This window comes from Chitinimonas sp. (assembly GCF_036568685.1).
Classification (GTDB): domain Bacteria; phylum Pseudomonadota; class Gammaproteobacteria; order Burkholderiales; family Chitinimonadaceae; genus Chitinimonas.
The window spans coordinates 1-55591 of record NZ_DATCSC010000130.1 but is presented as its reverse complement, the minus strand read 5'-3'; the positions used below and the strand labels follow the sequence as shown (position 1 = coordinate 55591).

The 55591-nt window shown below is 63.6% G+C and carries 55 protein-coding genes (1 of these 55 cut by a window edge); 35 read left to right on the top strand and 20 right to left on the bottom strand.

Annotated features, from left to right (window positions below; genetic code table 11):
• The 12 genes from VIM95_RS19075 to VIM95_RS19020 all read left to right on the top strand — a co-directional run.
• On the top strand, positions 1-329 hold the final stretch of the coding sequence (locus VIM95_RS19075) for a sulfonate ABC transporter substrate-binding protein (RefSeq protein ID WP_331988908.1). The gene continues 622 nt to the left of window position 1, outside the view; only the last 329 of its 951 coding nucleotides appear in the window; its start codon lies beyond the left edge, outside the window; it ends in the stop codon at positions 327-329.
• A 124-nt stretch (positions 330-453) separates the two neighbouring features.
• Positions 454-1593, top strand: coding sequence for an FMNH2-dependent alkanesulfonate monooxygenase (gene ssuD / locus VIM95_RS19070; RefSeq protein WP_331988906.1), 1140 nt, complete (start codon positions 454-456; stop codon positions 1591-1593).
• Positions 1594-1654: 61 nt separating this feature from the next.
• A complete protein-coding gene (locus VIM95_RS19065; protein WP_331988904.1) occupies positions 1655-2614 on the top strand; it encodes an aliphatic sulfonate ABC transporter substrate-binding protein in 960 nt (319 codons plus the stop codon).
• A 16-nt stretch (positions 2615-2630) separates the two neighbouring features.
• Positions 2631-3464 (top strand): ABC transporter permease, encoded by an 834-nt coding sequence (locus tag VIM95_RS19060; RefSeq protein WP_331988902.1) that lies wholly within the window; start codon positions 2631-2633, stop codon positions 3462-3464.
• Positions 3465-3488: 24 nt separating this feature from the next.
• Complete coding sequence (locus VIM95_RS19055) at positions 3489-4217, top strand: ABC transporter ATP-binding protein (protein WP_331988900.1); 729 nt, start codon at positions 3489-3491, stop codon at positions 4215-4217.
• A 10-nt stretch (positions 4218-4227) separates the two neighbouring features.
• Entirely contained in the window at positions 4228-5079 is an 852-nt protein-coding gene (ssuC, locus tag VIM95_RS19050) for an aliphatic sulfonate ABC transporter permease SsuC (RefSeq protein ID WP_331988898.1), read from the top strand.
• Between the two features lie 29 nt (positions 5080-5108).
• The gene (locus VIM95_RS19045; protein WP_331988896.1) at positions 5109-6353 is read left to right on the top strand and encodes an acyl-CoA dehydrogenase family protein; all 1245 of its coding nucleotides are present in this window, start codon (positions 5109-5111) and stop codon (positions 6351-6353) included.
• Between the two features lie 10 nt (positions 6354-6363).
• On the top strand, positions 6364-7179 hold the full coding sequence (locus tag VIM95_RS19040; RefSeq protein ID WP_331988894.1) for a methionine ABC transporter ATP-binding protein: 816 nt from the start codon (positions 6364-6366) through the stop codon (positions 7177-7179).
• Entirely contained in the window at positions 7172-7834 is a 663-nt protein-coding gene (locus VIM95_RS19035) for a methionine ABC transporter permease (RefSeq protein ID WP_331988892.1), read from the top strand. Before VIM95_RS19040 ends, VIM95_RS19035 begins: the two co-directional genes overlap by 8 nt.
• Before the next feature lie 30 nt (positions 7835-7864).
• On the top strand, positions 7865-8698 hold the full coding sequence (locus tag VIM95_RS19030) for a MetQ/NlpA family ABC transporter substrate-binding protein (protein ID WP_331988890.1): 834 nt from the start codon (positions 7865-7867) through the stop codon (positions 8696-8698).
• 1 nt (position 8699) lies between these two features.
• On the top strand, positions 8700-10100 hold the full coding sequence (locus VIM95_RS19025; protein ID WP_331988888.1) for an LLM class flavin-dependent oxidoreductase: 1401 nt from the start codon (positions 8700-8702) through the stop codon (positions 10098-10100).
• On the top strand, positions 10097-10984 hold the full coding sequence (locus VIM95_RS19020; RefSeq protein WP_331988886.1) for an ATP-binding cassette domain-containing protein: 888 nt from the start codon (positions 10097-10099) through the stop codon (positions 10982-10984). The genes VIM95_RS19025 and VIM95_RS19020 overlap by 4 nt, the downstream gene beginning before the upstream one ends.
• A gap of 102 nt (positions 10985-11086) precedes the next feature.
• On the opposite strand, the gene VIM95_RS19015 is transcribed toward VIM95_RS19020, so the two are convergent.
• The 5 genes from VIM95_RS19015 to VIM95_RS18995 form a co-directional block, all read right to left on the bottom strand.
• Positions 11087-11356 carry a hypothetical protein gene (locus VIM95_RS19015; protein ID WP_331988884.1) on the bottom strand — a complete coding sequence of 90 codons (270 nt, stop codon included), beginning with the start codon at positions 11354-11356 and terminating at the stop codon, positions 11087-11089.
• Between the two features lie 400 nt (positions 11357-11756).
• Complete coding sequence (locus VIM95_RS19010; RefSeq protein ID WP_331988882.1) at positions 11757-13064, bottom strand: hypothetical protein; 1308 nt, start codon at positions 13062-13064, stop codon at positions 11757-11759.
• 212 nt (positions 13065-13276) lie between these two features.
• Positions 13277-14002, bottom strand: coding sequence for an ABC transporter substrate-binding protein (locus VIM95_RS19005; protein WP_331988880.1), 726 nt, complete (start codon positions 14000-14002; stop codon positions 13277-13279).
• 231 nt (positions 14003-14233) lie between these two features.
• Positions 14234-15250, bottom strand: coding sequence for an ATP-binding protein (locus tag VIM95_RS19000; protein ID WP_331988878.1), 1017 nt, complete (start codon positions 15248-15250; stop codon positions 14234-14236).
• A gap of 28 nt (positions 15251-15278) precedes the next feature.
• A complete protein-coding gene (locus tag VIM95_RS18995) occupies positions 15279-16013 on the bottom strand; it encodes a response regulator (protein WP_331988876.1) in 735 nt (244 codons plus the stop codon).
• Positions 16014-16168: 155 nt separating this feature from the next.
• Between VIM95_RS18995 and VIM95_RS18990 the strand changes: the two genes are divergently transcribed.
• The 3 genes from VIM95_RS18990 to VIM95_RS18980 are packed head-to-tail and all read left to right on the top strand — an operon-like array spanning position 16169 to position 21891.
• A complete protein-coding gene (locus VIM95_RS18990; protein WP_331988874.1) occupies positions 16169-17338 on the top strand; it encodes an efflux RND transporter periplasmic adaptor subunit in 1170 nt (389 codons plus the stop codon).
• Between the two features lies 1 nt (position 17339).
• The gene (locus VIM95_RS18985; RefSeq protein WP_331988872.1) at positions 17340-20489 is read left to right on the top strand and encodes a multidrug efflux RND transporter permease subunit; all 3150 of its coding nucleotides are present in this window, start codon (positions 17340-17342) and stop codon (positions 20487-20489) included.
• Position 20490: 1 nt separating this feature from the next.
• Complete coding sequence (locus tag VIM95_RS18980; protein WP_331988870.1) at positions 20491-21891, top strand: efflux transporter outer membrane subunit; 1401 nt, start codon at positions 20491-20493, stop codon at positions 21889-21891.
• Positions 21892-22079: 188 nt separating this feature from the next.
• Here the strand turns inward: VIM95_RS18980 and VIM95_RS18975 are convergent, their stop codons facing one another.
• The 4 genes from VIM95_RS18975 to VIM95_RS18960 form a co-directional block, all read right to left on the bottom strand.
• Positions 22080-22397: a hypothetical protein gene (locus VIM95_RS18975; protein WP_331988868.1), complete on the bottom strand. Its 318-nt coding sequence runs from the start codon at positions 22395-22397 to the stop codon at positions 22080-22082.
• Between the two features lie 35 nt (positions 22398-22432).
• Positions 22433-23329 carry a LysR family transcriptional regulator gene (locus VIM95_RS18970; protein WP_331988866.1) on the bottom strand — a complete coding sequence of 299 codons (897 nt, stop codon included), beginning with the start codon at positions 23327-23329 and terminating at the stop codon, positions 22433-22435.
• A 77-nt stretch (positions 23330-23406) separates the two neighbouring features.
• Positions 23407-24267 carry a tetratricopeptide repeat protein gene (locus VIM95_RS18965; protein ID WP_331988864.1) on the bottom strand — a complete coding sequence of 287 codons (861 nt, stop codon included), beginning with the start codon at positions 24265-24267 and terminating at the stop codon, positions 23407-23409.
• A gap of 11 nt (positions 24268-24278) precedes the next feature.
• Complete coding sequence (locus tag VIM95_RS18960; protein ID WP_331988862.1) at positions 24279-26177, bottom strand: AI-2E family transporter; 1899 nt, start codon at positions 26175-26177, stop codon at positions 24279-24281.
• Positions 26178-26348: 171 nt separating this feature from the next.
• On the opposite strand from VIM95_RS18960, the gene VIM95_RS18955 reads away from it, so the two are divergent.
• Genes VIM95_RS18955 through VIM95_RS18940 form a run of 4 tightly spaced genes read left to right on the top strand, consistent with a single transcriptional unit; the run spans position 26349 to position 29905 of the window.
• Positions 26349-27011 carry a paraquat-inducible protein A gene (locus tag VIM95_RS18955; RefSeq protein WP_331988860.1) on the top strand — a complete coding sequence of 221 codons (663 nt, stop codon included), beginning with the start codon at positions 26349-26351 and terminating at the stop codon, positions 27009-27011.
• Positions 27008-27646: a paraquat-inducible protein A gene (locus VIM95_RS18950; protein ID WP_331988858.1), complete on the top strand. Its 639-nt coding sequence runs from the start codon at positions 27008-27010 to the stop codon at positions 27644-27646. Before VIM95_RS18955 ends, VIM95_RS18950 begins: the two co-directional genes overlap by 4 nt.
• Positions 27630-29303 (top strand): intermembrane transport protein PqiB, encoded by a 1674-nt coding sequence (locus tag VIM95_RS18945; protein WP_331988856.1) that lies wholly within the window; start codon positions 27630-27632, stop codon positions 29301-29303. Before VIM95_RS18950 ends, VIM95_RS18945 begins: the two co-directional genes overlap by 17 nt.
• On the top strand, positions 29300-29905 hold the full coding sequence (locus VIM95_RS18940; RefSeq protein ID WP_331988854.1) for a PqiC family protein: 606 nt from the start codon (positions 29300-29302) through the stop codon (positions 29903-29905). Before VIM95_RS18945 ends, VIM95_RS18940 begins: the two co-directional genes overlap by 4 nt.
• Positions 29906-29974: 69 nt before the next feature.
• Here the strand turns inward: VIM95_RS18940 and VIM95_RS18935 are convergent, their stop codons facing one another.
• Together VIM95_RS18935 and VIM95_RS18930 are read right to left on the bottom strand one after the other, a co-directional pair.
• Positions 29975-30856 (bottom strand): SDR family oxidoreductase, encoded by an 882-nt coding sequence (locus tag VIM95_RS18935; RefSeq protein WP_331988852.1) that lies wholly within the window; start codon positions 30854-30856, stop codon positions 29975-29977.
• A gap of 83 nt (positions 30857-30939) precedes the next feature.
• Positions 30940-31695 (bottom strand): SDR family oxidoreductase, encoded by a 756-nt coding sequence (locus VIM95_RS18930; protein WP_331988850.1) that lies wholly within the window; start codon positions 31693-31695, stop codon positions 30940-30942.
• Between the two features lie 224 nt (positions 31696-31919).
• Here VIM95_RS18930 and VIM95_RS18925 point away from each other — a divergent pair, with 224 nt between their 5' ends.
• Both VIM95_RS18925 and VIM95_RS18920 read left to right on the top strand, forming a co-directional pair.
• Positions 31920-32666, top strand: a complete 747-nt coding sequence (locus VIM95_RS18925; RefSeq protein ID WP_331988848.1) for a substrate-binding periplasmic protein — start codon at positions 31920-31922, stop codon at positions 32664-32666.
• 172 nt (positions 32667-32838) lie between these two features.
• Positions 32839-33624, top strand: coding sequence for a 3-hydroxybutyrate dehydrogenase (locus VIM95_RS18920; RefSeq protein WP_331988846.1), 786 nt, complete (start codon positions 32839-32841; stop codon positions 33622-33624).
• A gap of 12 nt (positions 33625-33636) precedes the next feature.
• On the opposite strand, the gene VIM95_RS18915 is transcribed toward VIM95_RS18920, so the two are convergent.
• Positions 33637-34416 carry a hypothetical protein gene (locus VIM95_RS18915; protein ID WP_331988844.1) on the bottom strand — a complete coding sequence of 260 codons (780 nt, stop codon included), beginning with the start codon at positions 34414-34416 and terminating at the stop codon, positions 33637-33639.
• Positions 34417-34624: 208 nt separating this feature from the next.
• On the opposite strand from VIM95_RS18915, the gene VIM95_RS18910 reads away from it, so the two are divergent.
• Complete coding sequence (locus VIM95_RS18910; protein WP_331988842.1) at positions 34625-36706, top strand: diguanylate cyclase; 2082 nt, start codon at positions 34625-34627, stop codon at positions 36704-36706.
• A 42-nt stretch (positions 36707-36748) separates the two neighbouring features.
• Here the strand turns inward: VIM95_RS18910 and VIM95_RS18905 are convergent, their stop codons facing one another.
• The 4 genes from VIM95_RS18905 to VIM95_RS18890 are packed head-to-tail and all read right to left on the bottom strand — an operon-like array spanning position 36749 to position 39034.
• Positions 36749-37273 carry a GNAT family N-acetyltransferase gene (locus VIM95_RS18905; RefSeq protein ID WP_331988840.1) on the bottom strand — a complete coding sequence of 175 codons (525 nt, stop codon included), beginning with the start codon at positions 37271-37273 and terminating at the stop codon, positions 36749-36751.
• Positions 37270-37875, bottom strand: a complete 606-nt coding sequence (locus tag VIM95_RS18900; protein WP_331988838.1) for an XRE family transcriptional regulator — start codon at positions 37873-37875, stop codon at positions 37270-37272. The genes VIM95_RS18905 and VIM95_RS18900 overlap by 4 nt, the downstream gene beginning before the upstream one ends.
• Before the next feature lie 33 nt (positions 37876-37908).
• Positions 37909-38595: a glutathione S-transferase family protein gene (locus VIM95_RS18895; RefSeq protein ID WP_331988836.1), complete on the bottom strand. Its 687-nt coding sequence runs from the start codon at positions 38593-38595 to the stop codon at positions 37909-37911.
• Between the two features lie 10 nt (positions 38596-38605).
• The gene (locus VIM95_RS18890) at positions 38606-39034 is read right to left on the bottom strand and encodes a DoxX family protein (protein ID WP_331988834.1); all 429 of its coding nucleotides are present in this window, start codon (positions 39032-39034) and stop codon (positions 38606-38608) included.
• Between the two features lie 102 nt (positions 39035-39136).
• Between VIM95_RS18890 and VIM95_RS18885 the strand changes: the two genes are divergently transcribed.
• From VIM95_RS18885 to VIM95_RS18870, 4 genes are all read left to right on the top strand, one after another.
• Positions 39137-40024 (top strand): LysR family transcriptional regulator, encoded by an 888-nt coding sequence (locus tag VIM95_RS18885; RefSeq protein WP_331988832.1) that lies wholly within the window; start codon positions 39137-39139, stop codon positions 40022-40024.
• 189 nt (positions 40025-40213) lie between these two features.
• Positions 40214-41560, top strand: a complete 1347-nt coding sequence (locus tag VIM95_RS18880; RefSeq protein WP_331988830.1) for a PAS domain-containing methyl-accepting chemotaxis protein — start codon at positions 40214-40216, stop codon at positions 41558-41560.
• A gap of 100 nt (positions 41561-41660) precedes the next feature.
• Positions 41661-42077, top strand: coding sequence for a hypothetical protein (locus tag VIM95_RS18875; protein ID WP_331988828.1), 417 nt, complete (start codon positions 41661-41663; stop codon positions 42075-42077).
• Positions 42064-42336 (top strand): hypothetical protein, encoded by a 273-nt coding sequence (locus VIM95_RS18870; protein ID WP_331988826.1) that lies wholly within the window; start codon positions 42064-42066, stop codon positions 42334-42336. Before VIM95_RS18875 ends, VIM95_RS18870 begins: the two co-directional genes overlap by 14 nt.
• Before the next feature lie 13 nt (positions 42337-42349).
• Here VIM95_RS18870 and VIM95_RS18865 read toward each other — a convergent pair whose 3' ends face one another.
• Positions 42350-43513 (bottom strand): phage tail sheath subtilisin-like domain-containing protein, encoded by a 1164-nt coding sequence (locus VIM95_RS18865; RefSeq protein ID WP_331988824.1) that lies wholly within the window; start codon positions 43511-43513, stop codon positions 42350-42352.
• Positions 43514-43658: 145 nt separating this feature from the next.
• Here VIM95_RS18865 and VIM95_RS18860 point away from each other — a divergent pair, with 145 nt between their 5' ends.
• The 5 genes from VIM95_RS18860 (at position 43659) to VIM95_RS18840 (ending at position 47063) form a co-directional block, all read left to right on the top strand.
• The gene (locus VIM95_RS18860; RefSeq protein WP_331988822.1) at positions 43659-44201 is read left to right on the top strand and encodes a GbsR/MarR family transcriptional regulator; all 543 of its coding nucleotides are present in this window, start codon (positions 43659-43661) and stop codon (positions 44199-44201) included.
• On the top strand, positions 44198-44590 hold the full coding sequence (locus tag VIM95_RS18855; RefSeq protein ID WP_331988820.1) for a DUF393 domain-containing protein: 393 nt from the start codon (positions 44198-44200) through the stop codon (positions 44588-44590). Before VIM95_RS18860 ends, VIM95_RS18855 begins: the two co-directional genes overlap by 4 nt.
• 62 nt (positions 44591-44652) lie before the next feature.
• Positions 44653-46092, top strand: coding sequence for a TIGR01777 family oxidoreductase (locus tag VIM95_RS18850; RefSeq protein WP_331988818.1), 1440 nt, complete (start codon positions 44653-44655; stop codon positions 46090-46092).
• A 10-nt stretch (positions 46093-46102) separates the two neighbouring features.
• Complete coding sequence (locus VIM95_RS18845; RefSeq protein WP_331988816.1) at positions 46103-46642, top strand: DUF4166 domain-containing protein; 540 nt, start codon at positions 46103-46105, stop codon at positions 46640-46642.
• Positions 46629-47063: an SRPBCC family protein gene (locus VIM95_RS18840; RefSeq protein WP_331988814.1), complete on the top strand. Its 435-nt coding sequence runs from the start codon at positions 46629-46631 to the stop codon at positions 47061-47063. Before VIM95_RS18845 ends, VIM95_RS18840 begins: the two co-directional genes overlap by 14 nt.
• A 14-nt stretch (positions 47064-47077) precedes the next feature.
• Here the strand turns inward: VIM95_RS18840 and VIM95_RS18835 are convergent, their stop codons facing one another.
• The 3 genes from VIM95_RS18835 to VIM95_RS18825 all read right to left on the bottom strand — a co-directional run bounded on the left by VIM95_RS18835 (position 47078) and on the right by VIM95_RS18825 (position 49630).
• Positions 47078-47659 carry a YdeI/OmpD-associated family protein gene (locus tag VIM95_RS18835; protein WP_331988812.1) on the bottom strand — a complete coding sequence of 194 codons (582 nt, stop codon included), beginning with the start codon at positions 47657-47659 and terminating at the stop codon, positions 47078-47080.
• Positions 47660-47779: 120 nt separating this feature from the next.
• Positions 47780-48925 carry an NAD(P)/FAD-dependent oxidoreductase gene (locus VIM95_RS18830; RefSeq protein WP_331988810.1) on the bottom strand — a complete coding sequence of 382 codons (1146 nt, stop codon included), beginning with the start codon at positions 48923-48925 and terminating at the stop codon, positions 47780-47782.
• 30 nt (positions 48926-48955) lie between these two features.
• Entirely contained in the window at positions 48956-49630 is a 675-nt protein-coding gene (locus VIM95_RS18825; RefSeq protein WP_331988808.1) for a TetR/AcrR family transcriptional regulator, read from the bottom strand.
• 159 nt (positions 49631-49789) lie between these two features.
• Here VIM95_RS18825 and VIM95_RS18820 point away from each other — a divergent pair, with 159 nt between their 5' ends.
• The 4 genes from VIM95_RS18820 (at position 49790) to VIM95_RS18805 (ending at position 55018) form a co-directional block, all read left to right on the top strand.
• Positions 49790-50866, top strand: coding sequence for a glycosyltransferase (locus tag VIM95_RS18820; protein WP_331988806.1), 1077 nt, complete (start codon positions 49790-49792; stop codon positions 50864-50866).
• 74 nt (positions 50867-50940) lie between these two features.
• A complete protein-coding gene (locus VIM95_RS18815; protein WP_331988804.1) occupies positions 50941-51522 on the top strand; it encodes a flavodoxin family protein in 582 nt (193 codons plus the stop codon).
• On the top strand, positions 51519-51917 hold the full coding sequence (locus VIM95_RS18810) for a VOC family protein (RefSeq protein ID WP_331988802.1): 399 nt from the start codon (positions 51519-51521) through the stop codon (positions 51915-51917). Before VIM95_RS18815 ends, VIM95_RS18810 begins: the two co-directional genes overlap by 4 nt.
• Positions 51918-52129: 212 nt before the next feature.
• Positions 52130-55018, top strand: coding sequence for a diguanylate cyclase (locus VIM95_RS18805; RefSeq protein WP_331988800.1), 2889 nt, complete (start codon positions 52130-52132; stop codon positions 55016-55018).
• The last annotated feature ends 573 nt before the right edge of the window (positions 55019-55591 follow it).

The following is a 55591-nucleotide window of genomic DNA, read 5'->3' as shown; positions in this document are numbered from 1 at the left end:
TCTTGTCCAACCACACCTTCTACCTCGCCGCGCGTGACTTCGCCCGCAAGCGGCCGGCGCTGATCGCGGCGGTGTTCGAGGAGCTGAGCCGCAATGACGACTTCCTCGAGCAGCAGCCGCAGGAGACCGCCCGCATCCTGGCCGGCTACACCGGGCTGGATGTGCCAACCCTGGAGACCGTGGTCGCAAGACGGCCGAGCTTTCAGGTGAGCTACCTCGACAAGCGCGTGATCGACGAACAGCAACGTATCGCCGACAGTTTTTACAAGCTGGGGGTGATCCCCAAGGCCATCAACGTCAACGACATCGTCTGGCGCCCTGGCGCCTGACATACAAGCCACCGCCGCCTGCACTGGGGAGCGCAGGTGGGTGCCGCTCCCAATGACTTGCCACAGCCCATTGGGAGCGGCCGGCGGTGGTTTCCCCACCCGGATTCAGCACGGAGTACGCAAGATGAATGTGTTCTGGTTCTTTCCCACCCATGGCGACAGCCGGTACCTCGGCACCAGCGTGGGTGCCCGCCAGGTGGACCTGGCCTACCTCGGGCAGATCGCACAGGCCATCGACCGCCTGGGCTTTGATGGTGCCTTGATCCCCACCGGTCGCTCCTGTGAGGACCCTTGGGTGGCGGCATCGAGCCTGATCCCGCTCACTCGCAAGCTCAAGTTCCTGGTGGCGGTACGGCCGGGGATCATGTCGCCCACCGTGGCGGCACGCATGGCCGCCACTTTCGATCGTCTCTCCGGTGGCCGGCTGCTGGTGAACGTGGTAACCGGTGGCGACCCGGTGGAGTTGGAGGGCGATGGCCTGTGGGCCAGCCATGACGAGCGCTACGAGATCACCGACGAATTCCTGCGGATCTGGCGCGGCGTGCTGGCCGGCGAGACGGTGGACCTCGAAGGCAAGCACCTCAAGGTCAAGGGTGCCAATGTGCTCTACCCGCCTGTGCAGAAGCCTTACCCACCGCTCTATTTCGGCGGCTCTTCCAACGCCGCCCATGACCTGGCGGCTGAGCATATCGACGTGCAGCTGAGCTGGGGCGAGCCGCCGGCCGCGGTGGCCGAGAAGATTGCCGATGTGCGCCGCCGCGCCGCCGACAAGGGCCGCACCCTGCGCTTTGGCATACGGCTGCATGTGATCGTGCGCGAGACCAATGAAGAAGCCTGGCGCGCCGCCAACGAGCTGATCAAGTACGTGGACGACGAGACCATCGCCCGCGCCCAGAGCACCTTTGCGCGCATGGATTCGGAAGGCCAGCGCCGCATGAGCGCGCTGCACAACGGCAAGCGCGACAAGCTCGAGATCAGCCCCAATCTGTGGGCCGGCGTGGGCCTGGTACGCGGCGGTGCGGGTACCGCCCTGGTGGGCGATGGTCCGACAGTGGCCAAGCGTATGCAGGAATACGCCGACCTGGGCATCGATACCTTTGTGTTCTCGGGCTACCCGCACCTGGAGGAGGCCTACCGGGTGGCAGAACTCTTGTTCCCGCATCTGCCGGGGCGTGAGAAGCCGGATGCCGCCAACGCCGTGCTGACCGGCCCATTTGGCGAGATCGTCGGCAATCAGCACCTGCCCAAGGCATCGCAGAGCTGAGCCGCGATAGCTCGAAATATCAAGTCGACTTGAATAACAGGGGAAGAAGATGAAGCCAGCCGTGCGTCGTGTACTGTTTCTTGCCAGCGCTGCCATAGCCAGCCTGAGCGTGATTGCCGAGCCCTTGAAGGAGCTGCGGCTCGACTATGCCTACTACTCGCCATCGAGCCTGGTGATCAAGAAGTTCGGCTGGCTGGAGGAGGCATTCAAGCCCAGCGGTACCGAGGTGAAGTGGGTGCTGAGCCAGGGCAGCAACCGGGCGTTGGAGTTCCTCAACAGTAATAGCGTGGACATCGGTTCTACCGCCGGTCTCGCCGCCTTGCTGGCGCGTGCCAATGGCAACCCGATCAAGACGGTCTACATCTATTCGCGGCCGGAGTGGACGGCGCTGGCGGTGGCCAAGGATTCGCCCATCAAGACCGTGGCCGACCTCAAGGGCAAGAAGGTGGCGGCCACCAAGGGTACCGACCCCTACCTTTTCCTCTTGCGTGCGCTGCATACCGCCGGGCTCAAGAAGGGCGATATCGAACACGTGGCCCTGCAACACGCCGACGGCCGTGCTGCGCTGGAGCAGGGCAGGGTGGACGCCTGGGCCGGTCTGGACCCGCACTTGGCCGCGAGTGAGCTGGAGGCCGGTACACGGGTGATCTACCGCAATATCAACTTCAATACCTATGGCTTTCTGAACTCCCGTGAGGACTTTGCCAAGGACCACCCGGACGAGCTCCGTCGGGTGATCAAGGTCTACGAGAAGGCACGCGGCTGGATCCTGAAAAATCCGGCCGAGGCCGCCAAACTGGTGTCGGAAGAAGCCAAGGTGCCGCTCAATGTGGCGCAGCTGCAGCTCAAGCGTACCGACTTCTCCAATCCGCGCCCCGGTGCCGAACACATCACTGCGCTCAAAGAGGCCGCGCCCATCCTGATCGATGAAGCCCTGGTCAAGCCAGGTACCGACCTCAACCGCACCATAGCCGAGCTGATCGACGTACGCGTCGTGGGCAGTGCGCTGGCCAGCAACTGAGTAGCAAAGCGGCGCCATGAGTAAAACCAGCCTCACCCTACCGGCCCTGGCCAGCACCTCTCGGCGCCAGCCACTGCGCCTGGCGCTGTCGCCAGCCTTCAAACGGGCCCTGCTGGGCCTGGCCCTGCCGCTGGGCCTGTTGGCTGCGCTGGAGCTGGCCAGCCAGCTGGGCTGGTACCGCAGCAATCTGCTGCCGCCACCGAGCGAACTATTGGGCACCTTGGCCGAGCTGTGGCGGCAGGGCCTGCTCAAGCACCTTGTGGCCAGCACCCTGCGGGTTGCGGTGGGCTTTGCCATCGGCACCGCGGCCGGCATGGTGCTGGGCGGCTTGGTGGGGCTGAGCCGCCGTGCCGAGGCGCTGCTGGACCCGAGCGTGCAAGCCATACGCGCCATCCCTTCGCTGGCCTGGGTACCGCTGCTGCTCTTGTGGCTGGGCATAGACGAGGCCCCCAAGATCGTCCTGATCGCGCTCGGGGCGTTTTTCCCGGTCTATCTGGGCCTGGTGGCCGGCATACGCGATGTGGACCGGCGCTGGGTGGAACTGGGCACCATCTATGGCCTTCATGGCTGGCCGCTGGTGCGGCGCATCCTGCTGCCGGCTTCGCTGCCGGCGCTCTTCACCGGCCTGCGTGGCGGGCTGGGCCTCGCCTGGATGTTCATGGTCGCGGCGGAGCTGATCGCCGCCACCAAGGGGCTGGGTTATCTGCTCACCGACGGGCGTGAGACCAGCCGGCCGGACATCGTACTTACCGCCATCGTGCTGCTGGCCCTCCTGGGCAAACTCAGCGACGGCATCCTCAAGGCGCTGGAGCGCCGCCAGCTGGCCTGGCGTGACAGCTTCAAGGCCTGATTCGTACCGCTGGAAGGAAACACCATGACTGCCCTGCTCAATGTCCATGTCGAGCAAAAACGTTACGGCGAGCGCACCGTGCTCGATCGCATCGGCTTTGCGCTGCAAGCCGGCGAGATCGTCAGCCTCTTGGGCCCCAGCGGCTGCGGCAAGAGCACCCTGCTGCGCATCATAGCCGGGTTGGAACGCGAATTTGACGGTCGGCTGGCGCTGGCTGGGCAGGGTTATGAGGGCCTGAACCGAGGCATAGGCTTCATCTTTCAGGAACCGCGCCTTTTGCCCTGGCTGACGGTGGCAGAGAACGTGGCGTTTGATCTGGGCAGCGGAGGCGCCAACGACCCGCGGGTCGGCGAGCTGCTGGCGGAAGTAGGCCTCACCGGCCTGAACAACGCCTTGCCCAAGCAGCTCTCGGGCGGGCAGGCACAGCGCGTGGCGATTGCCCGTGGGCTCTTCCGTCACCCACAGGTGCTGCTGCTGGACGAACCCTTCAGCGCCGTGGATGCCTTTACCCGCATGCGGCTGCAGGATCTGCTGCTGGAGGTGGCCAAACAGCATGGCACGACTGTACTCCTGGTCACCCACGACCCGGACGAGGCGCTCTACCTGAGCGACCGCGTACTGGTGATGAGCCAGAGTGGCATAGACGTGGAGCTGGAAGTGCCGCTGGCGCGGCCACGAGACCGCCGCCACCCGGCGCTGAGCGAGCTCAAGAATGCAGCGCTTACCGCCTTGTTCGCGGCGCATGCGATCTGAGGAGGCGGGCATGACGAGCGATCTGGCACTGGGCACCTTGCCAACCACCGTGCAAACCGATGCTACCCAAACCGCACCCGGCCAAGCGGCGCTGCTGCCTCGCCTGGGCCGGGCACTGGCCCCCTGGCTGGTCCCGCTGCTGTTACTGGCGGCCTGGCAGTGGTCGGCCGGCGCGGGTTGGCTATCCAGCCGCATCCTGCCCTCGCCCTGGGCGGTAGCCCAGGCAGGCTGGGCGCTGACGATTTCCGGTGAGCTGTGGCAGCACCTGAAGATCAGCTTTGTGCGCGCCATGAGCGGCTTTGTGCTCGGCGGTGGCGTGGGCCTCTTGCTGGGGCTCGCGGCCGGCCTCTCGCGCCGCGCCGAGCTGGCGCTGGATACCACCATCCAGATGGTGCGCAATATCCCGCCCTTGGCGCTGATCCCCTTGGTGATCGTCTGGTTCGGCATAGATGAAGCCGCCAAGCTTTTTCTGGTGGCCTTTGGTACTGGCTTTCCGCTTTACCTCAATACCTATCACGGCATCCGTTCCATCGACCCGGACCTTTTGGAGATGGCCCGCAGCTATGGCCTGCGCGGCTGGGCGCTGTACCGCGAGGTGATCCTGCCCGGCGCACTGCCCTCCATCCTGGTCGGGGTGCGCTTCTCGCTGGGCCTGTGCTGGATCTTGCTGATCGTGGCCGAGACCATTTCTGCGAGCTCCGGCATCGGCTACCTGGCCATGAATGCGCGTGAGTTTCTGCAGACCGATGTGGTGGTGCTGGCCATTCTGCTCTACGCCCTCCTGGGCAAGTTGGCCGATGTGGCCGCCCGTGCGCTGGAGCGGCGCCTCTTGCGCTGGCACCCGCAGTTCCAGACCGCTTGAACCCTTTACTTCGCCGACAAGGAAAGCCCATGAGTACGGCCCAAGTCATCGCCCGCCTGCTGCCCGCGCTGGAGACGCCCCGTCGCCCGGTGCCCGACACTGCCGAGGCGGCAGTACAAGACCCCATCGCCATCGCCAAGGCGGTAGCGGCTCAGCTGGCACAGACCGCCGTGGAGCGTGACCGCGCGGGCGGCCACCCTGCCGCCGAGCGCGGCCTTTTACGTAACAGCGGGCTGTTATGGCTCAGCATCCCGACCGAGTTTGGCGGGCCGGGCCATGACTGGGCCACCGTCTACCAGGTGGTGCGCATCCTGGCTGGGGCCGATAGCGCGCTGGCCCATCTCTATGGCTTTCATCACCTGCAGCTGGCAGGCGTGTTGCTCTACGGTACGGCCGAGCAGCAGCAACGCTATCTGCGCGCCACGCTCGAGCAAAAATGGTTCTGGGGCAATGCGCTCAACCCGCTCGACAAGCGCACCGTGGCAGAGGCCGAGGGCGAGCACTGGCGCATAGACGGGCAAAAGAGCTTCAGTTCCGGCTCGGTCGGCTCGGACGTGCTCACTTTTTCTGCCTGGCACGAGGAGAGCGGTACGGCGCTGATTGCCGCCATACCCACCACCCGCAAGGGGGTGACGGTGCACGCAGACTGGGACGCCTTTGGCCAGAAGCAGACCGACAGCGGCACGGTGAGCTTTGCCGGGGTGGAACTGCGCGCCGAGGAAGTACTGCAGGCGCCGGCCGTGGCCGCCACGCCGCGCGCCACCTTGCGCTCCTGCGTGGCGCAGCTGGTCATGACCAACCTCTACCTTGGCATCGCCGAAGGGGCCTACGAGAGTGCGTTGCGCTATACCCGTGACGAGGCCCGTGCCTGGTTTGCCTCCGGCGTGCCCCGCTCGGCCGACGACCCCTTTATCCAGCGCCGCTACGGCGAGCTGCGGGTCAAGGTGCGCGCCGCCGCCGCCCTGGCCGACGAAGCTGCCCGCCGGCTGGATGCCGCCTTCCGCAAAGGGGCCGCGCTGACGGCTGCCGACCGTGGCGAAGTGGCGGTGGCGATTGCCGACGCCAAGGTATTGGCACACGAGGCCAGCCTGACGGTGAGCAGCGATCTGTTCGACATCCTGGGTGCCCGCGCCACCTCGCAGCGCTATGGCTTTGACCGCTACTGGCGCAATGCCCGCACCCACACCCTGCACGATCCCATCGACTACAAGCTGCGCGACCTGGGGCGCTATGCCATCGACGGCCGCCACCCCGACCCGACGCCTTACTCCTGAGCGCGCAACCATGAGTGAACATCACATTCCAGAAGCCCATATCCAGCTTGAGGGCGCCAGCAAGCGCTACGCCCTGCCTGGCGGCGAACATTTCGATGCCGTGCGCGACGTGAGCCTGCGCGTCACGCGAGGTGAGGCTTTGGGCATCATCGGCCAGAGCGGGGCGGGGAAGTCCACCCTGCTGCGGCTGATCAACCTCCTGGAGCGGCCGGACAGCGGCAACGTGCTGCTGGACGGGCGCGAACTGACCCGTTTGGGCAAGTCGGATCTGCGTGCCGTGCGGCGCGAGATCGGCATGATCTTCCAGCAGTTCAACCTCTTGCAGAACCTCACCGTGGCCGAGAACGTGGCCTTCCCCTTGCGGGTGGCCGGCACGCCTCGTGGCGAGATTGCATTGCGGGTGGCGGAGAACCTGGAGCGGGTGGGCCTGGCCGGTAAGGCCGCTGCCTATCCGGCGCAGCTATCCGGTGGGCAAAAGCAGCGGGTAGGCATAGCCCGCGCGCTGGTCACCCGGCCCAGCGTGCTGCTGTGCGACGAGCCCACCTCTGCGCTGGATGCGCAGACCACCCGCAGCGTGCTGGAGCTGCTCTCGGGCATACACCGCGAGCTGGGGGTGACCATTGTGATCGTGACCCATGAACTGGCTGTGGCGCGGGCGCTGTGCCAGCGCGTGGCGGTGTTGGAGCAGGGCAGGCTGGTGGAGGAGATACGGCTGGATGCCCCTGCCGAGCAAAGCGTCATCCGGCCCGCCGTGGCGCAGCCAATTACCGAACTCGCCCGTGAACTCTTGCGCGGCCATAGCGCCAGAGAGGCCGCCCATGTCTGACAACCTACTCGCCATCCTGCCGGAGCTTTGGACAGCCATAGGCCAGACCGCGTTGATGCTGGCTATTGCCGTGGGTAGTGGCGCGTTGCTGGGCGGCCCCCTGGGTGTGCTGGTGCTCTTGACCAGCCCGGGGCAGTCGCTGGCCCACCCCTTGAGCCATAGCGTGCTCAATGGCGTGGTCAATGCAGTGCGCTCCTTTCCCTTCATCATCCTCCTGGTGGCACTGGTGCCCTTTACCCGCGCCGTGGTGGGTTCGTCCATCGGCCCGGTGGCCGCCGCCGTGCCGCTCTCCTTCGCCGCCATTCCCTACTTTGCCCGTCTCGTCGAACAGACCCTGCGCGAGGTACCGCGTGGGGTGGTGGAGGCTGCCCACGCCATGGGTGCTTCGGAATGGCAGATCGTCTGGCGGGTACTGTTGGTGGAGGCCCGCTCGGGCCTGGTACTGGCGCTCACCGTGCTGACCGTGAGCCTCTTGTCCTACTCGGCCGTGGCCGGGGTGGTGGGAGGCGGCGGCATCGGCGACCTGGCCATCCGCTATGGCTACTACCGTTTCCAGACCGATGTGATGGTATTGACGGTGGCACTCCTGGTCACGCTCGTTCAGCTGATCCAATTCACCGGCAATCGCTTGGCAGCTCGACTCGATAAACGTTAACGCGCTTTCTCGCCTTGAAAGGACACTTCCATGCAACGCCGTAATCTGCTGATCCTCGCCGCCGGCCTGTTTGCCGCCTCCCTTGCCACCCAAAGCTGGGCGGCCGACCCGAATAAGAAGGAGATCGTCTTTGGCGCCACCGCCGGTCCCTATGCCGACCAGATCAAGCTCGGCATCAAGCCCATCCTTGAGAAGAAGGGCTACACGGTGAAGGTGGTGGAGTTCAACGACTATATCCAGCCCAACTTCGCCCTGGCGCAGGGCGCGCTGGATGCCAACGCCTTTCAGCATCAGGTTTACCTCGCCAAGTTCTCGACCGAGAACAAGCTGGCGCTCAGTGAGCTGATCAAGGTACCGACCGCACCCATCGCCATCTACAGCAAGAAGCACAAGACCCTGGCCGAGGTGAAGGCCGGCAGCACCGTGGCCCTGCCCAACGACCCGACCAATGCCGCCCGCGCCCTGGTGCTGCTCGACAAGTTCGGCTGGATCAAGCTGCGCGAAGGCTACGACCCGATCCGCGTGAGCGAGCGGGACGTTGCGACTAACCTCAAGCAGATCAAGCTGATCCCGCTCGAGGCCGCGCAGCTGCCGCGCTCCTTGGAGGACACCGACTACAGCTTTATCAATGGCAACTTCGCGCTAGCTTCGGGCCTCAAGATCACCGAGGCGCTGGGCCTGGAAGACACCGGTCCGACCTACCAGAACCTGGTGGCGGTACGCACCGCCGACAAGGACAAGCCCTACGTGCGCGACATTGCCGATGCCTATCGCTCGCGCGAGTTCCTGCAGGTGATCGACCAGCACTTCCAGGGCTTTGTGAAGCCGGACTATCTGCGCAAGCAGCAGACCGCGAGCAATTGAGATGGCAAGACCCATCCGCTTCAACGCCTTTGCCATGAACACGGTGGGGCACCAGTCACCCGGTCTGTGGCGGCACCCGGAAGATGAATCCTGGCGCTATGCGGATCTCCGCTTCTGGACCGAGCTGGCGCTGACCCTGGAGGCCGGGTGCTTTGATGCGCTCTTTCTGGCCGATGTGCTGGGCGTTTACGACGTCTACCAGGGCAGTGCGGATGCGGCTTTGCGGCACGCGGTGCAGGTACCCACCAACGACCCGCTGCTCTTGGTGCCGGCCATGGCGGCGGCGACGACGGACCTGGGCTTTGGCGTGACCTTTTCACTGAGCTATGAGCACCCTTATCCCTTCGCCCGCCGCATGAGCACGCTCGATCACCTCACGCGCGGGCGGGTGGGCTGGAATATCGTCACCGGCTACCTCGACAGCGCCGCCCGCAACCTGGGCCTGAGCCAGCAGGGCGCGCACGATGCGCGCTACGACTACGCCGAGGAATACCTCGAGGTGGTCTACAAGCTCTGGGAGGCGAGCTGGGAGGATGGGGCGGTGCGCCGTGACCGGCAGGGCAGGGTCTACACCGACCCCAGCCGCGTCCACCCGATAGCCCATGCCGGCGAGCACTTCAGGGTACCGGGCATACACCTGTGCGAGCCCTCGCCGCAGCGCACGCCCCTGCTCTACCAGGCCGGTACTTCGCCACGCGGGCGGGCCTTTGCCGGCAAGCATGCCGAGGCAGTCTTTATCAGCGCGCCCAGCCGCGCCATCCTCAAAAAGCAGGTCGATGGCATACGCAGCGCGGCCGTGGCCGCTGGCCGGCGTGCCGACGAGATCCGCATCTACGGCCAGGCGCTGATCGTGACAGCCTCGACCGAGGCCGAAGCACAGCGCAAGTTTGCGGACTACCGCGAGCATGTGGATGTGGAAGCCGCACTGGCCTTGCTGTCGGGTTGGACCGGCATCGACTTTGCCGGTTATGGCCACGGCGACCCCATACGCCATATCGAGAACGACGCCGGCCGTACGGCCTTGGCCTCTTTCACTACCGACGACCCGAGCAGGCTATGGACGGTGGGCGAGGCTGCCCGCTTTGTGGGCCTGGGCGGTCGCGGCCCGGTGCTGGTGGGCGACCCTGGCCAGGTGGCGGACCAGCTGGAAGGTTGGCTGGACGAGACCGGCATAGACGGCTTCAACCTCGCTTTCGCCATCACCCCCGGCACCTTCCGCGACGTAGTGGAGCTGGTGGTGCCTGAGCTGCAAAAGCGCGGCCGCTATGCCACCAGTTACACCGCTGGCACCCTGCGCCACAAGCTCTTGGGCCAGGGCGACCACCTGCCACCGCATCACCCGGGCCGGCAGTTCCATGCCGCTCACCCCGCCACCGCCACGCCCAGCAAGGAGCCCGCATGAGCGAATTCTATGTGCCGTTGTTTGAAGCGAGCCTGTCGCGCCACGAACCCGCGTTGGGCGACGCCCGCCTGCCCACTCCCACCCCGCCCCCGGCAGCGTTTGCACCGGGTGGCAGCCCACTGGTGGCGGATAGACTGGTACGCCAGTTTGGTGAGCAGCGGGTGCTTGATGGCCTCTCGGTGAGCATACCGGCCGGGCAGTTTGTGGCCGTGGTGGGGCGCTCCGGTTGCGGCAAGAGTACCTTTCTGCGTTTGGCGGCGGGGCTGGATAAACCCACGCGCGGCGGCATTACCCTTGAAGGCGCGGGGTCGGATGATATCCGCGTGATGTTCCAGGATGCGCGCCTGCTGCCCTGGCGCAGCGTACTCGACAATGTAGCGCTGGGACTGCCACCTTCGCGCCATGCCGAGGCCCTGGCTGCTTTGCGTGAAGTGGGCCTGGCCGACCGCGCCCACCACTGGCCCAGCGTGCTTTCCGGCGGCCAGCGCCAGCGGGTGGCCCTGGCCCGCGCCCTGGTGCACCGGCCGCGGCTCTTGCTGCTGGACGAACCCCTGGGTGCGCTGGACGCGCTGACCCGTATCGACATGCAAAGGCTGATCGAGCGCGTCTGGCGCGACCATCAATTCACCGTGCTGCTGGTCACCCATGACGTGGCCGAGGCTGTGGCCCTGGCGGACAGGGTGCTCTTGATCGAAGAAGGCAAGATAGGCCTGGACCTCAAGCTGCACCTGGCCCGGCCGCGTGCGCGCGGCAGCGCGGCCTTTGCCGAGTATGAGGCGGCGATATTGGAGCGGGTGCTGGGGCAGGCCGAACAGGCCGGTGGGCCGGCGCATGAGTGGCCGCAAGGTGACCGTCCCGCCGCTCAACTGCAATGGGCGTTGTGAGGATGCCCAACTATCACTTGCGCTCAATGTGCAGTTCACCACCCGGCACGGCCGGGTGCTTGCTGACTTTTGATGCTCATGCGCGCATTGCTTCCGCTGGCGCTAGCCATTACCCGGCCACTTCCACCAGCACAATGCCGCAAGCGCGGTGGGGATCAGGAAGACCAGCAGAAAGACGGGTGTCTCTTCCGTCACCGTATAACCGGCCCGGGTGACACCCACCCACATATTGGCGGTGGCCACCAGCAGCCAGATAGGCCCAAAGCACTTGGCCGCCAACGCCGTGGGTGTGCTGCTGCCGGTGAGCCGCGCTACCAGCAGCACCATGCCAAACAGCAGCAGCCCGCCGAGTACGATGTAAACGCTACGCATGCTTGCTGCCTCCCGCCGTTGCGCATATGGGCCGCCTGCGTGGGCGGCTGCCACCAGCATAAGCGCCTCCGAGACTATCGTATACAGCCCGGCCGGCGTAGTGGACGGTAAGGCCCATCTCTTGCAGATGGTCGCCGGCAACGGCCCGCGCTGTCATGGCGGTTGATCGCTTCGAGCATGCTGGCATGCGGGTGGGCAGGGCAGTCGTGGCATTGGCAGGCCCCCGGCAAGAATAGCGATGGCTGGCAGTGTAGGGAGCCTTGGATGCCGGGTAATTACGTTGGACTTGCCTTGATTGTGCAATCTTGTGAAACAGAGCGGGTGCCCGGTGGTTCATGAGTCGGGCGCAATACCGCGGCGGTATTGCGCCTCTCAGGCTGGCAGCCAGGTGATTGCCGGCTCAGCTACCGCCGTCGCGGGCCGGTACGGCCAAGGGATGGGTTGGCGGTTTCTTCATGCCCAGCGCCTTGAGCGTGGTTGCCGCCTTGGCGGGTTGAACTGCGCTCAGGAAGTTCTGCAGCCCCACCTGCAGTTGCAGCGAATAGTCCAATGGCTTTCTACCCGCATTGAAGGGAGTACCGGACTTGATGTTCTGGAACCAGGGCGAGGGGTCCTGGCCATTGGGAGGGATCATGGTGCCGGGCGGCATTTCGGCTGTGGCGTGGCAAGAGAGACAGGATGAGACCGGGTTGTCGACCGGCCCATTGAGGCGGCCCTGGTAGCCTACATGCGGCATTTTCACGTCTGCGTTCAGCCAGGTCTCCTGCAAGGGGCCGCTACCGCTGTAGCCAGGGTCGTTACCCCACATCACACCGACCGGCTTCACATTGGTCCAGCCTGAGCCGGCGGGACCATTGGGTCCGCCGCCGTAGACAAAGGTGCCAAATACCCAGCCTGTGAGGTTGGCAACACGGCTGTCTTTCACCGCAATATCAATCTGCAGCAACCGCACGGTGACAATGCCGCGCGGGCTGGTCGGCTTGGGGTTGGGGTTGTTGACGTCCTTGAAGAGGTAGGCCTTCCACTCAGGCGAGCCTTGCAAGTAGGGAACCTCGCTTACCGGCGCTGTGGTGAACAACAGCTTGGCGGCCAAGGTTCCCTCCGGCATGTTGCCGAGATCGGCATTGGGCTTGCCGTGGTCCGCCCAGATCTTGCCGATGGTGTAGCCGCCGGGTGCGTTATAGAAGCCCACCGCGTAGTTGTTCCACATGCTTGTCTGTTGCGGGGCCAGCTCCTTGGGGCGAGATACCCGCTCCCGGGTCAGGCCGTGCACAAACTCGCGGCCATTGAGGCCGTAATCCTGCCAGGGGGCGTTGTACCAGTTGCGTACCTTGTTCTTCTTGGGGTCGAAGCTCTCTTCGACATCGTTGCGCAGATTGCCTTCATAGAAGTAGGCCAGTGCGGCCTGCAGATACTCGCCAGGCTGTGTTGTCGGGTTGTACTGCAGCCAGGGCTGGGCGTCAGAGTTCAGCTGTATCGGGTAGGTCTGGCTCAGACGAAAGACGTGCCCGTTCCAGCCCGCAATGGGTGGCATGAGCGCATCACAGAATGGGGTGGTGGGCGTATCGCAGACCTTGGGGGTGGCGCTGGCTGCCAAGGTACCCTTGGCGCTGACATTGGCGCTCAAGACCAGGCAGCCCAGAGCGAGGTAAAAGAGCGGTGCGTGGCGCAGGTCTGCAGCGCCGAGGCCTAGTTTAGGCTTGGACATGGCTTCCTCCTGATGACGGGTTTTATCTTTATCGGGGGCGCGAGCCGGTAAGGCTGGTCGAACCGCCCCCTGTAGAGGCTTAGTACGGAAACGTGCACTTGCCATCATCCATATGAGGGAATGCACCGGCCGAATGGCGGCTGCTGAGTGCCGGGCCGGCTGGGAGCTGACGAAAGGTAAGGAGGCAGGAAATAGAAGCGCCGGTGCAGCGCTTACTTCAAACCGGCGAAGTAGGCTTCGTAACGGCCACTGTCCTTGAGCTGGCGCAGCCCTTGGTTGAAGCTGTTCATCAAGCGGATATTGCGCGGGTTCTTGCGGTTGAGCAGCAGGTGGTAGCTGACCACGTTGTAGGCCTTGGGGTGGGTGCCGATCTGCTGCTGTTCCTCGGCCGTGAACCCGGCCTTCAACACGGCGTAACCGGCATTGATCTCGGAAGGGAACAGGTCGATGCGCCCGGCCAGGAGCTTGCGGAAGTTGGCGAGATCGGTATCGGCCCGCTCGATCTTTATGCCTGGTGTACGTTCGAACTCGTACTCGTAGCCCAGCGTGCCACCGATGCGGTAGGCGGACAGGTCGGCAAAGCGCGACCAGCTGACCGGCTTGGTCTTGAGGTGGAAGAACACCGACTTGCCATCGAATACCGGGTCGCTAAAGAGAAAGTGCTTGGCGCGCGCCTCACCCCAGGTCCATACCAGCGTACCGTCGTAAGTGCCGCCCGCCGCCTCCAGATACGCCCGCTTCCAGGGCCGGAATACATAACGCACCTCTACCCGCGCCGCGGCAAAGGCATCGGTCACGATGCGTGAGGCAATGCCATAACCCGGTGCCTGCTCGGAAAGATAGGGCGGCCATTCACCATTGGTCAGCGTGACCACCTCGGCTGCAGTGGCCGCGCTCAGCAGGGTCAGGGCGGTGAGGCAGGGGGCGAGCCGGTACATCGCAAATCCCGATGGGCAAGCGGGCTTTCAGCATAGCACCTGGCTACAAGGGAGCCGAACAGTGCTCAGGTAGTCATAAAGCACAATGCCTTACGGGATTGCGCCCTGCGCACGCTTTCACCTTTACCCCTGGCAGGGCCCTTGCGCCGTCAGACCATCCCCTTCCGGTAGCGTTTGCCACAGCGGTACCACCAAAGTGGCGATGGATATCGCGGCTTGCAATGACATCCTTCAGCTGTTTATCGTTGGCCAGCTCAGTAAAAAATTCGAGCCCCCAAGCGGAGAGGGGTGATAGGCAACGGTGCCGCCGTGAGCATGAGCAATCGCCCTTACTACCGCCAGTCCTAGCCCATTGCCCCTGGCCTTGGTATCGCCACGTTGAAAGGCATCGAATAGCTTCTCAGCAACCGAAGCGGACATACCAGGGCCGCTATCCTCGACGGATATCTTACAAACCCCTTCTTGCTGCGCCACGGTGACTTGCAAAAGGCCGGGCGTGGCGTGGAGCACCGCGTTCTCCAAGAGCGCCAGTATCGCTTGCCGTATCCTGACAGGGTCGCAGACAACCTTACTCTCAGACATTGTTGACGAGATACCGAACCCAGCTTCGGTGAGGCGAGGTTGCATTGCATGGATGACGCCTTGCACCTCTTGAGATACGTCAATTGCCTCAAGCTGCAGGTGCAGATTGCCACTATCTGCCAGCCCCACTATCCGCAGGTCCTCAACCAGGCGTCCAAGGCTTTCGACCTGGGTGAGGAGATTGTGGAACAGCTTAGCGTCCGGCTCGAAGACGCCTTCGGACAAGCCTTGCAATCTGCCCCGCAATATCGTGATGGGCGTCCTCAATTCATGGGCGATGGCGGCATTCCAGAATTTCCGCTCGTTTTCCATGCGTTGTATGCGCTCAGCCATCCCATTGAAGTCACTTACCAGCTGCGCTGCCTCTCCGAGGGAATGGTCATCTGTCTGTGCACGGGCTTCGAGGTTGCCACCCGCAAGCGAACGCAGGCTATCGGCGACCGAGTTGATCGGTTTCAATATTCTCCGAGACAGCCTTACAGCAAAGATTGACGCCAGGCTCATGGAAATAATGGCCGTCAATGTCATCCAGCCAACCTCCAGGGGCGCTGGTATCCAGCTGTCTTCGGATGGGAGCAGTTGTGGCGCGAAGTAGCTGAGCGTGCCGTAGAAAAGATAGGTGCCCAATATGCCCAGCACGGTCACAGCCAAGGCCATGCTGACCATGGAGCGCACAATCTGTTTGCTGAGCCCGCTACCCGCTGACATGACTTGCCCCCAGGCGGTAGCCAACACCGCGAACGGTAGCGGGAATGTTCTCCAGACCCAGCAGTTCAAGTTTCTTGCGCAGCTTACTGACGTGGCTATCTACCGTTCGTAGGAGGGTATCCCCTTCGGGCAGGCAGATCTCCAGTAGATCTTCCCGCCGGAATACCTTTTTGGGCGACCCCATCATGGTCACTAGCAAATTGAACTCCGTTCGGGTGAGTTCAAGCTGGTGAGTCTGTCCGTCAAGGTGGACCAAGGCCTCATGGCTCTCCAGGTCCGCCTCCAATGCGCCAACCCTGAGCACCGATCGTGGCGTTGCCTGCTTCCGCAAGGTTGAGCGCCGAAGTACCGCCATGACTCTCGCAACGACTTCAGCGGGATTGAATGGCTTGACGACGTAGTCGTCGGCACCGATACGGAGCCCCATCAGTTTGTCGAGGTCCTGATCAAGCGCTGTCAGCATGATGACCGGTGTATCGCCTCGATGCCTGATTTCCGCCAGCACTTGCCAACCATCCAAGATCGGCAGTTGTACATCGAGTAGCACCAGGTCGGGTTTGGCCGTGCGGTGCAGATCCAAAGCGCTTTGACCGTTTGGTGCCCGGTCTGTGCGTAAGCCATGACGCTCAAGGTAGGCCTTGAGTATCTCCGCAATCTCAGGCTCGTCTTCGACGATGAGGATCAGGGGTGTCTGCCCCGAAGTGATGGCGGACTGGTTCATGTCGCTAATGCCGGGCACTGCGTTTCCCTGCAAAAAAATTGTTCATCTCCACATTTCCTCCACATTGCCTCGACATCAACAACACCGAGGGTATTCAGACTCTTGCCGAAGATGTCAGTCATCCGGACTGCCAGACCTAGACGTGAGAGTTAGATATGGACATGAAGCAGGTTCTCCAGCTGAGCGTTACCAGTATAGCGGTAGCGCTTGGCCTCAGTGCCTGCAGCGGTAACGCTGCGGAACAGAGTGAGCAGCGAACACCCCTGGTGGCGGTGACTACGGTAATCACATCGCCACTGGAAATTACCGAGGACTATCCTGGCCGTGTCGCTGCCGTGCGGACAGCAGATATCCGTGCGCAAGTATCGGGCATTGTGCAACGACGTCTGTTCCAGCAGGGGACCGATATCAAAGCGGGCCAGCCCCTCTTTCAGATCAATCCTGCACCTTTCCAGGCCGATGTGGACACCGCTGCGGCTACCTTGAAGCGCTCCGAAGCGGTTCTCGCTCGTGCTCAGATTCAGGTGCTTCGCTTGCGCCCGCTAATGCAGACCGATGCCATTAGCCAGCAATCCTATGATGATGCCGTCTCCCAGCGTGACCAGGCGGAAGCGGAGGTTGCTCAGGCTCGTGCGACCTTGGCCAGGCGCAAGCTCGATCTGAAGTTCGCCACCATCGACTCTCCGATCTCGGGACGCATTGAACAAGCCCAGATGACTGAGGGTGCTTTGGTAACACCTACCGACAGCACCCCTTTGGCCAAGGTCCAGCAAATCGACCAGGTCTATGTGGACGTTCGTCAACCGGCTTCAAGCTTCGATGCCCTGCGGTCCACTTACGCGGCCGAGCACCCGACCAAGCAATCGAACGCACCGATCATGATCTTGCGCAGTGACGACAGGGCAGTCGCCCAGAAGGGGCGCATCTTGTTTTCGGGTGTCAGCGTTGACCCCGGAACGGGCGATGCACTGGTGCGCGTACTGGTCGACAACAACAAACGCGAACTACTGCCAGGTATGTATGTACGGGCACGCTTGCCGAAGTTCTCCTACAACAATGCGCTGCAGATACCTGAGCAGGCGGTGGTTCGGCTCGGCGGAAAGCCTCAAGTCTGGGTAATGGGGCCTGATCACAAGGTATTCGCCACCAATGTCGTGCTGGGTGAGCTCGTACATGGTTACTACCGGGTTCGTGATGGACTCAAGAGTGGGGAGAAGATTGTTGTCGAAGGCCAAGAACGTTTGTCGCTGGGTATTGAGGTCGCCTCACAAGCATGGCGACCAACTGCCAATGAAGGCCGTAAGCTGAGTCGGGACGGTATCTAAAATGGCTCAGTTCTTCATTAAACGCCCTATCTTCGCTTGGGTGATCGCGCTGTTCATCATCATGTTTGGTGTGATCGCAATCCCTTCGTTACCCATCTCACGCTATCCCTCGGTGGCACCGCCCTCGGTGTCCGTTTTGGCAAGCTATCCAGGCGCATCGCCAGCAACGATGAGGGACGCAGTGTTGAGTGTTATCGAGCGGGAATTGTCTGGCGTGAAGAACCTGCTCTACTTTGAGTCTTCTGCGGACACCTCCGGTAGCGCGCAGATCTCCATCACCTTCAAGCCGGGTACCAACCCGGAACTTGCACAGGTCGATGTCCAAAACCGGCTCAAATCTGTTGAAGCCAGGCTCCCAGCAGTTGTTCGACAAAACGGACTAAGCGTCGAGTCTGCTACTTCCAGTTTCCTTATGATTATCAGTCTGAAGTCGGATGATGGCCGCTATGACGAGACGGTGCTGAGTGACTACCTGGCCCGTAACGTTGTCGAGGAGCTTCGTCGGATTGAGGGTGTCGGCAAGGTCCAATTGTTCGGCGCTGAACAGGCAATGCGTGTCTGGGTCGACCCGGCGAAGCTGGTCTCCTATGGGCTGACCATGGGTGACGTTTCCAATGCTATCACCCAGCAGAACACGCTTATCGCACCGGGCAGGATCGGCGACGCCCCCACGGTTGATGGGCAGCTTGTCAGCGTGCCGCTGACAATGCAGGGACAGCTGCATACCGCTGAGGATTTTGACAAGGTCGTGCTGCGGGCGAACCAGAATGGCGCCAACTTGCTGCTGCGCGACGTGGCCCGCGTTGAGCTCGGTTCCCAGTCCTATGGTTTTTCGAACCGGGAGAACCGCAAGACCGCGACGGCGATGGCCGTTCAGCTCGCTCCTGGTGCCAATGCTGTAAAGACGGCAGAGGCCGTGCAAGCTCGCCTGCAGGACCTGAAGGCGACGACACCGTCGGGCATGAGCTTTGGTGTACCGTTCAACAGTGCGCCCTTCGTCAAGATATCGATCGAGAAGGTGATTCATACCTTGATCGAAGCGATGGTCCTGGTGTTCCTGGTGATGTACCTGTTCCTGCAGAACGTTCGCTATACCCTAATCCCGGCCATTGTTGTACCCATCGCGCTGCTTGGCACGCTGGCGGTCATGTTGCTGACGGGGTATTCAATCAACGTGCTGACCATGTTCGGCATGGTTCTGGCGATCGGCATCATCGTGGACGATGCCATCGTGGTGGTAGAGAACGTTGAACGCCTGATGGCTACTGAGGGGCTGTCGCCTGAGCAAGCTACGGCAAAGGCGATGAAGGAGATAACCGGTGCCATCATCGGTATCACCTTGGTGTTGACTGCGGTCTTCCTTCCCATGGGTATGGCTAGCGGCTCCGTCGGTGTCATCTACAAGCAGTTCACCTTGTCCCTGGCGGTCGCCATTCTTTTTTCGGCGCTCCTGGCGCTCTCGCTGACACCTGCGCTTAGCGCTACTTTGCTCAGACCGGTTCTGGATGGTCATTACGAACAGCGTGGCTTCTTTGGCTGGTTCAACCGACGCTTCGAGTCATTCGCCAACAGCTACGAGTCCCGCGTCACTGGCATGTTGAAGCGGTCCGGCCGGGTGCTCCTGGTATACGTCGGGTTGATCGCGGTGTTGGCGGTTGCCTGGGCCCAGTTGCCTTCTGCTTTTCTGCCCGAGGAGGACCAAGGCTACTTCATGACCTCGTTTCAGCTGCCGGCAGACGCTACCGCCGAGCGAACCCTGAATGCGGTCAAGACCTATGAGAAGCATATTGCTACACGCCCCGGCATTGAATCCAATATGTCCATCCTCGGCTTTGGCTTTTCGGGCTCCGGCTCCAACGCAGCAATGGCTTACACCGTGCTCAAGGATTGGAAGGACCGGCATGGTACGACCGTTCAGAATGAGCTGACGCGCGCTCAAGCAGCAATGGTCGGGATAACCGAGGGCACCGTCATGTCCCTGATGCCACCTGCGATTGATGAACTTGGCACCTCGTCTGGTTTCACGCTCCAGTTGCAGGATAGGGCCAATAAAGGTTATGCCGCGCTGAAGGCGGCTGAAACTCAACTGCTCACCATGGCTGCCGCCAGCGGTGTGGTTGCGAATGTCTATCCGGATGGCTTGCCTCCCGGTTCCTCGATCCGGCTGGACATTGATCGTCAGAAAGCCGAGGCCTATGGCGTGCCCTTCCAGGTGCTGAGCGAGACGATCTCCACTGCACTGGGCTCACTCTATGTGGGTGACTTCCCAAATGCCGGTCGTATGCAGCAAATCATCATCCAGGCAGATGCCCCCTCCCGCATGCGGCTCGACGATGTCTTGCGACTGCAGGTACGCAATAACAATGGCGGCATGGTCCGTCTCTCAGAAGTAGTCCAGCCGGTTTGGACGGATATGCCGCTCCAGTTGGTTCGTTACCAAGGCATTGCTTCTGTTCGGATATCGGGCTCGGCGGCACCAGGAGTATCGAGTGGTGATGCCATGGCTGAGATGGAAAGGCTGGCTGCGAAGTTGCCTCAGGGTTTTGCCATCGAGTGGACGGGCCAGTCCCTCCAGGAGAAGCAGTCCGCCGCGCAGACCCCGATGCTATTGGCCCTATCGATGCTGGTTGTCTTTCTGGTGCTGGCTGCACTCTATGAGAGCTGGTCCGTCCCCATGTCGGTCATGTTGGTTGTCCCGCTGGGCCTACTGGGTGCCGTTATGGCCGTCATTTTGCGTGGCATGCCGAATGATGTGTATTTCAAGGTAGGCATGATCACGGTGATCGGGCTTTCGGCAAAAAACGCCATCTTGATCGTCGAGTTTGCAAAGCAGCTCCAGGAAGAAGGGATGAGCGCCATCGAGGCTGCGATTGCCTCGGCCAAACTTCGGCTTCGTCCCATCTTGATGACATCGCTGGCATTTGGGCTGGGCGTAGTGCCACTCATGCTCGCTTCTGGCGCCAGTGCCGAAACCCAGCAAGCCATTGGTACCGGTGTTTTCGGCGGCATGTTGAGCGGCACCGCACTGGCGATCTTCTTTGTCCCGGTCTTCTACGTCGTCGTGGTTGAGCTGCAAGGTCGAGTCACGGCCTGGAGACAAAAGCGAAACAATTCCGGCGGCGCTGCGGCGAGCGCTGTTGAGGAGAACTGACATGAGACTGATTGCACTACCACTCCTCCTCGCGCTGAGCGCGTGCGCCATGACGCCGGCACTGGTGAAGCCCGATGCGCCGATTGCAGCGACTTATCCTGTTGCGCTTGGCGCTGGGCGAGAACAGGCCATCGGGGACCTCGGCTGGAAAACCATATTTGCCGACCCACGTCTGCAGCGCCTGATCGAGTTAGCCTTGCTCAACAACCGGGATCTGAAGCTGGCCACCCTGAATGCGGAAGCCGTGCAGTCGCAATATCGTATTGCACGGGCTGCACGGTTGCCCACGGTCGAGGCTGTCGGCTCCGCATCGCGTCAAAGGATTCCCGCGAACAATGAGGCGATGCCCGCTGCCGGTCCGTCAATCCAGAGCCAGGCTGGTGTGAACGTCGGGATCAGTGCGTTTGAGATCGATCTATTCGGGCGGACCAGGGCGGAGTCTGACGCCGCACTGGAGCGCTACCTTGCGAGCGAGGAGGGCAAGCGAGCTGCCCAGATCACCTTGGTTGGCGCAATTGCGGATGCCTACTTTGCTGAGCGAGTGGCGGATGAGCAATTCAGGCTCGCCGAGCAAACGGTGCGCGATTGGCGCGACTCCCTGGAGCTGACACTGCAACTTCAAAAAGCGGCACAAAGCAGCAAGCTCGAAATTGCGCAGGCAGAGGGACAAGTGGCAAGTGCCGAGGCCGATCTGCAAGCCCGGCAACGAAGCCTTGCTAGAGCGAGGAATGCGCTGGCGCTGCTAATAGGTACTGAAATCCCCGCTGGTCTACCTGTGCCGATGGCGCTTGATGAGACTGTAGTCCAAACCAATCTGTCGGCCGGCCTGCCGTCGGAGCTGCTATCCCGCCGTCCGGACATACTGCAGGCGGAGCATAGCCTTGCTGCTGCGAATGCGGATATCGGGGCGGCCAGGGCGGCTTTCTTCCCTCGCCTATCGCTTACCAGTTCGCTGGGCTTTGCCAGTACATCCTTGGGTGGGTTGTTTAGTGGCGATCAGCGAGTCTGGACCTTTGTACCGCAGATAAGCGTGCCGATTTTCAATGCAGGTCGCCTGCGCGGTGAACTGCGGCTGGCCGAGCTGCGGAAGTCGGTTGCCGTGGTTGAGTATGAGCGTGCTATCCAGATCGCCTTCCGAGAGGTGGCGGATGGCCTGGCCGGCCGGGAGACCTACGGACGCCAGGTATTGGCGCAAGCATGGGTCGTAAGGAAGGCGGAACAACGCACCGACCTGGCGACGCAACGATATCGGGCGGGAGTCGATGGTCGCTTGGAGTTGCTGGATTCTCAGCGGAACTTGAGTGCTGCCCGTCAGGCGCTGCTGGAGCTCAGGCGCGAGGAGATCAGCAATGCCATCGCGCTCTACAAATCGCTGGGTGGAGGCCTGCAGGCGAAGGGTTGATCGCTGAGTTCAGGAACGGCCGGGTTTCGTGCTTCGGTCGAGACTGATGAGAATCGGGAGCGGTTCCGAAGGGGGGCTATCAGACAGCCAGGGTGGCGGAAGGCGCTGCGCTTTTCCGCCCTACACGGCAAAGGACTCTCAAATGGCGGTGTTGGCTCTACGTCGTCTGTGGCGCAATGCCCTACGGATTACCGCTGATTTGGGTCAATGAGAGCGAGTAGGGATGCGAGAAAAAAACCGGAGCCGAAGATCCAGAGGAGCAGGTGTGAGATGAAATACGCTACCGGCTGCTTGTCCTTGTAGACCCAGCCGCCAGCTGTATGAATACGGCTCTCATATCGATAGAAGTAGGTGACCGCCAGCAGGAATGCCGATGATGCAAATGTCACGGAGAGCCACCACAGATTGTGAGGCACCCAAGGCACGACGAAGCACAGCACCAGATTGATCAGTGCCAGTAAGGCGCAAAGCTGAGCTGTAGTTTTGAGCATGTTTTGGATGGGCATTTGATAAAAAGCGGCACGCCTGCTGCTGAGGCACATCACTTCACGTCGCGGAACACCTCCGCCACCCAATCCACAAACACCCGTACCCGTGGCGAGAGCTGGCGGTGGTGGGGGTAGAGTATCGAGACCGGCATGGGGGCGGGGCGCCACTGGGCAAGTACTTCGCCTAGCTCGCCCGACGCCAGCTGTGCCGCTACATGGTAGCGGGGCACCTGGATCAAGCCCAGGCCGGCCAGGCAGCAGCGGGCGTAGGCGTCGGCATTGTTGACCGCCGTGCTGCCCTTCATGAGCACCAGTTTGTTCACGCCATCGACCAGGAATTCGAAGGGGAAGGCCTTGCCGGTGACGGTGGAGAAGTAGTTGACCGCGCTGTGCGCCTTGAGGTCGTCCAGGCTCTTGGGCTCGCCATGGCGGGCCAGGTAGTCGCGGCTGGCCACGGTGACTTGCCCCAGGCTGGCAATGCGCTTGCCCACCATGCTGGAATCGCGCAATTCGCCCGCCCGCAGCACGCAGTCCACACCCTCGCGTATCAGGTCCACATTGCGGTCGCCCATGCCGATATCAAGCTCCATGCGCGGGTAGCGGGCGTAGAAATCGGGCAGGCGCGGGATGATGTAGTGGTTGGCGAGGGTAGGCTGCAGGTCCAGCCGCAGCTTGCCCTTGGGGTTGGCGGCCACCTCGCTGAAGACCGATTCGGCCTCTTCCAGATCCGCGAGCAGGCGCACGCAGCGCTGGTAGTAGGCCTCGCCGTCGAGCGTGGTGCTGACGGTACGGGTGGTCCGCTGCAACAGCCGCACCCCCAGGCGCGCCTCCAGCTGCTTGATGGTGTAGGTGACCGTGGCGCGCGGCAGGTTCAGGTCGTCCGCGGCGCGGGTAAAGCTGCCGAGTTCGACGATGCGGGTGAACACCTGCATGGCTTGGTAGCGGTCCATGGCGGCTCTGCGATTGTTGGCGTTGGGCCAATAAATATGCCGAAGCGGACCTGTTTGTCCAATCCGGTCGTAGGCGCTCAGTCGGGCGTGCGCTCTTTCAGCTCACGGTAGTGCTGGGCCTTGTCGGCATCGCCCCGTGCTTCGTAGAGCAGGGCCAGCTCGGTATAGACCTCGGGGTCGGGCTCGCCCGCCGCGGCACAGTCTTTTTCCAGCTGCAACTGCATGGCCAGGGCCTCGTCATCGCGTTTGAGCGCCCGCAGGGTCCAGGCCACCATCCAGCGCGCGATGCGTTTAGCGCCCGCGTTGTCGCCTTGCTCGCGCAAGGTGAGCGCCGCCTGGAATTCGACCAGGGCCTCCTCGTAACGACCTAGCTGGTGCAGGGCATAGCCCTTGTTGTTGCGCAGCGAGGCAGCCCACTTCTGGGCCTTGGGCTGGCTGGAGGTGGTGGCAATTGCCAGCGCTTCATCGGCCCAATGGAGCTGGTCGGCGGGGGCGGTATCGACAAAGGCCAGCATATGCAGGGCGTCGATGGCGAGGTCGTCCAGGCCACCCTTGCGCGCCTCGGCCAGTGCTTGCCGGTACAGCTCGCCGGCCCGCGCCTTGGCTTGCGTCGTTTGCGTAGCGGGCGGGTGGGTGGCAGAGGCATAGGTTCGCCCCAGCTCCAGCGCATAGCGTGTCTTGACCTCGGCACTGGCCGTGGGTAGCTGCGCGGCGAGCGGCGTCAGGATCGCACGGGCCTGCTCGAAGTCCTGGCGCAGGCCGTAGCTGCGGGCGATCTGCGTTTGCAGGATCAGCGCCTGGTCCGGGGTGGCACCGGCCAGGGCGGCGCGTAGGCGCTGCTCGCTCTGTGCCGGTTGGTTGAAGTCCCAAAGGGCGGCCAGGTCCAGGGCCTGAGCTGGTGTGGTGGCGAGCAGGGTAGCGAGGACGGGAGTGAGCATGGTTCAGCGCCTCATTGCGGTGTGGTGGCGGCCGGTGCGGCCTCCACTGCAGGTCGGCAGAGCTGTACGGCTGCCTCGCAGGAATAGAGCGTCTGGTCCGCCGCCGCGAGTGCTGCAGGGCGCTCAGCCTGTGGTCCAAAGCCGGGCAGCAGGTAGAGCATGACCACGCGTATGCCATTGGCGCGGCCGTGCAGGTTGGCGGCGGTGGTCGCCAGCCGTTCGCGGTCGGCTGTCGGGTCCACGCTGACCAGGAAGACCGTGGAGATCAGCTCGGGCTTGTCACTCTCGGCCGGCGGTGCGGCCAGGTCCTCCAGCGAGATGTGGCGGGCATCCACCTGCTGGGCGCGCAGCACGCGCACCATCAGCTCGGCGGCCAGCTCGTCAAAGCGGTTGCCTACGCCGATGGCGAGCACCACCGAGCCGGGCGGCACATCCAGCGAGCCCTGCCACTGGCCGACCTGCTGCTCGCGCCGGGCGCGCAGTTGGCGGCCCAGGGTCATGTCGTCCAGTACCGAGATGCGTGTGCCGCGTCGCCACCAGGGGCTGGGGCCTTCCAGGGCGATCAGCACGGCGGCGATGGCGCTGCCGACCTTGAGCTGTTCCTCGCGGCTGATGGCCTCTTCCACAAAGTCTTCGCGGGCAATATGCATGGCCGGGATCAGGACTTCGTCGCAATAGGCGGCCAGCGGCTTGCGCTTGAGAAAGCGCCGTGCGGCGTCGATGATCTCTTCGGCATCGCCCGATAGTGCGCGCTGGTAGAAGCTCTCCTGCATGGTGAGCGCCGGTACCTCGCCCAGCAGCACCTCCAGGAAGTTGAGCGCGGGGATATAGCGGCCGGCCACCACCAGGCAAAGCGTGAGCGGCGTGGAGAGCAGGAGCCCGACCGGGCCCCAGATCCAGCTCCAGAATATGGCCGCCACCACCACCGAGAGTGGCGAGAGCCCGGTGGTATGGCCGTAGAGCTGCGGTTCCACCACCTGGGCAATGACGAACTCGATGACGAAGAAGAGGGCGATGGTGGCAATCGCCAGGCCCCAGCCGGGTGACACGGCCGCAGCCAGAAGCGTGGCGCAGATTGCAGCGATCCAGATGCCCACATAGGGCACGAAGCGCAAGAGGGCGGCGGTGGTACCCCACAGCAGGGCTTGCGGCAGGCCAGCCAGCGCCAGGCCCGCCCAGAGCAGGAGGCCTACCAGCACATTGACCGCGAACTGCGAGACAAAGAAGCGCGACAAGCGCTCGCCGGCGTCGTTGACCGCCAGGGTGGTGGCACGCAGATTGCCACCGCCTATGAGGCGGATAAAGCGGTCGCGCAGGGCCTCGTGTTCCAGCAGGACGAAGACCAGCACGATGAATACCACACCGGCCGTCTCCAAGGGGCCAAGTACCGAGGCCGCCACCCGGCTCACCAGCTCGATGGGCTTGGGCTCGGGTTCGTGTACTTCGACCGGGATGGGTTGGCTGGCCGGGCTGTCGGCCAGTTCGGCGCCAACCTCGCTAGGGGCTGCCGTGCTGCCGTGCGAGAGCTTGCCGACCAGCCGGTCGGCCTGGCCGGTGATGGCGCCAAGCTTGCCCAGGGTGAGTTCGTCCAGGGTCTGCAGCTTGCTGCGTATGGTGTCTTCGTACTGCGGCAGGCTGGCACCCATGCGGACGATCTGGCTGCCCAGGCCTACGCCCACCAGGCCGATGCCGAGCGTGAGCAGCACCACCGAGACGGTGACCGAGCCGGTATGCCCCAGCCCCAGCCGGCGCAACCTGCGCACCAGCGGCGCGACCAGGAGGCTGAGGATGACGGCCAGGGTGATGGGGATGAGTACGTCGCGACCCAGGTAGAGCAGGGCCAGGACGATGGCGGTGCCGACGAGCTTGCCGAGCTGGTTGGTGGCGGCGGTGAGGGTTTTCGATCCCAATTCTGGCTCCTGGTGGCGGCGGGTGCGGCGCGATACAAGGCCGGCACGCATGGCCCGCCGATTGTACGGCGGCACACCGCTCTGCGACACCGGCATGCGGAAACGGTGCGTAGATGATGCAGCCGCGCCGCGGCTGCCCTACTATCCAGCTGAGCGCCACCCAGATCCATCATGAGCCAAGCCCAAGCACGTACCTTTCCCCATCTGATTGCCTGCGAGCACTGCGACCGAGTCTACCGCCGCGTGCCGCTGGGGCCACGCGAGGTAGCCCGCTGCGAGGCCTGCCAGGCGGTACTGTATCGGGCCGAACGGCTCAATCTGGACCAATGGCTGGCGCTGACCTTGACGGCCGCCATTGCCTTCGTGCTGGCCAATGTCTACCCGGTGATCGAGATCAGCCTGCGCGGCCTGCATGGCGAGACGACGCTATGGCAGGCTGCCATGGCGCTGGCGCAGGGCGATGCCGCCCCCATCGCAGTGCCGGCGGTGTTGACGGTGATCGTGGTGCCCTTTTTGCAACTGGCACTGCTGGGCTGGGTGCTGCTGTTCGCCCGTCTCGGCCGCCGCGCGCCGGGCTTTGCCAGTGCCATGCGGGCGCTCAATGCCTTGCGACCCTGGAGCATGGTCGAGGTTTGCCTGGTGGGTACGCTGGTGGCCCTGGTCAAGTTGTCGAGCTACCTCTCGGTGGTGACCGGGGTGGGCATCTGGGCCATGGCGGCGCTGACCCTGCTCCTGGTGGTGATCGCCAACCGCGACACCCACTGGCTATGGGAGATCGGTTCGGAGGCCGGTGCCGAGGTCGGCACCGCGGCCGGTCAGGCGCCGCAACCATGAGCGGCGCGCCCTATGCCCGCAACCTTGGTGTGGTGAGCTGCATGGCCTGCGGCATGGTCTGCGCCGATGAAGAAGCCGCCTGCGACAACCTGAGCTGTCCGCGCTGCCATTCCGCACTGTGCCGCCGCCGGCCCAATAGTGTCGGCCGCGCCGCCGCCTTCCTGCTGGCGGGCATGATCTGCTACCTGCCCGCCAACCTCCTGCCGGTGATGTATACCAGCCGCTTTGGCCGTGGCAACGAGAGCACCATCCTGAGCGGGGTGCTGGAATTCTGGCACGACGGTGCCTGGGATATTGCGCTCCTGATCTTTGTCGCCAGCGTGGCTGTGCCGTGTACCAAGTTCCTGGCCATGAGCCTCTTGCTCTATACCGGCCAGCGCCGCAGCACCTGGGCCATGGTGGAGCGGGCGCGGCTATACCGGCTGGTGGAGCTGATCGGCTACTGGTCCATGCTGGACGTGCTGGTCGTCGCCCTGGTGGCGGCGCTGGTACAGTTCAAGAGCCTGAGCTATGCCGAACCACGGGTCGGCATCCTGTTCTTTGGCCTGGTGGTGATCTTCACCATGCTATCCACTTTGAGTTTTGATCCCCGCCTGATCTGGGACGGCGAGACACCCGATGAGCGACACACCTGATCCACACCTAGATATCCCCCCGCCGCAGCGCCGCCTGGGACGGCGCGGCTGGCACCTCTCGCCGGTCTGGCTGGTGCCCTTGATCGCCGGCCTGGTCGGCGTCTCGATGCTGGTCCATACCTGGCTCTCGGCCGGGCCCAAGGTCACTATCAGCTTCCAGAGCGCGGTGGGCTTGGAGGCCGGTAAGACGGCGGTGAAGTACAAGAACGTGGTGGTTGGCCATGTGCAGGGGCTACGGCTGAGCCCGGACCATGCCCAGGTGCTGGTGACCGTGGCGCTGAACAAGGAGGCCGAGGACCTGGCCCGCTCCGATACCCGCTTCTGGGTGGTACGGCCGCGCATCGGCGTGGGCGGTATTTCCGGGGTGGAGACGGTGCTCTCGGGCGCCTATATCGAGGCGGATTCCGGCGACAAGGGCGAGGCAACCCGCAACTTCACCGGTCTGGAGAGCCCACCCACGGTGCTGCGCGGCACGCCGGGCAGAGCCTTTGTGCTGCATGCCGAGGATATCGGCTCGCTCGATATCGGCTCGCCGGTCTACTACCGCCGCATTCCGGTTGGGCAGGTGGCTTCCTACCAGCTCGATGAAGATGGCAAGGGCGTGACCCTGCAGGTCTTTGTCTACGCCCCGCACGACAAATTGGTGAACCAGGCGACCCGCTTCTGGAATGCCAGCGGGTTGGATGTCTCGCTCAGTACCGACGGCTTCAAGTTCAATGCCCAGTCAGTGGCCACCGTGCTGGCCGGCGGGGTGGCCTTCTCCACGCCAAGCGAGCGCGAGGCTGCGCCGGCGAACGACCAGACCCGTTTTGTGCTGGCACGCGACGAGCGCACCGCCCTGGCCCGGCTGGATGGCCCGCCGCTCGACCTGCGCATGCGCTTTGACCAGTCCCTGCACGGCCTGGCGCCCGATGCGGTGGTGGAGTTCATGGGCATCAATGTGGGCCAGGTGACCGGCGTGCGGGTGGACTACGACCCGGACAAGCATCGCTTCCCGGTGGTGGTGGACGTCCGGGTCTACCCCAGCCGGCTGGGCGCGGCGCACGACAAGGTGGTGGCTCGCCATGGCGATAGCCCCGCGCAGACCGCGCAGTTCATGGCCGGCATGGTGGCACGTGGCCTGCGGGCCCAGGTACGGCCGGGCAATCTGCTCTCCGGCCAGCTTTATGTGGCCATGGATTTTATCCCCGATGCGCCCAAGGCCGATTTCGATCCCAAGGCCCAGCCACTGGTACTGCCCACGGTGCGCAGCAGCCTGGAGCAGCTGCAGTCGCAGCTTGCCAGCATCGCCGGCAAGATAGACCGCATTCCCTTCGATGCGCTGGGCCAGCACCTCGATGGCGATCTACAGGAGCTCGACAAGACCCTCAAGCAGCTCAATGGCCAGGTGCTGCCGCAAGCCACCCATACCTTGCAGGAGGCACAGCGTACCTTCCATACCGCCAATGGTGCCTTGGGTGAGGATGCGCCGCTGCAGCAGAACCTGGGCCAGACCCTGCAGGAGCTGCAACGCAGCGCCCGCTCGCTGCGCACGCTGACCGACATGCTGGGCCGCCATCCTGAGGCCTTGATACGCGGCCGGCCGAACGAGCCGGCACCGCCGCCGGCCATGCCTCCCGTGGTACCGGCGGTCGTGCCGAGCGAGGAGGGCAAATGATGAACACCATCACCTTGCGCGCAGCGGGCCTGGGCATCTTATGCCTGATGGCGGGCTGCACCTCCACGCCCTTGCGCTACTACACCCTGCAACCACCGCCGGCCAGCCCGTTGGTGGTTGCGCCACCGGCCTACCAGTTCCAGCTCTTGCCGGTCACGGTGCCGGCCGCGGTGGACCGCGAGGAGCGGGTGGTGCGGCAAGACCTGAGCAGCCTTGCGGTGCTGGAAGGCGAGCGCTGGGCCGCTCCCTTGGGCGAGGAGGTCCGTGCCATGCTGGCGGCCGACGTGGCGCGCCGGCTGGGCACGCCCAACCTCGATGCCCTGCCGCGTGGCGCCGGCCAGCCCTTGGTTCGCGCCAGGCTGGTGCTACAGCGCTTTGATGTATGGCCGGGGGGCCAGGCGGCGATCGAGGCGGGCTGGACCTTGAGCCGTGCCGACGCAAGCGAACAAGCCAAGCAGCAGTGCACGGCCGAATTCAGCCGCGCGGCACCGCTCGATGGCGAAGGCCAGGTTGCCGCGTTGCAGACCTTGCTGGCCCAGCTCTCGGCCCGGCTGGCGGCGAGTGTGCAGGCCTATGCGGCGGGGCAGGCTGGCTGCGGCTGATTACCTCACCGCACCACGCAGTAGGGCGAGCCAGCGGCTCGCCCTTATTTGTTCCAACCGTGGTCTGTTTCAATGAGCCACGCTTGGGGTCAGCAAGTCGGCGATGCCGATGCGCTCGGCAAAGTCGATACGTACCTGCTCGGCCAGTGCCGTGACCTCCTCGGCGCCATCCCCTACAAAGTCGATCACGCTGCGCATGGGTCGCCGGCCTTGCGGCAGACCGACGATGCGCGAGACTTCGTCGGCCACCGCCTGCGGGTCGGCATGCTCGGGGGTGAGGGCGCTCAGGCGGGCGCCGACCTGGTCCATCAGGCCGTCGTAGCGGGCATAGCCGGCCGCGGTGATGGCATCGGCCGGCTTGCCAGCGCTGGGAAAGTGATCGGTGCCGCGGGTAAAGGCACCGGGTACAACGATGCTGGTCTCGATGCCAAAGCGTGCCAGTTCGTAGGCATAGCTCACCGCCAGGCTATCCATGGCCGCCTTGGCGGCAGCGTAAGGGCCCAGAAAGGGCGGAAAGCCACCGCGCACGGTAGTGGAACTGATCCACAGCACAAGGCCTGCCTCCTGCTTGCGCATGATCGGCAGTACCGCGCGGTTGACCCGTTGGGTGCCCAGGAAGTTGGTGTCGAAGACCTTGCTGATCTCCTCCGGCGTATAGGCCTCGGCCGGGCCCACCACCAGATGGCCGGCGTTGTGCATGACCACATCGAGCCGGCCCTGCTCGGCCAGGATGCTGGCGACGGCAGCGTCGGCCGAGGCTTGCGAGAGCACGTCGAGCTCGACGATATGGATATTGCGGGAGGTGGCCTTGAGTTCGGCTGCCTTGGCGGCGTTGCGGCCGTGAATATCGCGCAGGCTGGCGTAGACGGTGTGGCCGGCCTGGGCCAGTGCCAGGGCGCTGAGTTTGCCAATGCCGGTGCCTGCGCCGGTGACGAGGACGATGGATTTCATGGTGCTTCCTTTCGAATCGTGTGAGCCGATGCCGCATGGAATCGGCCTGATTTGTCCTGTGCTGAGCAGGGCGCTGTCGCGCCCTAGACCATGCCGCCATTGGCACGCAGGGTCTGGCCATTGATCCAGCCACCCTCGGGGCCGACCAGGAAGGCCACGGTATTGGCGATATCTTCCGGCTTGCCCAGGCGCTCCAGCGGGTTGAGCTTGGCCAGGCGGTCTATGGTTTCATCGGTCTTGCCGTTCAGGAACAGATCGGTGGCGGTAGGGCCGGGGGCGACGGCGTTGACGGTAATGTTTTTGCCGCGCAGCTCCTTGGCCAGGATGGCGGTCATCACTTCGATGGCGCCCTTGGTGGCGGCATAGCCCGAGTAGCCCGGCATGGAGAGGCCGATGATGCTGGTGGAGAAGTTGACGATGCGGCCGCCGTGGGCCAGCCGGGTGGCGGCTTCGCGCATGGTGTTGAAGCTGCCCTTCACATTGATGGCGAACTGGCGATCGAAGGTGGCGTCGTCGGTATCGGCCAGGGTAGGTAGGTGCGAGGGCAGGATGCCGGCGTTGTTGATCAACACGTCCACCTTGCCGAAGGCGGCGACGGTGACATCGAACAACTGGCGCACGGCTGCCGGGTCGGCCACGTCGCCCTTCACCGCGATGGCGCGGCCACCGGTGGCTTCGATGCGGCCGACCAGGGCCTCGGCCTCGGCACTGCTGCTGGCGTAGTTCACGACGACGGCGTAGCCGTCACGCGCCAGACGCTGGGCGATGGCGGCGCCAATGCCGCGGGAGGCGCCGGTGACGATGGCAACTTGCTGCTGGGTCTGGGCTTGCTGGGTCATGGTCTTGCTCCGTATTGGGTAGAAGGGCTGGGCCGGGGCGGTGGTGCTGCCTCCTGCTGCAGTGGTGGCCATTCTTCCCTTGAGAGCTGTTTGGATAAATACACATTATTTGCTATGACTGTGCAAATTTGACCAACAATTCTTCACGGCCGGGTCTGCCCTGAAAAGATCGGGGCCAGGCACTAAGATTGAAGCGAGCCCTACGACGCACCGAGCCCCGTACCATGCCCCGCCTATTGCATACCCCTCTGTGCATCCCGGCTGCTTTGGCCTGTGTCGGCCTGTTGCCCCAAGCGCACGCGGACGAGACCCTGACGCTCTACTACCTGGAGCGGCCGCCCTTTATCGGTACCAATGAGCAGGGGGATGTGGATGGCCTGACGGCCGAGCCGGTGGAGCGGGCGCTCAAGCGGGCCGGCATACCCTATACCTGGGTGAAAATGCCCTGGAACCGCCAACTGGCACTGTTGCAGGCCAATCAGGGCAAGGCCTGCGGTACCCTGTTCTACAAGACGGCTGAACGGCAGCGCTGGGGGCGTTTTTCTGTGCCCATCTACCTCGATACACCGCTGGTCTTTGTGACTCGGGCCAACTACGAGCTCAAGGAAAAGCGGTTCATAGAGGTAATGCGTAACAAGGCACACCGTTTTCTGGTCAAGGAGCGGGTGGCCAGCGTGCCCGAGCTACGCGCTGCGCTGCAGGACGCCAAGTCGCACACCATCACCACCTACTACGAGACCAGCGAGATGCTGGACATGCTGCGCAGAGGCATAGGCGATGTGGTCGTGGTGCCGGGCGAGGAGGCCCGCTACCTGTTCGAGCAACAAGGCGGCGCGATCAGCGGCCTGCGGCTATGGGCGCTGGCCGATATGCCCAAGGGCGAGCACCGCCATCTGCTCTGTACCCAGTCGGTGCCTGAGGAATGGATGGAGCGCATCAACGCGCATATCAGTCTCTCCAGTAAACGCTGAGGGCGGCTGCCGGCCACCTTGCCCGCAGGTCCTACGCCTCACGCTATTCCACGCGGCTCGCCGGGAACCTCATCTCGCCCGGCAACTCCCATCCTTTCGTACTACGCTGCATTGCAGCATGGCCCGGCGTGTCCGTGGTCATCAACCCCAACACAGCAAGCAGGAGGCAGGTATGGCAAGTTTGGATAACAAGGTGGCCTATATCACCGGAGCAGCCAGCGGCATCGGCAAGGAGATTGCAATCGAGTTCGCCCGCGCAGGGGCGCATATCGTGGTGGCGGACCTGAACAAGGAAGCGGCCGACGCCACGGCGGCTGAGATTGCCAAGTTGGGCGTCAAGGCCATCGGCGTCGCGGTGGATGTGACCAACGAGGAACAGGTCGATGCCTCGGTACAGCAGGCGGTCGCCGCGCTGGGCAATATCGACGTGCTGATCAGCAATGCCGGCATCCAGATCGTGCACCCGGTGCATGAGTTCAGCTTTGCCGACTGGAAGAAGATGCTGGCGATCCACCTTGATGGCGCCTTCTTGACCACCCGCGCCTGCGTGAAGCAGATGATCGCCAGCGGCAAGGGTGGCAGCATCATCTATATGGGCTCAGTGCACTCCAAGGAAGCCTCGCTGCTCAAGGCTCCCTATGTCACCGCCAAGCACGGCCTGATCGGCCTCGCCAAGACCGTGGCCAAGGAAGGCGCGGCGCACAATATCCGCGCCAACGTGATCTGCCCAGGCTTTGTGCGCACCCCGCTGGTGGAAAAGCAGATTCCTGAACAGGCCAAGACCCTGGGCATCAGCGAGCAGGAAGTGGTCAAGAATGTGATGCTCAAGGAGACGGTGGACGGCGAATTCACCACCACGGCCGACGTGGCCCAGGTGGCCTTGATGTTTGCGTCCTTCCCCACCAATGCGCTCACCGGCCAGTCACTGGTGGTGAGCCATGGCTGGTTTATGCAGTAAGCCTAGGAGACCCTAAGGCAAGGGGCCTTGATAGCCGCGCCGTGGTGCCGGATTGCCGCGCAGCACGTGCAGGGTTTCGAGCCAGGTCAGGGCGGTATCGTCCGGGCGATTTGGGGAGGCAAAGTGGTAGGGCAGGCCCAGCGTCTTGGCCAGCCCGGCCGCCACCTGCGAGAGCAGGCCAGCCTCGCCGCAGGGCTTGGCGCGTTTGTCCGGGTAGAGGGCGAACTGCAGGTAGGCACCGGTGGCCACGGTGGCGAGCTCGAATTCCTCCGGGTCGCCATCAAGCTGCATATAGATGGAGAGCTTGAGCGACCAGCCGTTGGCATCACCCAGCCAGGCCACTTGCACGCACACCGGCTGGCCAGGCAGTTGCGCCACCCGCGCCAGTAAACGGTCCTGGTGCAGATCGGCCAGTTCGCGGGCGTGTTGCGCTGCTACCTCCTCGGCCAGCAGGGGCTGCAGCTTCTTCCATTCCTGACTGCAGAAGTCGCTGGTCCAGGCCTTGACCTGGCCGGTGCGCAAGAGCACGGCGATCACCTGCAGATCGTAGTGCCGGTCCCAGGCCGGGCAGCTTGGGCGGTCTTGCCAGCTGATGGTGAAGAAGGGGAAGTCCTGGCCGTATGGGGCATAGGCCGCCGCCAGCAATTCGCCAAACTGCCAGGGGCGCAGGCCGGGGTAGTCGTAGCGCACGCAGCGAAACAGCTGCGAAGGGCGCGTGCCGGCGTCCACCTGACGGCGCAGGTAGTTGACGATCTCGGCCTGATCGGCCTGGCTGAGCAGTTTGCAAGGCATGGCGCAGGGGAGGGCGCGTGCTATGACAAACTCACAATATCGCGCAGCGCAGGGACGGATGCCATCCTCTATTTGGGGGAAAACGCCCAAACGCATAGCATACGGGGCATGTCTGCATGATTTTGCCGACCAGCGGCATGTGGCACAGGTTTGTGCTGCCAGCCTAAGATGAAACGTCGTCCCGCCTTCATCGCCCCCGGAGCCCTACATGCTCAAAGGCCTACCCAAGCCGCTGGTCCTCGGTTTCTTGATCGCGGTCGTCACCTTGCTGCTCAATGCCTTGGTGCCGTACTACTTTGTCGAATCGCTGGTCAGTACCAGCCACCGCGCCGAGGCCTCGCAACGCCTGCTCGATACCCTGACCGAACTGCGCGGTAACCTGATCGAGGCCGAGACCGGCCAGCGCGGCTACCTCCTGACCCGCAACCGGGCTTATCTGCAGCCCTACGACATGGCCCAGCACGAGGTGCAGGTCAACCTGGAGACCTTGCATACCCTGCTGGCAGACCGGCCAGAACAGGAGGAGCGGCTGAAGTATCTGGAGGAACAGGCCCAGCGCAAGCTCGACGAGCTCAAGCTCACGGTGGAGCTGATGCAGCAGGGCAGGGCTGAGGAAGCTGAGCGCCTGGTGGCCAACGATCACGGCAACAGCATGATGCAGACCCTGCGGGCGACGATCACCCGGCTGTCTTCGGCAGAGCGGATGCGCCGCATGGAGCATGTCTATCGCGCCAACAGCAATGCCGAGCTGGCCGTGTTGGTATTCGTGGCCATTGCGCTGATCGATGCGCTGCTGTTCGGCTGTATCTTTGCCTACCTGGTGCGCATCATCCGCTCGCGCAGCGCCGCCGAGGTGGCGGCCAGCGAGCAGTCGGTGATTTTGCGCGGCGTGCTCAATAGCATGCACGAGGGCGTGATCGTGGCCGACCGGGATGGTCGCGCGCTGCTGACCAACCCGGCGGCCGAGCGCATCATCGGTAGCCGGCTGACCACCTTCCGCCAGGCAGCGCGTAGCGGCCTGGTCAAGATACTGCACGCCGACGGCACACCCTACGAAGAGACCCAGATGCCCCTGGAGCGCGCGCTCCAAGGCGACCTGGTGGTGGGCGAGCGGCTGCAGCTGGTGGGGCAGCACGGCGACACCAGCTGGTTGTCCTTCAACAGCATGCCCATCCTGACCGAGAGCGGGGAGCAGACCGGTGGGGTAACCGTGTTCCGTGATGTGACCCACCTCAAGCGCGACGCCGACAACCTCAAGGCGCTCAACGTGCAGCTCAGCGAGGGCATGGCCGAGCTGGCGCACCAAAATTACGAGATCTCCAAACTCAGCGAGCTGGCCAATGTGTTGCAGACCTGTCGCGACGAAAAGGAGGCCTGCGGCGTGCTCTCCAGCTCGGCAGCCGGCTTGTTCCAAGGTGCGCCGGGTGCCCTGTACCTGTTGGCGGCCTCGCGCAACTACCTGGAGCTGTGCGGTAGCTGGGGCGAGATCGGTACGCCGCCGCAGGTGATCCAGCCGGATGATTGCTGGGCGATCCGGCGTGGCCGGGTGCATAGGGTCTGTGAGGAGGAGGGAGGCCTGTGCTGCGCCCATGTGCAGAACCAGGACAAGCCGCCCGAGGGCTATCTGTGCGTGCCCATGGTGGCGCAGGGCGAGACCATGGGGCTGCTCTTTCTCTCGCTCGACGGTGTGGCGCTGGCGCGGGGGCAGGATGCCCTGGCCCGCTTTGCCGGCACGGTGGCCGAACAGTGCGCGCTGGCCCTCTCCAACCTGCGGCTGCGCGAGCAACTGCGCTACCAGTCCATGCACGACCCATTGACCGGGCTATTCAATCGCCGCTTCCTGGAGGCCACGCTGGACCTGGAGCTCAGCCGCTCGGCCCGCTCCGGCCAGCCGCTCACGGTGGCCATGTTGGACGTGGACCATTTCAAGCGCTTCAACGATACCTTTGGTCACGATGCCGGCGACGTGCTGCTGCGTGAATTCGGCGCGGTGCTCAAGCTTTCTTCACGCGATAGCGACATTGCCTGCCGCTATGGCGGTGAGGAGTTCATGCTGATCCTGCCGCAGACCGATCTGGCCATGGCCCGTGAATGCGTGGAGCGGGTATTGCAGGCCGTACGGACGATGGAGGTGAACTACGCCGGCCAGCTCTTGGGTACTGTGACCGTCTCGGCCGGCGTGGCCGACTACCACCGTAACGATACTGCAGAAGGATTGGTGAAGCGGGCCGACACCGCCCTCTATCAAGCCAAGACGGCGGGTCGTGATCGCCTGGTGGCGGCGAGCTGACCGTATTGGGTCAGCGACTTGCTACTGCTGTTTGAGCCTGTATCAACTCAGCTCCCGGTACATGACCGTGGTCGGCCCTAGGCTGCCATCCTGCTGGCTGGCATAGGCCGGGATGCTGCCCACGGTGATATAGCCCAGCGAGGCATACAGCCGTTCCGCCGGGCTGCCGGTATTGGTGTCCAACACCAAGAGGCTACGAGCCTTGGCACGGGCGCCAGCTTCCACCGCCTGCATCAGCAGCCGGGCCGCACCCTGGCGGCGGGCGGCCGGGTGGACCATGACCTTGCAGACTTCGCCGCGATGGCGGCCATTGGCCGGCATGTCGAGCTGCAATTGTGCAGTGCCGATCACGCGGCCATCCTGCAGCGCCACCCATTGCAGCTTGGCGCCGCTTTGCAGCGCACCTAGCTGGCCGCGCCACCAGTTGGCGGCATCCTCCAGACTGAACGGTTCGACAAAGCCGATACTGGCACCCGCTGCCACGCTGGCTTGCAGTACCTCAGCCAGCTCGTACAGGCGCTCGGCCAGTTGTTCGGCGTTCAAGGCTTCGATGGTGCAGATGTTCATGGTCGTCCCAGGGCGATCAGGTAGCGGGCCGGAGTGGTGGCGGGGTTGTGGAAGCGGGTGGCGTCAAACAGCCGGAAGCTCAGGCTGTCGCCTGGCCGTAGGGCGAAGGTCTCGCTGCCCAGGGTGTAGTGCAGTTCGCCCTCCAGCAGCCAGATATGGTGCTCAAGGCCCGGTTGGGGGCTGCGCTCGTAGCTGAGGGTGGTACCGGGTGGAATCTGCCCCTCGACCAGGTCCACATTGAAGCCCGTCATGGGGGGCGCCACGCCGCGGCGACGAAAGCCGGTCTCCGGGTCTATCCAGACCGGTTGCGCTGCCGCGCGTAGCAGACGCACGGGCTCGACCTCCACCTCGGCCAGCAGGCGCGACATGGGCAGGCCGTAGCTGGCGCACAGCCTGCCCAGCAGGGAGGCCGTGGGACTGCTCTCGCCCCGCTCCAGGCGCGATAGCGTGGCGCGGCTGATGCCGCTTTGCTCGGCCAATGCTTCCAGCGACCAGCCGCGCTGCTGGCGCAGGTCGGCAAGCCGCTGCGCCAGCCGTTGGTCGATCTCCGCGGCACGTTGGTCTAGCGCAGCGTGGTTTGTATCTTGGGAAGTATTTCTCATAAATGAGAATTTGCTCCCAAAACCGGGTTGCTGTCAAACCGGGGCTGTGTGCTCGTGCGCGGCGATATGCCGGCCCAACGCGCTGGGCCGGCTGGCCAGGAAGTGCCACAAACGCTCGGTGTAGTCTGGCCCTACGGCCTGGGCGATCGAAGGGCGGGCTGCCAGCGTGCTGCGCCAGGCCTGCACCTTGGGCAAGCCGGTGAAGACGGCACACACACCGGCGCGCTCAAAGGCCTGCCAATAGCGAAACACCGGTCCGAATACGGCATCTACCAGGCTGAAGTGCGGCCCGTCGAACCAGGGGCCTTGGTGCAATACGGCCTCCAAGGTCTCGAAGCGCTGCCGCAAGGTATCTTCCGCAGCGGCCAGCGCGGCGGCGTCCGGTGCCTGGTAATAACGGGCGATGTCGGCCAGCACATGGCTGCCGAATTCGATCCAGCCACGGTGCTGAGCCCGCCGGTAGGGGGCGGTCGGGTGCAGGGGCGGACTTTGCGTGTCTTCGAGGTATTCGAGGATGGCGGCGGATTCGAACAACACACCCTCGGGGCTACGCAGCAACGGCACCTTGCCCAGCGGCGAGAGCGCAAGAAACCAGGCGGGTTTGGCGGCAAGGTCGATATCGCGGCGGGTGTAGGGCAGCTGCTTCTCTGCCAGGGCGATGGCGGCGCGCTGCACATAGGGGCAGAGCGCGTGGCTGATCAGTTCCAGTTGGGCTTGCATGGCATGCCCCTCAGGCTGCGCACAGGGCGTGGCGGCCATCGCCCAGCAAGGCGTGGATCAAACTCGCCACGATCAGGAACAACGGGTACTCCCAGCCGCCACCAGGGTTGGTGAACACCCAGCCGTTGCCGCCATGGATCTGCAATGCGCCGACCAGGATAGGTAGCAGCGCCAGCGATACCCAGCGGCCATGAAAGCCCAGCAGAATGGCGAGCCCGCCCAGCGTCTCGGCGGCGATCAAGGGGCCGGCCGTCCAGCCGGGGTAGCCGATACTGCCGAGCCAGCGCCCCAGTCCGGCGACGCCAAAGGTCATGAGCTTGAGCAAAAGACCATGGCTCAGCCACATTGCGCCTAGTGCCAGGCGCAGTAGCAGCTGAGCTGCGGCGTATGTGTCGAGCATGGGTACCGGGATGGGTAGGCGGTCGATGTATTGGCTCATGGTGTGCTCCTCGTGAACGCCGACGGTTTGTAGGCACGGCACACTGTACGGTCCGCGATGGCGCAGTAATATTCCAAGAATTGGCCTTTGCGGTATGCAAATATGCAGAATATGGATTGGGATGACCTGCGCTGTTTTTTGGCAGTGCAGCAGGGCGGTTCGGTCTCTGCCGCCGCGCGGCAGCTGGCGGTGAACCACAGCACGGTGCTGCGCCGGCTGGGCCGGTTGGAAGCGGTACTGGCAGTGCGCCTGTTTGACAGACGGAACAGCGGCTACCTGATCACCCCGGCGGGTGAGGCCTTGGCCAGCGAGCTGGCTGGTCTAGGGGAGCAGATCGAGACCGCGCAGCGGCGGCTGATGGGACAGGACCGGGCGATACGCGGCACGATCAGGCTGACCTCGACCGATACCCTGTTCGCCAGCCTGCTGACACCCCTGTTGGCGGAGTTCCGTGCGCTATACCCCGAGGTCACGTTGGAGCTCGTCATGAGCAACCATTTCATGCGCCTGACCCGGCGCGAGGCCGATGTGGCCGTGCGCGGTACCAACCAGCCGCCGGACCAGCTGTTGGGTCGCTGCGCCGGGCGCATACGCACGGCGCCTTACGCGAGCCGCAGTTATCTGGACAGTCTGCCGCTCGGTGCGTCTTGGCAGGATGGCTCGTGGGTGGCGCCGGACGAGGCCTTGGGCCACCTGGCACAGGCCCGCTGGCTGGCCAAGGCAATACCTGCTGCACAGGTGGTAGCGCGTAGCGACAGCCTGGTGGGCATGTTGCAGTGCGTACGTGCCGGCATGGGAACGGCCATGCTGCTTTGCCCTTTGGCAGATGACTACCCTGAGCTGGTGCAACTGGCGCCAGCCAGCCCGGAACTGGATACCGAGATCTGGATCCTGGCGCACCCTGACATGCGCCAGGTGGCGAGGGTTGGGGTGCTGACCCAGTTCCTGCATAGCCGCCTGAGTGCGGACCCGCGCCTGCAGCCGCGCTAACGCATCTGTGTCTTTTTCCTCACCGGCCCCGCAGGAACAGGTCCTTGATTCGAAAGGAGCCTGCAAGCCCTTGGCAAGCAAGGGGATTTGGCTATTGTGGAGTGGTGGGTGGCGCAGACCCCCCGATAAAGGCACGTAAGAAAGCCAACAAGAAGACAAGTCATCATTCATGACCAGGAGGTTGTCATCGTGTTCAAGAGCAAGACGCAGGACCAACTGCAGCAACAGCGCAAGTGCATCGTCGATCAGCAAGCCATACTCGACGCCCTCAGCCGCTCCATGGCGGTGATTGAATTCAACCCTGACGGCACCGTGCTCAATGCCAACGAGAACTTCCTCCAAGCCGTGGGGTACCGGTTGGAAGAGGTGCGAGGCCACCACCACCGCATGTTCTGCGACCTGGCTTATGCAGATTCGGGTGAGTACACCGAATTTTGGAGCCGGCTACGCAACGGCGAGCCTATGACTGGCCAGTTCAAGCGGCTGCGTCATGACGGCGACGCGATTTGGCTGGAGGCTTCGTACAACCCTGTGCGCAGCGTCGACGGGCAGATCTACAAGGTAGTCAAGTTTGCCCAGGACGTGACAGCTCGTGTCGCCAAGGCGCAGGAGGAGGCCAGCCAGATCGAGGCAATCCAGCGCTCCATGGCGGTGATCGAGTTCTCGCCAGATGGGGTCATCCTGAACGCCAACCAGAATTTCCAGAACACCGTGGGGTATACGCTCAGCCATCTGCAGGGTCAGCACCACCGTGTGCTGTGCGATCCAGCCTATGCCCAAAGCCCGGAGTACACGCAGTTCTGGCGCCGGCTCAACCAGGGTGAGTTCATAGCTGGCCTGTTTGAGCGGCGGGGCCAGGGGGGCAGGGTGATCTGGCTGGAAGCCTCCTACAACCCGCTGTTCGACGCCGATGGCAAGTTCTACAAGGTGGTGAAGTTCGCCACCGATGTGACCGCGCGCGAGATGAGCATACGCAACGATATGGAGCATGTGCGCGAGGCCTATGAGCTCTCCGAGCAGACCGAACAGGTATCGCAGCAGGGGGCCAGCGTGATCGAGACCGCGGCGGTGGAAATGCGCAGCATCGCCAACAGCGCCAAGTATTCGGCCGAGCTGATCGCCGATCTCGGAGCCAAGTCGTCCAGCATTTCATCCATCGTCGGTACCATCAAGGACATTGCCGACCAGACCAACCTGCTGGCGCTCAATGCCGCTATCGAGGCAGCTCGGGCTGGCGAGCAAGGGCGTGGCTTTGCCGTGGTGGCAGATGAAGTGCGCAAGTTGGCCGAGCGCACCGCCATTTCGACTCGCGAGATCTCGGGAATGATAGAGAGCATACGGGTGGGGACCGATTCGGCCATTACCGGCGTCAACCAGATGCTCAAACAGGCCGAGCAGGGGGTGGAGTACGCCAACAATGCCGGCGTGGCGATCAACAAGATCCGTGACAGCAGCAACCAGGTGGTGAACGTGATCAACACCTTCTCGGCGGTGGAAACCTTCAAGCACCGGCCTGGTAACGGCACCCGGCATTGATGCATAGCCGACGGCCCTGCCCGCAAGGGCGGGGCCGGATGGGCGGTATGGCACTTCATTTGTTACCAAAGTAACATGGTAACCAAAGTGAGGTGCCATCATGACCGACGAAGATTTTCTGGCTACCTTTGAGGCGGCCGCGCTCGCGCCTGGCGAGTTCAACCACCGCGCCCATCTGCGGGTTGCCTACCTCTACCTGTGCCGGCTGCCTTTTCTGGAGGCTTGCCTCGCCATGCGTGACGGTCTGCGCCGGTTTGCCGTGCAGATCGGCAAGCCGGGGCTCTACCACGAGACATTGACCGTGGCCTTTATGAGCCTCCTGGCCGAACGGATCGCGGATGCGCCGGGTGCAGACTGGGTGTCCTTTGCCGATGCCAACCCGGCTTTGTTTGATCGTGAGCTACTTGCGGCCTACTACCAGCCGGCCACCCTGGCGAGCGAGGCGGCGCGGCGGCGGCTGGTTCTGCAGCCTTGGGTACCGATAAAGCGTGCGGAGGTGGGGGATGTCACAGCCTGATAGCGTGCCAGCACGGTATGTGGTGGAGCGGGTGCAGACCGGCTTTCGGATGGAGAAGCGCATGCTCAAGGTGCTCAAGGCGCTGGCCGAGTACCACGATCTGGCGCTGGGTGATCTGATGGAGGGCATCGTGCTGCATGCCTTCGAGGGCAAGTCGCCCTTTGGCGACGAGAGTCTGCAGCGCATTGCCGACCTCAAGCGCATCTACGGGCTGGAGCTGGATGCCGCTGCAGCCCACCGGCTGCTGGAAGCGGGCTAGGAGATTTTCGTGACTAGGTCGCTTGCAGCTGCAGATTGAGCTGCAGGGTCACGAATTCGGCCGGTTTGAGCGGGGCGAAGCCCAGCTGCAGCCGTACCAGGCCCTGGGCAATGTCGGCCTCGTTCATGGTGCTACGGTCACAGCGCACATAGTAGGCCTGCTCGGGACTGGCCCCCAGAAACGCGCCGCGGCGGAACAAGCCCTGCAGAAAGTCCTCCACGCTGGCCCGCAGTTGCGCCCAGAGTGCTTCGGAGTTCGGCTCGAACACCGCCCAGCGGGTACCCCGCTGCAGGCTCTGCTCGATATAGAGCTGGGTGCGGCGTACCGGGAGGTAGCGTGCGGGGTGGATATCGCCACTGCTGCGGGTGCGCGCGCCCCAGACCACGGTGCCATGCTGGGGCAGGGCACGCAGGCAGTTGATGCCGGCGCTGTTGAGCGTGGCCTGGCCGTGCTCGTCCATGCTCACACCGGCCTGGGCCGAGCCTTGCAGGCTGGCATCCAGCCCGGCGGGGGCCTTCCAGACGCCGTGTTGGGCATCTAGGCGGGCCAGGATGCCGGCGATGGCGCCGCATGGGGCGAACAGCTCCTGCTGGCCGCGTCGCAGCGGGTTGGGCGCCGAGAGGCGCGGGTAGTAGAGCGCAGCGTTGCCGCTGGGCTGGCCCGCCTCATAGGCGAGGCCATGTAGCGCGGCCTCGGTACTGGTCCAGTTGGCCGGTGGGTCGACCAGCAGGATGGCACCCCGCTCGGCGCAATAGGCACTGGCAGCATCGATCAAGGCCGGCTCTATGCTGCCGCCGGCGGTGTGGGGTGGTATGCAGAGCAGGTTGAAATGCTCGAGTTGGTCCAGGGCGTAGAGGCCCTGCCGCTTGGCCTCTTTTTCGGGACCGAGGAAGTCGTGACCGGTGAGTGGCCCGTTTCCCTCGGCCTGCAGGCGCAGGATGCGTGCCTGACTGCCGCCATTGAGAAAAAAGTCCCGCACCGCATACCCAAGCGTGCTGGCCAGCCACAGACCGCCGAAGATGCGCTCGAATTCCATCAGGCTGGCCACGGCAACCACCTCGCCGGCCGGGCCGCTGCGTGCACGCCCGATGAAGGCGGTGATGCTGGTATCCACTCCGTGGATGGGGTGGGGCCAGGCAGGCATGGCTTCGGTGATGGTCTCGGGCATGACAGACATGCCGCCTCCTGTCTCTGTGTTCTGTTTGATTCACACTAGCAGCTAAGAACAAAAACGCGCCGCCCGGTTCAACCGGCTTGGGCTTGACACCACCTCTATGACGGTCTTAAATTTCTGTAATGACAGAAATAATTGAAAGGTCCGCATGAAGCTCAGCCCGACCACCCAGAAGTACATCCTGCACTGGGGCGAGATGGGAACCCGCTGGGGGGTGAACCGCACGGTGGCGCAGATCCACGCACTGCTCTTTCTGAGCAACCAGCCGCTGCACGCCGAGACGATCAGCGAGACGCTCAATGTGGCGCGCTCCAATGTCAGCACCAGCCTCAAGGAGCTGCAGAGCTGGGGCCTGATCCGCGTGACCCATGTGCTGGGCGACAGGCGCGATCATTTTCTGGCCCATCAGGATGTGTGGGAGATCTTTCGCATCATCATGGAAGAGCGCAAGAAGCGTGAGCTCGACCCCACCCTGACCGTGCTGCGCGAATGTTCGCTGGAGGCAGACAGCGACGCGGAACTCGACAAGGTCACGCGCCGACGCATGGACGAGGTGTTGGCCTTTCTGGAGATCCTGATGCGGGCCTACGACGACTTCAAGCACCTGCCGCCCGCTACGCTGCAGCGCTTTCTCAAGGCTGGCGGCAAGATTGCACGCTTTTTGAGTACCGATGAGAAGGAGGAGCTGTGACTGAATTGACCGTCTTCTTCGACAGCCAGTGCCCGCTGTGCGCGGCCGAGATGCGCCGCTTGAGCCGCTGGGACAGGCAGGGCCGGCTGGCCTATATCGACATGCAAGGCGAGGGCTTCGACGCCACGCGCTACGGTGCCAGCTACGCTGCCATGGATGCCCAATTGCATGCGCAGACGGCCGATGGGCAGATGCTGGTAGGTATAGATGCCATCTCAGCCATCTACCAAGCCGTTGGCAAAGGCTGGCTGACCTGGCCGCTGCGCTGGCAATGGGCCAGGCCGACCCTGAGCTGGGGCTACCGGCGCCTTGCGCGCTACCGCTACCAGATCAGCCGGCTGCTGGGCTTTGCTTGCCCCGATGGCGTGTGCAGCGCGCGTTACCGCTGATTTTTTTGCCTGAATATTTCTGTATTAACAGAAATTAGAGAAATTATTGAGGGGTATGGGTCATGAACAATCTGATCTGGGACTGTGCCTTGAACCTGCTGCTTTTGCAGGGTCTCTTGGGGGCCTTCGACACAATCTATCACCACGAACTGACCGTGGGCCTGCCGCAGCGGCCTTCGGCGCGGCTGGAGCTGCGCATCCACGCCCTGCGCGCCTGGCTCTACGGTGGTGTATTCGCGGCCATGGCCTGGTTGCAGCCGCATGGCAGCTGGGCGGCGGTGCTGGCGGCCGTGGTACTGGCCGAGGTAGGGCTGACCCTGTGGGACTTCCTGGTCGAAGATGCCAGCCGCCGCCTGCCCGGCACCGAGCGGGTGCTGCATACCGTGTTGGCGATCAATGGCGGCGCCTTGTTCGGGCTCTATGGCTGGCAGCTCCTGCAATGGTGGTCCTTGCCTACTGCGGTACTGCCGCTGGCGCCGGACTGGCGCACCTGGGCGCTGACTGCCATGGCGTTGGGCGTAGCGGCATCGGGCCTGCGTGATGCCCTGGCCTCGCGCCAGCTGGGCCGGCGGCCGGTGGTGCCCAACCCCTACGCGGGCTTGGCGCACCGGCGCATTCTGCTGAGCGGCGGGACCGGCTTTATCGGCGAGGTGCTGGTCGGGCAATTGATCGCAGCCGGCCATGCCGTGACCATCCTGGCGCGCGACCCGCTCAAGGCCGCGGCACAGAGCCAGGGCCGCGCCCGTTGCGTGGCCTCGGTCGATGAGCTGCATGCGGCCGAGCGCTTCGATGCCGTCATCAACCTCGCCGGTGCCCCGGTGGTGGGACCGCGCTGGAGCACCAAGCGCAAGGCACAGTTGCTGGGCAGCCGGCTCGGTACCACCGAGGCCCTGCTGGGTTGGCTGCGCCGCGCCGAGCACAAGCCTGCCCTCTGGTTGCAGGCCTCGGCCATCGGCTACTACGGGGTAAGGCCGGCCGAGGAGGCTCTGGATGAGATGAGCGACAGCGGCGAGGGCTTCATGAGCGAACTCTGCGCCCGCTGGGAAGCCAGTGCCAATGAGGCCAGCCAGCATGGCGTGCGCCTGGTGACGCTACGCCTGGGCTTGGTGCTGGGCCACGGTGGCGCTTTGCCCTCCCTGCTGCTGCCCTTCCGGCTGGGCTTGGGCGGGCGCATGGGCAGCGGCCAGCAGGTGATGAGCTGGATACATCTGGAAGACCTGCTGGCGCTGCTTGCACGCTGCCTGGTAGACGGCAGCATGCAGGGTACGTATAACGCCGTCGCCCCTGGTGCGCTGAGCCAGGCAGAGTTCGCCGCCGAGGCCGGCCTGGTGTTGGGCCGCCCGGCTTGGCTGCCGCTGCCGGCTGCCCCCCTGCGCGCCCTTTTGGGCGAGATGGCCCAGCTCTTTGTTGATGGCCAACGGGTGCTGCCGCGCCGCTTGCAGGCGGCGGGCTTTGTGTACCGCTATCCGGCCATGCATGCCGCCTTACAAGATCTGCATTGAGGAGTAGACCATGGAACCGCTATATCGCACCGCACTGGGCCAGGATTTCGATGCCTTGCCCCCCTTGCTGCAACGTTTCCATAGCCAGACCGGCCAAGCCTGGGAGGGTGAAGCGGTGGTGCGCTGGAGCGAACGCCCCTGGCTGCGCCTGTTGCTCTGGCTAGGCCGCCTGCCGGCACCGGGCCTGGCCGTGCCGGTGGCGGTGAAACTGGCTGCCTACGGCCAGGGTGAGCGCTGGCTGCGCCGTTTTGCTGGCCGGCTGATGGCATCGCGCCAGTTCATGGTCGGCAAGCACCTGCACGAGGGTTTCGGCCCGCTGCGGCTCAAGCTGGAGAACCGTCTGGATGAGGCCGGCGTGCTGTGGCAGCGCAGCTCAGCCAGCCACTGGCTGGGCCTGCCCCTGCCCAAGCTGCTGGCTGCAGCGGTCGTGGCGAGCGAGCGGCATGAGGCTGGCCGGTTGTGCTTTGATGTGGCCATCACCTTGGGCGGCCTTGATTTCATCCATTACCAAGGCTGGTTGAAGCCGGTGGGTGAGCATGGCGATCGTTGAACAGCGGGCATGGGTACGCAGCAGTCAGGCTGCCGCCTTCGAGGCCTCGCAGGACTACGCCAAGCGGCGTGATTGGGACCCCTTCTCACGCCGGCTGGAGACCCTGCCTGCGGAGGACGGCCAACGCATCACACGCGTTACCGCCTGGCACGGTGCCAGTATGGACGTGGCCTTCGTAGCCTGGTTTCCGCCCGAACGCGCAGCCATACGCATGGTCAGCCGCTCACGGCTGCTGGCGGTGTTCGCAGGTAGCTGGGCCTTCCTGCCCAAGGGCGACGGCATGATTGAAGTACGCTTCAGGTACCAGGTCACACCGCATGCCTACTGCGCCTGGCTGGCGCCGTTGATGCTGGTTTACTTTCGTTGGGAAACGCGCCGCCGCCTGGCGGCGCTCAAACGCTACCTGGAGACTGGCGGCTAGCGCTGGCCACCAACCTACTCGTCATCCAGCCCCTTGCCTGCCAGGATCTGCGGCAGGCACTTCTCCACCCGCGACGCCCGCGTCTTGGCCTGCTTCGCGCCGGTGAAGTGCAGCAGGTAGGCGCGCTGGCGGCCCGGGGTGAGCGCCTCGAAGGCTTGCTTGAGCCCCTTGACGCTATCGAGCTGCTGCTGGAATTCCTCCGGCATGCTGAACTCCGTAGTGGGCTTGAAGGCCACCTTGAGGCCGGCCTTCTCGACCTCGATCGCCTCCGTGACATAGGCCTTGAGCGTTGCCTCCAGGCGCTTCACCTCGGCCAGGCTGGTAAAGCGCATCTGCCGGGCAGACTGGGTGTTCTCGGTCTGCGTGATCAAGACGCCCTCCGGGTCCTTGAGCAGCGCGCCCTTGAAGAACAGCACGGCGCAATACTCCTTGAAGCCGTGGATCAGGACCACGTTGCCGCCTTCACCGACGTAGCAGGGGTTGCCCCACTTCAGCTCCTCGGTAAGCGGCAGGCCCAGCATGATGCTGCGCAGCTGCTTGAACTCGGCCTGCCACTGCTTGGCCTTGGCCAGGAATGCATCGACCTTGGGGTTCATTGTCTTCCTCCTTGTTATGTTGGGGTCTGCTTGCCGGGGCAATATTGTCCATTGCGGTGGGCTTGTCAAAATGGGCTGCCGGTATGTGTAGCTTCCGACTCGATTGTGTACCAGGCAAGCTCAAGTCTGCGCCGCAAAGCCTTCCATCATGGCCTTCAGCCGTACCGCACCATCGGGGGCCAAGCAGGTCTCCATGCCATAGGCCGACATCTGTGCCGCGGCCTGTGCGCGTTCGAACAGGTCGGCTTCGTAGCGGGCCAGGGCACTGGCCTGGTCTGGCTCGGCCTGCAGGGCCTCGGCGAGTTTGAGGGCGTCGAGCATGGCGATGTTGACGCCTTCGCCGGCGAAGGGCGACATCAGGTGGGCGGCGTCGCCCAGGAGGGTGATGCCGGGCTGGCCTGCCCAGCGATGGTCGATGGGCAAGGTGTAGAGCGGGCGGGGAACCATATGATCCTCGCTGCACTCGATCAGTGCGCGCAGCTCGGGAGCCCAGTCGGCGAACTGGGCCAGCAGCAGGGTGCGGGCCTGGGCGGGCGTTGCCTCCGCCAGACCTTGCTCGGCCAGCCAACCCTCCGCCACCCGCAGTGCCACATAGACGCGGATGCGGCCGTCGCCGTTGTACTGGGCGATCAGGCCCTTGTCATCCTGCAGGGCCATGAGCTTGCCCTGGCCGACCAGAGCGGCGAGCCGGGGCGTGCGCTCAGCGGCATCGGGCAAGCCCAGCTCCACAAAGCTGACGCCGCTATAGCCAGGCTGCACGTCAGTGAGCAGCGGGCGTAGGCGTGACCAGGCGCCGTCGGCGCCGACTACCAGTTCGGCCGTGGCTTGTTGGCCGCTCTCGAACTGCAGTAGGTGGCCGCCGCTGGCGAGTGGCTTAGCGGTCTTGAGCTTGTGGCCCCACCACACGGTGCCGCTTGGTAGCGAGTCGAGCAGCAGCTGGCGCAGCTCGCTGCGGTCCACCTCGGGGCGATCCTGTTTGCCGCTGACGACGCTTTCGTCCCACAGCAGCGTGCCGTGCTTGTCGGCCACGCGCATGGCTTGGCCGTCAAAACGGGCCACGGCCAGAAAGGCGGCGGTGAGGCCGGCTTTGCTCAAGGCAAGCTGGGCAGATTCTTGATGCAGGTCCAGTGAGCCGCCCTGGCCGCGTACCAGGGGGGAGGCATCGGCCTCGAAAACGGTGACCTTATGGCCTTGTTGCTGCAGCAGCCGGGCGAGCGTAAGCCCGCCTGGCCCGCCGCCGATGATGGCGATGGGGTAGGGCGACATGGTGATTCCTTGGCTAGGGTTGGGGCGGTACTAGGGGCGTGGCGTGTGGATCAGGCCGTTGATGAGCATGTCGAGCGCCCAGCTCAGGCGCGCCTCGCCGTCGCCGGCCAGCATCTCGGCCTGCAGGCGGTGGCTGTGCGGGTAATGCTCGGGCGGCGCTGCGGCGAGCGTCTGGGTGATGCCGGCCAATGGGTCGGTCTGCTGCCGGCGCAGGTCCTGCTCGGCGGCGATGGCAGAGATATAGAGTGGCAGGGCGTCCACCGCCCAGGCCGCACGGCGCTCGTCCAGCCCGCCTTCCAGCAGCAGGCCGAGCTGGGCCTCCAGGAGGCGCAGGGCGTTGGGGCCGGTGGCCATGGTCATCATGGCGAGCTGCCCCAGGCCAGGTGTGGCATGCAGCACCAGCAAGTAGTTGCGCAGCAGGCCGCACAGCTTTTGTCGCCAGTCGCCATCGGTAGGGATGGCTACCTCGCCCAGGGCGTGGTCCAGCATGTGGGCGTGCAGGGCTTCGAAGTTGTCCAGATAGACATAGAGCGAAGCGGCGCCGGTATCGAGCGCCTGGGCGACCTTGCGCAGGCTCAGCCCGGCTATGCCGTCCTGGCGCAGCAGTTCCAGGCCGGCGGCGACGATGACGGCAAGGCTCAGCGCCGGTTTGGCCGGGCGCGCACGGCGGCTGCCGGTGCCGCTGGAGGACGTTGATTTGGCCATGCAGGGGACCTTGCTCACTCAGAATGAGCGCAAGCCTAAAGCAAACGAACAGTGTTCGTAAAGAACGCTGTTCGTAGTGGGCGACGAACGGTAAGCGGCTTGCCATTTGCCGTTGTGCTGCCTAGCTTTAACCGATGGCCAATCAGGCCAGAGGACACCATGCGCATCGTCGCTTTTCCCCACCGTGGCATCGCCTATAACGATGCCTTCTACGCCGCCCTGGAGCAGCAGGGCGTAGAGGTGGTGACGGGCGAGTGGGCAGGGCGCTGGCTGCTGCACAGCTTGCAGCCCGGTGACATCGTCCACATCCATTGGCCGTCCTTTCTCTATATCTCGCATGGCGGCTACCTCCTGGTGTTGCGGCGCTTCTGTCGCTTTCTGTTCCTGCTGCTGCTGGCGCGCTGGCGTGCCGGGGCACTGTGGTGGACGGCCCACAATCTGCTGCCGCATGAGCGCTGTGTATTGCCAGCACTGGACGTGCTGGCCCGCCAGGTGGTGATACGGCTCTCGCAGCGGATACTGGTACATGGCGCAGAGGCGGAAGCCATACTTTGTGCGCGCTTCCCTGCTGTAGCCGGCAAGTGTGTACGCATACCGCACGGCAACTGGATAGACCACTACCCCCCGGCGCCTGACAAGACCTCCGCACGGGCCGAGCTGGGCTTGGCGCCCGGTGCCTATGTCTATTTGCAGTTCGGCCAGTGCAAGCCCTACAAGAACCTGGAGGGCTTGATCGAAGCCTTTGCGCGCTACCAGGCCGAGGACGCTGTGCTGCTGATCGCCGGCAGCTTTGCTGATAAAGGCTACCTGGCCCAAATAGGCGATATGGCGGCCAAGGATACGCGCGTGCGGCTTGATGCCCGCTACCTGCCGGACGAGCTGCTGGTGCGCTACCTCAGCGCCTGCGACGTGGTGTGCATGCCCTATCGCGAGATTTTGACCTCGGGCACCGCCATGCTGGCCCTGAGCCTGGGCCGGCCGGTGCTGTCGGTGAACAGGGGTTTTTTGCACGAAGTGATCACGCCCGAGGTGGGCCTCTTGGTGGAGCCGGGTGACCAGGCGGCGCTGGTGGCAGCGCTGGCGCAGGTACGTACGCGCCGCTGGGATGAGGCGACCATCTTGGCCGAGGCACGCCGCTACACCTTTGCCGATGCGGCGGCCATCTGCCTCAAGGCGGCGCAATGGCGGCCTGGCCGGCCGTTGGCGACCGGTGTGGCGCGCCATGAAGATGGCTGACTAGCGCAGAGTGCTTGACCTAAAGCCGGCTTGAATTTTCATACTGGCGCCAACTTACTGAGAAAGGTTGGCCCATGACCCACACCCTGATCGTTTTCCACTCCGGTACCGGCAGTACCGCCCAACTGGCCGAGGCAGCCCGCCAGGGCGCGGCCGAGATCGGCACCGCCAGCCTCTTGCGCATCAATGGTGCCGATATTGTCGATGGCCGCTGGCGCAATGAATCACTGCTGGCCGAGCTGGACGAGGCCGACGCGGTACTGTTTGGCACGCCCACCTATATGGGCGGCCCCTCGGCCCAGTTCAAAGCCTTTGCCGACGCCACCGGCGGGCGCTGGGAGCGGCAGGCATTGGCCGGCAAGCTGGCCGGGGGCTTTACCATCGGTTCCAGCCTCAATGGCGACCAGTTGCAGACGCTGCACTACCTGAGCATATTGGCCTCGCAACACGGCATGCTCTGGTGCAATCTGGCGGTAACGCCCGGTCGCGACCCGCTGGGGCGCAACCCCTTGGGCACCCAGTTGGGGGTAACCGCACAGAACGTGGAGGGCAGGGTGGCCGACGCCTATATCGAAACCGCCCGCTACCTGGGCCGGCGCATTGCGCGCATGGCCAGTCGTTATGAAGCAGCCGTGAACGTGGAGGAAACCGTATGAGCCCCCAACTGGACCGCGTGGACCATATCCATATCTATGTGCAGGACCGTGCCGCCGCCGAGGTCTGGTATGGCAGGGTGCTGGGCCTCAAGCGGGTGGAGGAGCTGGCCTTCTGGGCCCCCGGCCCCGGCCCGCTGACCCTATCGGACGCCGATGGCCATATCCACCTGGCGCTGTTCGAGCGCCCGGCCGCCGCAAACCGCACTACCGTGGCGCTGGGCGTGGGGGCCGAGGCCTTCCTGGCCTGGCGCGCCCATCTGGGCAGGGAGCTGGGCGAAGTGCCGGGCGTAGTGGACCATGATGCATCTTGGTCGATGTACTTCTACGACCCTTGGGGCAACCCTTACGAGATCACTTGCTATGACTACGACGTATTGGCGGCGAGCTTGCGCTAGGGAGCCGCCGCCGGTGTCTGCTGACCACTGTAGATTGGGCTTGCCTAGTTTCTGTAGACCATTAACACGAGCGGCCGTCTTGCCACTAAGCACCCGCGCTGGGCCCCTTGGCGAGCAGACACAGACAAAGCCAAACAGGTGGCCATGTTCGTCTTAGGGTTCCTTGCAGAACCCTGTATGATTAGCGAATACAACGAGTTAGCTGCCAAGAGATGCTTTTCCCGAACGTCTGGCTTTCCTACTTGAGACGTGTATTCGTTTCGCTGCTTATCTGTGTAGTTCAGTCACAAGCATCTCAAATTTCCATACAGGAATACGGTGAGGGATCCGGTCTATCCAACCTCGCCGTCCGGGCTTTAGTCCAGGATGCTGGCGGGTATCTGTGGGTTGGTACCGATAATGGACTTTTTCGGTTCGACGGCTTGCAGTTCACGCGCTTTGATACAACGGAGCATCTCACCGACGTCAACACTATGGTCGCGGACGGAAAGCGGCTCTGGATCGCGGCCGGCGGCACTTTATGGTTCCGTGAATCTGGTCCGCTTCAACAGGTACGACCTGCCGGTCGGGGTCTTGCACTGATCGACCTTCCGCAAGCGATTGCGCCGGACGGACAACATATCTGGGCAATCGACGATTGGCAGTTGGTCGACTTGACCGAGAAAGCGGACGGTACCTGGTTGCGCCGCGATGTATTCGACGCCCAAACCCGAGCAAAGCATACCGAGCTGTCCTCGATCAACAGTGTGCTACGGGGGGCGACCGGAGACGTCTGGTTTGGTTGCGGCCTCGCCATTTGCCATCTGGACGCAGGCAAGCTCGACATCTGGCGGGAAGACCGCGGCGTGCCGCAGGGCGTTTGGCATTGGCTATTGCGTGCGCGGGACGGCTCTCTCTGGGCGCGTGGCAATCATCATGTGATTCAACTGGAAGCGGGTCATGCTCGCTTTACCAATCGAACTGATGCGCATGTCGGGGACGACCCCTCCGGTCTTTACCCGCTGGTCGAAGATGCTGCGCACCGCATCGTGAGTGTGGAACGAACAGCTGTTATTCAGTGGGATGGACAACGCTGGCTACGCATTGAGGATGGAATGCCGCCAGGAGGCCGAATACGTGCCATGCTCGCTGACCGCGAGGGGGGGATGTGGCTCGGTCAATTGGGTGGCGGTCTGTTGCAATGGCGGGGTTACGGTCAGTGGGAAAACTGGTCTCTGGCCGACGGTCTGCCGAACGCAGTGGCATGGGACATCGCACGTAGCGGATTGCCTGGTAAACGGCTCTACGTCGCAACCGGAACTGGTCTTGCCGTCTTTGAGGAATCTACGCGTCGCTTCGTGCTGCAGGCAGGTACTGACAAGCAGGAGGTCGTGACCGTCACCCCCGATGCAGCAGGTACCATCTGGGCGGGTACGGGACGTGGCCGCATTTTCCATATCGCGCATGGTCGTGAAGCCGAGAAGCCTGATCAAATCGACCTGCCACACTACGCCCCGGTCATTGGAATTTATGCGAACCGGGCAGGCGGTGTTTGGGTACTGACCCAAGAAGGACTATTCACCGTAAAGGCGGATGGTCATGCCCTCGTAGCCGAACTGGCCGCCGAACCGAGCCAGAGCAACGTTGGCGAGTTGCAGGCTGGGTGCCAGGATGCCCAGGGGAGATTGCTGCTGGCTGGTACAAACGGCATAGCGGCTCGTGACGATAGGGGATGGCAACTTCTCTATCGCGCAGCGGCCGGCATCCAGACTTTGACATGTCTGCGTGACGGTGGCTTGGTGATTGGTGGCAGCAAAGGCGGCATTCAGCTACTCAGGCCAGACGGAAAGCAGCTTCGCGCCACAGATATCACACCAGCAATGCTCAACGGCCATCTCATCTTGGGGTTGATCGAGGATCGCCGTGGTTGGCTCTGGGTCAATAGCGATGCAGGCACTGCGGTCTGGAATCGCTCACATTGGCGCATGCTGGACCGTAGCCGAGGGCTGGGCTGGAATGACACATCGGCCAATGCCCTGGACGAAGATAATGACGGTACTGTTTGGATAGGCACGAGCCGCGGCCTGTCGCATATGCGCCGCCCTGAACAATTGTTCTTCCCTGGTCGGGCAACCGTCGACATTAAATCCGTCAGCAGAGGTGCGTTCTTGCTGAATACAGACCAGCCGGCGCACCTTGCCTGGTCAACGGATCCGATCAATATAAACCTCGCAGTGCCCACGTTCCAGAACCGTGCCGCGCTGAAGGTCGAGTATCGGCTGCCGGGCTTTGATCCAAGCTGGCGGACCATGGAACACATGGATCTGCATCTGACAGGGCTGCCAGCCGGGAGCTATCGATTCGAGGCGCGTGTGACCGATACGGAGTTGGGTACAGCCTCACCGATCAAGGGGTTTGACTTCATTTTAGCGCCGCCTTGGTGGCAAACCCGTCTTGCTACCTTGGCCGCGATGTTCGCGCTGGCCTGCCTGGGCTATGGCATGTATCGCTGGCGGATTCGTGCGCACCTCCGACAGACGAGCAAGCTCGAGGCTCTGGTCTCATTACGCACTCAAGAACTCCAGGCATCCCGCGACAGCTTGCGTGAGATGGCCACCAAAGATGGGCTGACCGGGGTATGGAATCGCCGGGCACTTGATGAAATTCTCGATCGGGAGATTGCGCGGAGTCTGCGGGGAAGTCTTCCCTTGGCGATTGCCATTGTGGATATCGACCACTTCAAACGCGTCAACGACACCCATGGCCATCAGGCTGGTGATGCGGTACTTGCTGAATTCGCTGGCCGGATCGCCAGTTCTCTGCGCCCATACGATTCCCTGGGACGCTATGGCGGCGAGGAATTCCTGTTGATCATGCCGGGGCTGGATGTGACACGGCCGGACCATAGACAGCGCCTTGCGGACATTCACGCGACTATTCCTGCTACACCTATGAGCATTGGTACAGTGACCTGCTCGATTGGTGTGGTGGGCATTGGCGACGTGATGGAAGCAGACGCGCGGACCTTGATTGCGCAGGCTGATGCAGCGCTTTATGAGGCGAAGCGGCGTGGTAGAAACCGAATTGTTTGGGCTGGCTCGATGCCCCCGGCAGAACAGTAAATCTACGCCTGGATAGGTTGCCGGTGGATGAAACATTGGGCGCCTAAAAAGCTGGGAGAGGTTTTGCGCCCCAGTGCAATTCAGGCGTATTTTTCGCCAGGTCTCTCAGGTGGTTTCATCTGGCTTGTGGGCCAATCGCTGCGTCCTTTCTCAACTCGAATTACCCGTAAATGGAGAGCGCTGGATAAGCTGTCTCGATCGTTATTTTGCTGCCCAGGTGCTTATGCTTGTGGCGACCATTGCAGGCGTGCATGAATGGTGCTGTGCAATGTCGAGATCACAGCATTGAGTGACGTTGCGACGGACCGGCCACCTGGGCAAGGAGCTGGGTGAAGTCCCGGGTGTGGTGGACCGTGATGCATCGTGGCCGATGTATTTCCGTGAGTCCTGCGGCGATCCTTACGAGACCACTTGCTAGGACTACGACGTGTTGGTGGTGAGTTTGCGTTAGTGGGGAGTACTGGCGTTGCTGGAGTGCCATGCTGGCGGCAACTGATCGATATACGCGGGCATCCGCTTACTAGCTCGTGTCGGCCGTAGTTGAGCAATTCAGTGAGTGACGGCATACGACCC

Bases quoted from the DNA above. Each gene is read 5' to 3' on its own strand.
- ssuD (WP_331988906.1), top strand. From the start codon at position 454: ATGAATGTGTTCTGGTTCTTTCCCACCCATGGCGACAGCCGGTACCTC.
- VIM95_RS19060 (WP_331988902.1), top strand. From the start codon at position 2,631: ATGAGTAAAACCAGCCTCACCCTACCGGCCCTGGCCAGCACCTCTCGG.
- VIM95_RS19055 (WP_331988900.1), top strand. From the start codon at position 3,489: ATGACTGCCCTGCTCAATGTCCATGTCGAGCAAAAACGTTACGGCGAG.
- ssuC (WP_331988898.1), top strand. From the start codon at position 4,228: ATGACGAGCGATCTGGCACTGGGCACCTTGCCAACCACCGTGCAAACC.
- VIM95_RS19045 (WP_331988896.1), top strand. From the start codon at position 5,109: ATGAGTACGGCCCAAGTCATCGCCCGCCTGCTGCCCGCGCTGGAGACG.
- VIM95_RS19040 (WP_331988894.1), top strand. From the start codon at position 6,364: ATGAGTGAACATCACATTCCAGAAGCCCATATCCAGCTTGAGGGCGCC.
- VIM95_RS19035 (WP_331988892.1), top strand. From the start codon at position 7,172: ATGTCTGACAACCTACTCGCCATCCTGCCGGAGCTTTGGACAGCCATA.
- VIM95_RS19030 (WP_331988890.1), top strand. From the start codon at position 7,865: ATGCAACGCCGTAATCTGCTGATCCTCGCCGCCGGCCTGTTTGCCGCC.
- VIM95_RS19025 (WP_331988888.1), top strand. From the start codon at position 8,700: ATGGCAAGACCCATCCGCTTCAACGCCTTTGCCATGAACACGGTGGGG.
- VIM95_RS19020 (WP_331988886.1), top strand. From the start codon at position 10,097: ATGAGCGAATTCTATGTGCCGTTGTTTGAAGCGAGCCTGTCGCGCCAC.
- VIM95_RS19015 (WP_331988884.1), bottom strand. From the start codon at position 11,356: ATGCGTAGCGTTTACATCGTACTCGGCGGGCTGCTGCTGTTTGGCATG.
- VIM95_RS19010 (WP_331988882.1), bottom strand. From the start codon at position 13,064: ATGTCCAAGCCTAAACTAGGCCTCGGCGCTGCAGACCTGCGCCACGCA.
- VIM95_RS19005 (WP_331988880.1), bottom strand. From the start codon at position 14,002: ATGTACCGGCTCGCCCCCTGCCTCACCGCCCTGACCCTGCTGAGCGCG.
- VIM95_RS19000 (WP_331988878.1), bottom strand. From the start codon at position 15,250: ATGGTCAGCATGGCCTTGGCTGTGACCGTGCTGGGCATATTGGGCACC.
- VIM95_RS18995 (WP_331988876.1), bottom strand. From the start codon at position 16,013: ATGAACCAGTCCGCCATCACTTCGGGGCAGACACCCCTGATCCTCATC.
- VIM95_RS18990 (WP_331988874.1), top strand. From the start codon at position 16,169: ATGGACATGAAGCAGGTTCTCCAGCTGAGCGTTACCAGTATAGCGGTA.
- VIM95_RS18985 (WP_331988872.1), top strand. From the start codon at position 17,340: ATGGCTCAGTTCTTCATTAAACGCCCTATCTTCGCTTGGGTGATCGCG.
- VIM95_RS18980 (WP_331988870.1), top strand. From the start codon at position 20,491: ATGAGACTGATTGCACTACCACTCCTCCTCGCGCTGAGCGCGTGCGCC.
- VIM95_RS18975 (WP_331988868.1), bottom strand. From the start codon at position 22,397: ATGCCCATCCAAAACATGCTCAAAACTACAGCTCAGCTTTGCGCCTTA.
- VIM95_RS18970 (WP_331988866.1), bottom strand. From the start codon at position 23,329: ATGGACCGCTACCAAGCCATGCAGGTGTTCACCCGCATCGTCGAACTC.
- VIM95_RS18965 (WP_331988864.1), bottom strand. From the start codon at position 24,267: ATGCTCACTCCCGTCCTCGCTACCCTGCTCGCCACCACACCAGCTCAG.
- VIM95_RS18955 (WP_331988860.1), top strand. From the start codon at position 26,349: ATGAGCCAAGCCCAAGCACGTACCTTTCCCCATCTGATTGCCTGCGAG.
- VIM95_RS18950 (WP_331988858.1), top strand. From the start codon at position 27,008: ATGAGCGGCGCGCCCTATGCCCGCAACCTTGGTGTGGTGAGCTGCATG.
- VIM95_RS18945 (WP_331988856.1), top strand. From the start codon at position 27,630: ATGAGCGACACACCTGATCCACACCTAGATATCCCCCCGCCGCAGCGC.
- VIM95_RS18940 (WP_331988854.1), top strand. From the start codon at position 29,300: ATGATGAACACCATCACCTTGCGCGCAGCGGGCCTGGGCATCTTATGC.
- VIM95_RS18935 (WP_331988852.1), bottom strand. From the start codon at position 30,856: ATGAAATCCATCGTCCTCGTCACCGGCGCAGGCACCGGCATTGGCAAA.
- VIM95_RS18930 (WP_331988850.1), bottom strand. From the start codon at position 31,695: ATGACCCAGCAAGCCCAGACCCAGCAGCAAGTTGCCATCGTCACCGGC.
- VIM95_RS18925 (WP_331988848.1), top strand. From the start codon at position 31,920: ATGCCCCGCCTATTGCATACCCCTCTGTGCATCCCGGCTGCTTTGGCC.
- VIM95_RS18920 (WP_331988846.1), top strand. From the start codon at position 32,839: ATGGCAAGTTTGGATAACAAGGTGGCCTATATCACCGGAGCAGCCAGC.
- VIM95_RS18915 (WP_331988844.1), bottom strand. From the start codon at position 34,416: ATGCCTTGCAAACTGCTCAGCCAGGCCGATCAGGCCGAGATCGTCAAC.
- VIM95_RS18910 (WP_331988842.1), top strand. From the start codon at position 34,625: ATGCTCAAAGGCCTACCCAAGCCGCTGGTCCTCGGTTTCTTGATCGCG.
- VIM95_RS18905 (WP_331988840.1), bottom strand. From the start codon at position 37,273: ATGAACATCTGCACCATCGAAGCCTTGAACGCCGAACAACTGGCCGAG.
- VIM95_RS18900 (WP_331988838.1), bottom strand. From the start codon at position 37,875: ATGAGAAATACTTCCCAAGATACAAACCACGCTGCGCTAGACCAACGT.
- VIM95_RS18895 (WP_331988836.1), bottom strand. From the start codon at position 38,595: ATGCAAGCCCAACTGGAACTGATCAGCCACGCGCTCTGCCCCTATGTG.
- VIM95_RS18890 (WP_331988834.1), bottom strand. From the start codon at position 39,034: ATGAGCCAATACATCGACCGCCTACCCATCCCGGTACCCATGCTCGAC.
- VIM95_RS18885 (WP_331988832.1), top strand. From the start codon at position 39,137: ATGCAGAATATGGATTGGGATGACCTGCGCTGTTTTTTGGCAGTGCAG.
- VIM95_RS18875 (WP_331988828.1), top strand. From the start codon at position 41,661: ATGACCGACGAAGATTTTCTGGCTACCTTTGAGGCGGCCGCGCTCGCG.
- VIM95_RS18870 (WP_331988826.1), top strand. From the start codon at position 42,064: ATGTCACAGCCTGATAGCGTGCCAGCACGGTATGTGGTGGAGCGGGTG.
- VIM95_RS18865 (WP_331988824.1), bottom strand. From the start codon at position 43,513: ATGTCTGTCATGCCCGAGACCATCACCGAAGCCATGCCTGCCTGGCCC.
- VIM95_RS18860 (WP_331988822.1), top strand. From the start codon at position 43,659: ATGAAGCTCAGCCCGACCACCCAGAAGTACATCCTGCACTGGGGCGAG.
- VIM95_RS18850 (WP_331988818.1), top strand. From the start codon at position 44,653: ATGAACAATCTGATCTGGGACTGTGCCTTGAACCTGCTGCTTTTGCAG.
- VIM95_RS18845 (WP_331988816.1), top strand. From the start codon at position 46,103: ATGGAACCGCTATATCGCACCGCACTGGGCCAGGATTTCGATGCCTTG.
- VIM95_RS18840 (WP_331988814.1), top strand. From the start codon at position 46,629: ATGGCGATCGTTGAACAGCGGGCATGGGTACGCAGCAGTCAGGCTGCC.
- VIM95_RS18835 (WP_331988812.1), bottom strand. From the start codon at position 47,659: ATGAACCCCAAGGTCGATGCATTCCTGGCCAAGGCCAAGCAGTGGCAG.
- VIM95_RS18830 (WP_331988810.1), bottom strand. From the start codon at position 48,925: ATGTCGCCCTACCCCATCGCCATCATCGGCGGCGGGCCAGGCGGGCTT.
- VIM95_RS18825 (WP_331988808.1), bottom strand. From the start codon at position 49,630: ATGGCCAAATCAACGTCCTCCAGCGGCACCGGCAGCCGCCGTGCGCGC.
- VIM95_RS18820 (WP_331988806.1), top strand. From the start codon at position 49,790: ATGCGCATCGTCGCTTTTCCCCACCGTGGCATCGCCTATAACGATGCC.
- VIM95_RS18815 (WP_331988804.1), top strand. From the start codon at position 50,941: ATGACCCACACCCTGATCGTTTTCCACTCCGGTACCGGCAGTACCGCC.
- VIM95_RS18810 (WP_331988802.1), top strand. From the start codon at position 51,519: ATGAGCCCCCAACTGGACCGCGTGGACCATATCCATATCTATGTGCAG.
- VIM95_RS18805 (WP_331988800.1), top strand. From the start codon at position 52,130: ATGCTTTTCCCGAACGTCTGGCTTTCCTACTTGAGACGTGTATTCGTT.